General features: G+C 45.2%; 49 protein-coding genes and 1 riboswitch (1 of these 50 only partly in view). Of the genes, 24 read left to right on the forward strand and 25 right to left on the reverse strand.

Annotated elements, in window-relative coordinates; genetic code table 11:
• The 6 genes from cmoA to KJB05_RS12350 form a co-directional block, all read left to right on the forward strand.
• Positions 1-483: the 3' portion of a carboxy-S-adenosyl-L-methionine synthase CmoA gene (gene cmoA / locus KJB05_RS12325; protein ID WP_005426299.1), read on the forward strand. The gene continues 255 nt to the left of window position 1, outside the view; 483 of the gene's 738 nt are visible here — the last part of the coding sequence; the start codon falls outside the window, past its left edge; it ends in the stop codon at positions 481-483.
• Between the two features lie 105 nt (positions 484-588).
• The gene (gene cmoB, locus KJB05_RS12330; RefSeq protein ID WP_009707086.1) at positions 589-1,560 is read left to right on the forward strand and encodes a tRNA 5-methoxyuridine(34)/uridine 5-oxyacetic acid(34) synthase CmoB; all 972 of its coding nucleotides are present in this window, start codon (positions 589-591) and stop codon (positions 1,558-1,560) included.
• A 221-nt stretch (positions 1,561-1,781) separates the two neighbouring features.
• The gene (locus KJB05_RS12335; RefSeq protein WP_005441684.1) at positions 1,782-2,528 is read left to right on the forward strand and encodes an ATP-dependent zinc protease; all 747 of its coding nucleotides are present in this window, start codon (positions 1,782-1,784) and stop codon (positions 2,526-2,528) included.
• A gap of 11 nt (positions 2,529-2,539) precedes the next feature.
• Positions 2,540-4,045 (forward strand): inactive transglutaminase family protein, encoded by a 1,506-nt coding sequence (locus KJB05_RS12340; protein ID WP_208443941.1) that lies wholly within the window; start codon positions 2,540-2,542, stop codon positions 4,043-4,045.
• A 3-nt stretch (positions 4,046-4,048) separates the two neighbouring features.
• Positions 4,049-5,017: an alpha-L-glutamate ligase-like protein gene (locus KJB05_RS12345; RefSeq protein ID WP_005441682.1), complete on the forward strand. Its 969-nt coding sequence runs from the start codon at positions 4,049-4,051 to the stop codon at positions 5,015-5,017.
• A 199-nt stretch (positions 5,018-5,216) separates the two neighbouring features.
• Positions 5,217-5,369, forward strand: a complete 153-nt coding sequence (locus KJB05_RS12350) for a hypothetical protein (RefSeq protein WP_009707089.1) — start codon at positions 5,217-5,219, stop codon at positions 5,367-5,369.
• An 88-nt stretch (positions 5,370-5,457) separates the two neighbouring features.
• Here the strand turns inward: KJB05_RS12350 and KJB05_RS12355 are convergent, their stop codons facing one another.
• From KJB05_RS12355 to KJB05_RS12365, 3 genes are all read right to left on the reverse strand, one after another.
• On the reverse strand, positions 5,458-7,098 hold the full coding sequence (locus KJB05_RS12355; RefSeq protein ID WP_208443940.1) for a GMC family oxidoreductase N-terminal domain-containing protein: 1,641 nt from the start codon (positions 7,096-7,098) through the stop codon (positions 5,458-5,460).
• Positions 7,085-8,650, reverse strand: a complete 1,566-nt coding sequence (locus KJB05_RS12360) for a long-chain fatty acid--CoA ligase (protein WP_208443939.1) — start codon at positions 8,648-8,650, stop codon at positions 7,085-7,087. Before KJB05_RS12360 ends, KJB05_RS12355 begins: the two co-directional genes overlap by 14 nt.
• Before the next feature lie 82 nt (positions 8,651-8,732).
• Positions 8,733-10,223, reverse strand: coding sequence for a coniferyl aldehyde dehydrogenase (locus KJB05_RS12365; RefSeq protein ID WP_208443938.1), 1,491 nt, complete (start codon positions 10,221-10,223; stop codon positions 8,733-8,735).
• A 165-nt stretch (positions 10,224-10,388) separates the two neighbouring features.
• On the opposite strand from KJB05_RS12365, the gene KJB05_RS12370 reads away from it, so the two are divergent.
• Positions 10,389-11,423: an AraC family transcriptional regulator gene (locus KJB05_RS12370; RefSeq protein WP_208443937.1), complete on the forward strand. Its 1,035-nt coding sequence runs from the start codon at positions 10,389-10,391 to the stop codon at positions 11,421-11,423.
• Between the two features lie 63 nt (positions 11,424-11,486).
• On the opposite strand, the gene mukB is transcribed toward KJB05_RS12370, so the two are convergent.
• From mukB to cmoM, 4 genes are read right to left on the reverse strand one after another with little or no spacing between them, the layout of a single operon-like run.
• On the reverse strand, positions 11,487-15,950 hold the full coding sequence (gene mukB, locus KJB05_RS12375; RefSeq protein ID WP_208443961.1) for a chromosome partition protein MukB: 4,464 nt from the start codon (positions 15,948-15,950) through the stop codon (positions 11,487-11,489).
• 2 nt (positions 15,951-15,952) lie between these two features.
• Positions 15,953-16,678 carry a chromosome partition protein MukE gene (gene mukE, locus KJB05_RS12380; RefSeq protein ID WP_005378379.1) on the reverse strand — a complete coding sequence of 242 codons (726 nt, stop codon included), beginning with the start codon at positions 16,676-16,678 and terminating at the stop codon, positions 15,953-15,955.
• Positions 16,659-17,996, reverse strand: a complete 1,338-nt coding sequence (gene mukF / locus KJB05_RS12385) for a chromosome partition protein MukF (RefSeq protein WP_208443936.1) — start codon at positions 17,994-17,996, stop codon at positions 16,659-16,661. Before mukF ends, mukE begins: the two co-directional genes overlap by 20 nt.
• Before the next feature lie 2 nt (positions 17,997-17,998).
• Positions 17,999-18,790, reverse strand: coding sequence for a tRNA uridine 5-oxyacetic acid(34) methyltransferase CmoM (cmoM, locus tag KJB05_RS12390; RefSeq protein ID WP_005441671.1), 792 nt, complete (start codon positions 18,788-18,790; stop codon positions 17,999-18,001).
• A gap of 114 nt (positions 18,791-18,904) precedes the next feature.
• Between cmoM and elyC the strand changes: the two genes are divergently transcribed.
• On the forward strand, positions 18,905-19,711 hold the full coding sequence (gene elyC / locus KJB05_RS12395) for an envelope biogenesis factor ElyC (RefSeq protein WP_038896317.1): 807 nt from the start codon (positions 18,905-18,907) through the stop codon (positions 19,709-19,711).
• 115 nt (positions 19,712-19,826) lie between these two features.
• Here the strand turns inward: elyC and torR are convergent, their stop codons facing one another.
• A complete protein-coding gene (gene torR, locus KJB05_RS12400; RefSeq protein WP_009707096.1) occupies positions 19,827-20,540 on the reverse strand; it encodes a two-component system response regulator TorR in 714 nt (237 codons plus the stop codon).
• A 233-nt stretch (positions 20,541-20,773) separates the two neighbouring features.
• Between torR and torD the strand changes: the two genes are divergently transcribed.
• The 5 genes from torD (at position 20,774) to KJB05_RS12425 (ending at position 25,079) form a co-directional block, all read left to right on the forward strand.
• The gene (gene torD, locus KJB05_RS12405; protein ID WP_009707097.1) at positions 20,774-21,421 is read left to right on the forward strand and encodes a molecular chaperone TorD; all 648 of its coding nucleotides are present in this window, start codon (positions 20,774-20,776) and stop codon (positions 21,419-21,421) included.
• Positions 21,422-21,865: 444 nt separating this feature from the next.
• Positions 21,866-22,870: an HTH-type transcriptional repressor PurR gene (gene purR, locus KJB05_RS12410; RefSeq protein WP_005441667.1), complete on the forward strand. Its 1,005-nt coding sequence runs from the start codon at positions 21,866-21,868 to the stop codon at positions 22,868-22,870.
• A gap of 285 nt (positions 22,871-23,155) precedes the next feature.
• A riboswitch (cyclic di-GMP riboswitch) is annotated at positions 23,156-23,245 on the forward strand.
• A 116-nt stretch (positions 23,246-23,361) separates the two neighbouring features.
• Positions 23,362-23,952 carry a TfoX/Sxy family DNA transformation protein gene (locus KJB05_RS12415; protein ID WP_005441664.1) on the forward strand — a complete coding sequence of 197 codons (591 nt, stop codon included), beginning with the start codon at positions 23,362-23,364 and terminating at the stop codon, positions 23,950-23,952.
• A gap of 120 nt (positions 23,953-24,072) precedes the next feature.
• The gene (locus KJB05_RS12420; RefSeq protein ID WP_005441662.1) at positions 24,073-24,762 is read left to right on the forward strand and encodes a TVP38/TMEM64 family protein; all 690 of its coding nucleotides are present in this window, start codon (positions 24,073-24,075) and stop codon (positions 24,760-24,762) included.
• Positions 24,762-25,079, forward strand: a complete 318-nt coding sequence (locus KJB05_RS12425) for a DUF2007 domain-containing protein (RefSeq protein WP_208443935.1) — start codon at positions 24,762-24,764, stop codon at positions 25,077-25,079. Before KJB05_RS12420 ends, KJB05_RS12425 begins: the two co-directional genes overlap by 1 nt.
• Before the next feature lie 37 nt (positions 25,080-25,116).
• Here KJB05_RS12425 and KJB05_RS12430 read toward each other — a convergent pair whose 3' ends face one another.
• The 4 genes from KJB05_RS12430 to topA all read right to left on the reverse strand — a co-directional run bounded on the left by KJB05_RS12430 (position 25,117) and on the right by topA (position 31,870).
• On the reverse strand, positions 25,117-25,920 hold the full coding sequence (locus tag KJB05_RS12430; RefSeq protein ID WP_005441659.1) for an alpha/beta hydrolase: 804 nt from the start codon (positions 25,918-25,920) through the stop codon (positions 25,117-25,119).
• A 122-nt stretch (positions 25,921-26,042) separates the two neighbouring features.
• Positions 26,043-27,500: a glycogen synthase GlgA gene (glgA, locus tag KJB05_RS12435; protein ID WP_208443934.1), complete on the reverse strand. Its 1,458-nt coding sequence runs from the start codon at positions 27,498-27,500 to the stop codon at positions 26,043-26,045.
• On the reverse strand, positions 27,490-28,707 hold the full coding sequence (gene glgC, locus KJB05_RS12440; RefSeq protein WP_208443933.1) for a glucose-1-phosphate adenylyltransferase: 1,218 nt from the start codon (positions 28,705-28,707) through the stop codon (positions 27,490-27,492). Before glgC ends, glgA begins: the two co-directional genes overlap by 11 nt.
• Positions 28,708-29,239: 532 nt before the next feature.
• On the reverse strand, positions 29,240-31,870 hold the full coding sequence (topA, locus tag KJB05_RS12445; protein ID WP_208443932.1) for a type I DNA topoisomerase: 2,631 nt from the start codon (positions 31,868-31,870) through the stop codon (positions 29,240-29,242).
• A 495-nt stretch (positions 31,871-32,365) separates the two neighbouring features.
• Between topA and KJB05_RS12450 the strand changes: the two genes are divergently transcribed.
• The gene (locus KJB05_RS12450) at positions 32,366-32,614 is read left to right on the forward strand and encodes a YciN family protein (RefSeq protein WP_005441647.1); all 249 of its coding nucleotides are present in this window, start codon (positions 32,366-32,368) and stop codon (positions 32,612-32,614) included.
• A 65-nt stretch (positions 32,615-32,679) separates the two neighbouring features.
• Here the strand turns inward: KJB05_RS12450 and aroA are convergent, their stop codons facing one another.
• Positions 32,680-33,960: a 3-phosphoshikimate 1-carboxyvinyltransferase gene (gene aroA / locus KJB05_RS12455; RefSeq protein ID WP_208443931.1), complete on the reverse strand. Its 1,281-nt coding sequence runs from the start codon at positions 33,958-33,960 to the stop codon at positions 32,680-32,682.
• 160 nt (positions 33,961-34,120) lie between these two features.
• Positions 34,121-34,597 carry a glycine zipper 2TM domain-containing protein gene (locus tag KJB05_RS12460; protein ID WP_020195009.1) on the reverse strand — a complete coding sequence of 159 codons (477 nt, stop codon included), beginning with the start codon at positions 34,595-34,597 and terminating at the stop codon, positions 34,121-34,123.
• A 41-nt stretch (positions 34,598-34,638) separates the two neighbouring features.
• Between KJB05_RS12460 and aat the strand changes: the two genes are divergently transcribed.
• The 3 genes from aat to infA all read left to right on the forward strand — a co-directional run bounded on the left by aat (position 34,639) and on the right by infA (position 36,346).
• Entirely contained in the window at positions 34,639-35,349 is a 711-nt protein-coding gene (gene aat / locus KJB05_RS12465; RefSeq protein WP_009707102.1) for a leucyl/phenylalanyl-tRNA--protein transferase, read from the forward strand.
• Complete coding sequence (locus tag KJB05_RS12470; protein ID WP_208443930.1) at positions 35,346-36,047, forward strand: arginyltransferase; 702 nt, start codon at positions 35,346-35,348, stop codon at positions 36,045-36,047. Before aat ends, KJB05_RS12470 begins: the two co-directional genes overlap by 4 nt.
• Positions 36,048-36,127: 80 nt before the next feature.
• Complete coding sequence (infA, locus tag KJB05_RS12475; protein ID WP_001040192.1) at positions 36,128-36,346, forward strand: translation initiation factor IF-1; 219 nt, start codon at positions 36,128-36,130, stop codon at positions 36,344-36,346.
• A gap of 185 nt (positions 36,347-36,531) precedes the next feature.
• Here the strand turns inward: infA and clpA are convergent, their stop codons facing one another.
• A complete protein-coding gene (gene clpA / locus KJB05_RS12480; protein WP_005437445.1) occupies positions 36,532-38,802 on the reverse strand; it encodes an ATP-dependent Clp protease ATP-binding subunit ClpA in 2,271 nt (756 codons plus the stop codon).
• Between the two features lie 48 nt (positions 38,803-38,850).
• Entirely contained in the window at positions 38,851-39,171 is a 321-nt protein-coding gene (clpS, locus tag KJB05_RS12485; protein WP_005427554.1) for an ATP-dependent Clp protease adapter ClpS, read from the reverse strand.
• 715 nt (positions 39,172-39,886) lie between these two features.
• Between clpS and cspD the strand changes: the two genes are divergently transcribed.
• The gene (cspD, locus tag KJB05_RS12490; protein WP_005437446.1) at positions 39,887-40,105 is read left to right on the forward strand and encodes a cold shock domain-containing protein CspD; all 219 of its coding nucleotides are present in this window, start codon (positions 39,887-39,889) and stop codon (positions 40,103-40,105) included.
• A gap of 157 nt (positions 40,106-40,262) precedes the next feature.
• Here the strand turns inward: cspD and KJB05_RS12495 are convergent, their stop codons facing one another.
• The gene (locus KJB05_RS12495; protein WP_208443929.1) at positions 40,263-42,488 is read right to left on the reverse strand and encodes an NADP-dependent isocitrate dehydrogenase; all 2,226 of its coding nucleotides are present in this window, start codon (positions 42,486-42,488) and stop codon (positions 40,263-40,265) included.
• A 371-nt stretch (positions 42,489-42,859) separates the two neighbouring features.
• Here KJB05_RS12495 and KJB05_RS12500 point away from each other — a divergent pair, with 371 nt between their 5' ends.
• Entirely contained in the window at positions 42,860-43,570 is a 711-nt protein-coding gene (locus KJB05_RS12500) for a pseudouridine synthase (RefSeq protein ID WP_208443928.1), read from the forward strand.
• An 82-nt stretch (positions 43,571-43,652) separates the two neighbouring features.
• Here the strand turns inward: KJB05_RS12500 and KJB05_RS12505 are convergent, their stop codons facing one another.
• Entirely contained in the window at positions 43,653-44,330 is a 678-nt protein-coding gene (locus tag KJB05_RS12505) for a DUF2057 family protein (protein WP_208443927.1), read from the reverse strand.
• A 76-nt stretch (positions 44,331-44,406) separates the two neighbouring features.
• Positions 44,407-45,480 (reverse strand): porin, encoded by a 1,074-nt coding sequence (locus KJB05_RS12510; protein ID WP_208443926.1) that lies wholly within the window; start codon positions 45,478-45,480, stop codon positions 44,407-44,409.
• A 516-nt stretch (positions 45,481-45,996) separates the two neighbouring features.
• Here KJB05_RS12510 and dinG point away from each other — a divergent pair.
• The 4 genes from dinG to rsmS are packed head-to-tail and all read left to right on the forward strand — an operon-like array spanning position 45,997 to position 49,578.
• Positions 45,997-48,072, forward strand: coding sequence for an ATP-dependent DNA helicase DinG (gene dinG, locus KJB05_RS12515; RefSeq protein WP_038896301.1), 2,076 nt, complete (start codon positions 45,997-45,999; stop codon positions 48,070-48,072).
• Positions 48,073-48,086: 14 nt separating this feature from the next.
• Positions 48,087-48,872 (forward strand): TSUP family transporter, encoded by a 786-nt coding sequence (locus KJB05_RS12520; protein WP_005437454.1) that lies wholly within the window; start codon positions 48,087-48,089, stop codon positions 48,870-48,872.
• Positions 48,869-49,414, forward strand: coding sequence for a primosomal replication protein (locus KJB05_RS12525; protein WP_061010125.1), 546 nt, complete (start codon positions 48,869-48,871; stop codon positions 49,412-49,414). The genes KJB05_RS12520 and KJB05_RS12525 overlap by 4 nt, the downstream gene beginning before the upstream one ends.
• Entirely contained in the window at positions 49,414-49,578 is a 165-nt protein-coding gene (gene rsmS / locus KJB05_RS12530; protein ID WP_208443925.1) for a pleiotropic regulatory protein RsmS, read from the forward strand. Before KJB05_RS12525 ends, rsmS begins: the two co-directional genes overlap by 1 nt.
• Positions 49,579-49,669: 91 nt before the next feature.
• Here rsmS and KJB05_RS12535 read toward each other — a convergent pair whose 3' ends face one another.
• A complete protein-coding gene (locus tag KJB05_RS12535) occupies positions 49,670-51,787 on the reverse strand; it encodes a methyl-accepting chemotaxis protein (RefSeq protein ID WP_208443924.1) in 2,118 nt (705 codons plus the stop codon).
• 177 nt (positions 51,788-51,964) lie between these two features.
• Between KJB05_RS12535 and xthA the strand changes: the two genes are divergently transcribed.
• Positions 51,965-52,771 (forward strand): exodeoxyribonuclease III, encoded by an 807-nt coding sequence (xthA, locus tag KJB05_RS12540; RefSeq protein ID WP_208443923.1) that lies wholly within the window; start codon positions 51,965-51,967, stop codon positions 52,769-52,771.
• Positions 52,772-52,841: 70 nt separating this feature from the next.
• Here xthA and KJB05_RS12545 read toward each other — a convergent pair whose 3' ends face one another.
• The 5 genes from KJB05_RS12545 to KJB05_RS12565 form a co-directional block, all read right to left on the reverse strand.
• Positions 52,842-53,519, reverse strand: a complete 678-nt coding sequence (locus KJB05_RS12545; RefSeq protein WP_005437460.1) for an ABC transporter permease — start codon at positions 53,517-53,519, stop codon at positions 52,842-52,844.
• 3 nt (positions 53,520-53,522) lie between these two features.
• The gene (locus tag KJB05_RS12550) at positions 53,523-54,263 is read right to left on the reverse strand and encodes an ABC transporter permease (RefSeq protein ID WP_005437461.1); all 741 of its coding nucleotides are present in this window, start codon (positions 54,261-54,263) and stop codon (positions 53,523-53,525) included.
• 81 nt (positions 54,264-54,344) lie between these two features.
• Entirely contained in the window at positions 54,345-55,115 is a 771-nt protein-coding gene (locus tag KJB05_RS12555; protein ID WP_208443922.1) for an ABC transporter substrate-binding protein, read from the reverse strand.
• An 80-nt stretch (positions 55,116-55,195) separates the two neighbouring features.
• On the reverse strand, positions 55,196-55,966 hold the full coding sequence (locus KJB05_RS12560) for an ABC transporter ATP-binding protein (protein WP_208443921.1): 771 nt from the start codon (positions 55,964-55,966) through the stop codon (positions 55,196-55,198).
• Between the two features lie 233 nt (positions 55,967-56,199).
• The gene (locus KJB05_RS12565) at positions 56,200-57,654 is read right to left on the reverse strand and encodes a flagellar sheath protein A (protein ID WP_208443920.1); all 1,455 of its coding nucleotides are present in this window, start codon (positions 57,652-57,654) and stop codon (positions 56,200-56,202) included.
• Between the last annotated feature and the right edge of the window lie 17 nt (positions 57,655-57,671).

Genomic DNA, 57,671 nt, shown 5'->3' on the forward strand with positions numbered 1-57,671 from the left:
TGCCAAATCATTGCCGTGGACAACTCTCCTGCGATGGTTGAACGCTGTAAGCTTCACGTCAACGCGTACCGCAGTGATACGCCAGTTGATGTAGTCGAAGCGGATATTCGTAATATCGAAATCGAAAACGCATCTGTGGTGGTATTGAACTTCACGCTGCAGTTCCTTTCTCCGGAAGACCGCTATGCTCTACTAGAGAAAATCTACGCAGGTCTACGTCCGGGTGGCATTTTGATTCTTTCTGAGAAGTTCGTGTTTGAAGATGAAGTATCCAATGAGCTACTGATCGATCTTCATCACGACTTTAAACGTGCAAATGGCTATAGCGAACTTGAGATCAGCCAAAAGCGCAGCGCAATTGAAAACGTGATGCGCCCTGATTCAAAGAAAGATCATAAAGAGCGTTTCGCAGAAATTGGTTTCTCAAGCTACGACGTTTGGTTCCAGTGCTTTAACTTCGGTTCAATGTTTGCGATTAAATAGCGAGAAGCGAGAAGCGAGAAGCGAGAAGCGAGAAGCGAGAAGCGAGAAAGTCTTAACGTTTCGCATTTAGTGTCAATTTTTTAATTTATTACTCAGTGAAAAACTATGTTTAATTTTGCTAATTTTTATCAGTTAATCGCTCAAGACACTCGTCTTCAGCCGTGGCTAAACGTATTACCTCAACAGTTAACAGATTGGCAAAACGCTGAGCACGGTGACTTTGGTCGCTGGCTGAAAGCGCTGAACAAGATCCCACAAGGTGCACCAAACCAAGTGGACATCAAAAACTCAGTAACCATCAGCAACGATACGCCTTTCCATGAAGGTGAGCTGAAAAAGTTAGAAAGCCTACTGCGTACATTCCACCCATGGCGCAAAGGTCCATACACAGTGCACGGTATTCATATCGATACTGAATGGCGCAGCGACTGGAAATGGGATCGCGTTCTTCCGCACATCTCGCCACTAAAAAACCGCAGCGTGCTCGATGTAGGTTGTGGTAACGGCTACCACATGTGGCGCATGCTGGGTGAAGGTGCACGCCTAACGGTTGGTATCGACCCTTCTCACCTGTTCCTAATTCAGTTCGAAGCGATTCGTAAGTTAATGGGCGATGACCAACGCGCTCACCTTCTTCCATTAGGTATCGAACAACTACCGAAGTTAGAAGCGTTCGACACTGTATTTAGTATGGGCGTGCTTTACCACCGTCGCTCTCCACTGGATCACTTGGTGCAGCTAAAAGACCAGTTAGTATCAGGTGGCGAGCTTGTTCTGGAAACACTCGTTATCGAAGGCGATGAGAACGCGGTATTGGTTCCGACGTCTCGCTACGCGCAAATGCGTAACGTGTACTTCTTCCCGTCAGCGAAAGCACTGAAAGTGTGGTTAGAGTTGGTTGGCTTTAAAGATGTTCGTATCGTAGATGAAAACGTAACTTCTGTTGGAGAGCAACGCACCACAGACTGGATGACACATAACTCTCTACCAGATTACCTTGATCCAAACGACCCAAGTAAAACGGTTGAAGGCTATCCTGCGCCACGTCGCGCGATACTTGTGGCGACTAAGCCATAATTAACTGAGATTTCTGACATTGTCTTAACTCACTCCCGCCTTTAAGACATTAACCTCTCTTCGAATCTAATTAAGGATGCATTTTGCGTCCTTAATTTTTTGGCGTTTCGTCACTATTCCTCATTCTGTAAGAGACTGTCGCAGATTCTTGCTTGTGAGGGCTTGTCGATAACGCTAAACTCCTAAAAAACAAACAACTTAATCCAATCCCAAGGTTTTCAATGTTTATACGATTGACTCCGGTTGTTGCCATCGCCTTACTATCTGGTTGTACTTTAACCAAAGGCGAACAGTACCACCAAGAAACGTTAGCTGCTATTCAGGCTTCAGAAACGAATTTCAATACTCGCGTTACCAACTTAGAGCTTCAACTTAGTAACCAGTCGGATTACATCGAGAGTCTGGAAGGCCAAGTGGATAAGTTAAACGGCGAACTCAATACTTTCCGCAAAGAAGCAATGGATGAAGTGAGAAAGCCAAAAGAACCTATCATCGTTCAAGCTCCTGCTCCCGTTCAAGCAACTCCTACTCATGACATTGTCCTTGGCTCAATTGAGCGTGTGACAATCGATTCCATTAAGCAAACTTTCGACGCTCGCGTAGATACCGGCGCTGCAACTTCTTCACTGAACGCAGTCGATATTGAAGAATTCGAAAGAAATGGCAAAAACTGGGTGCGTTTCCACCTTGCTGACAATACCAAGTCAGATGAAGAGAAAGACATTTGGATTGAAGCGCCAATCATTCGCTATGTGAAAATCCGCCAAGCAACCAATGAAGAACTAGAGCGTCGCGCTGTAGTCGAACTTTGGGTGCGCGTTGGAAAAATTCATGAAAAAGCGCAATTTACGTTGGCAGATCGCTCTCAAATGAACCATCCTGTTTTACTAGGAAGAGAATTTATGCGCGACATCGCACTCGTCGATGTGAGCCGTAAATATATTCAAACGGAAGAAGAGAAAAAATAATAAGGTAGATTATGACGTCAAGAATACCGTTTTACCTGTCAATCATCCTTTTGGTGGTTGCAGGCATCGCTTTGAGTGTTTTCAGACATCAGAATTACGGCGTTCCATGGACTCCAGGTGAAACGCGTCAGGTTTGGGATGTTGAAGCCCGTATTGAATTCAATGCGAATGGCGGTGAAGTAAAAGCTTCTTTAGCCGCTCCTCACACGCAAAAAGGCTACACCTTGATTGGTGAGTCTGCGTCCTCTCCAGGTTACGGTGTGTCTTACGTAAACTCTGATTCAGGTCGTCGTGCTGAATGGTCAATCCGCCAAGCAACTGGCGCACAAACCATTTACTACAAAGCCCAATTCTTGGTTGATCCACAAGCAAAAGTGGATGAGCAACCACCAACAGGCGAAATCACTAAGCCTACCCTATCAGCACCACAACAAGCGGCAGCAAATGCTCTGATTGAGCGCGCAATGAGCCGTTCGGCAGACAATGAGACGTTTGCCCGTGAGCTGATCAAAACGCTTAACGATCCAGATAGCCAAAACGCAGCGCTTATCTTGAACGACTTTGACCGTACTGCTGCATTGCAAAAGATCCTGCTTACTGCGGGTGTGCAGAGCAAAACAGTTGGGGTTATCGAATTAGAAGATGGCCGCCGTCGTCAAACGATTCAACCAATGGTTCAAGTTTGGTCTGGTGATAAATGGGTTCTCTTCTCTCCTAATTCAGAGCAAGCAGCTGCACAGCCTAACCTTCTGGTTTGGGATGAATCCAACGTCTCTCTACTTGACCTAGTGGGCGGTAAGAACAGCCAAGTCCACTTCTCGATGATTAAGCAAGAGCTGACACCACAAGAAGCAACGGACAATAAGGTTGAAGCGGACGGTCTTTTAAACCTATCGATTCATAGCCTGCCTCTTGAAGAGCAAGCGATGTTCAAAACCATCATGTTGATCCCAATTGGTGCTCTGATTGTTGTGTTCTTGCGCGTGATTATCGGTCTTAAAACGTCCGGTACCTTCATGCCAGTACTGATTGCGGTTGCCTTTGTTCAAACCCAGCTTGTTACGGGTATTGTGGGCTTCCTATTGATTGTCGGTACGGGTCTGATAATTCGAAGTTACCTCTCGAGGCTTAACTTACTTCTGGTCGCGAGGATATCCGCGGTTATCATCACCGTAATCATGATCATCTCTGTGTTCACCGTTGTGGCATTCAAGATTGGTCTGACTGAAGGTCTAACGATTACCTTCTTCCCAATGATCATCTTGTCATGGACTATCGAACGTATGTCGATTCTATGGGAAGAAGAAGGCGCGAAAGAAGTTGCGCTTCAAGGTGGTGGTTCACTACTAACAGCGGTACTGGTTTACTTAGCAATGACTAACACCTACATCCAGCACCTAACGTTTAACTTTATCGGCCTACAGCTCATTGTACTGGCAGGTATTCTACTACTAGGTACATACACGGGTTACCGTCTAACTGAACTACGTCGCTTTAAACCACTAGCGGAGGACTAAACGATGTTTGAACGTTTTACTTCGCCAGCAAAACTTCGCCATAAAGGCATTATGGGCATGAACAAGCGTAACCATAGTTACATTGGTCGCTACAATGATCGCTCTAAATACCCTTTGGTGGATGACAAGCTAAAAACCAAAATCATTGCTGAAGCAGCAGGCGCAACTGTGCCTGCTCTTATCGGCGTGATTGCTAGCCAAGCTGAAGTTAAAAAGATTCACAAGATGGTCGAAAAGTGGCCAGGCTTTGTGATTAAGCCAGCGCAAGGAAGTGGCGGTAAAGGTATCTTGGTTATCACTTCGCACAAAGATGGTGTCTACACTAAACCATCTGGTGCAACTTGTAATAAAGAAGAAGTTGAGCGTCACATCAGTAACGCCTTAGCGGGTCTATTCTCCCTTGGTGGTAAGAACGATGTGGCCGTGGTTGAAAACTTGATTAAGTTTGACGACTGTTTCGACGGCTTCAGTTACGAAGGTGTGCCAGACGTACGTATCATTGTATTTAAGGGCTACCCTGTGATGGCAATGATGCGTTGTTCTACTGCGGCATCCGACGGCAAAGCTAACCTTCACCAAGGTGCCGTTGGCGTTGGCATCGACATTGCCACCGGTAAAGCGATTCGTGCGGTGCAGTTCGACCAACCCGTCACTCATCACCCAGATACGGGTAAAGACCTGTCGACACTGCAAGTGCCTCATTGGGAGCGCTTGTTAGAGCTTGCGTCCAGTGCTTGGGAAATGACAGGTCTAGGTTACATGGGCACCGACATGGTATTGGACAAAGAAGAAGGTCCAATGGTTCTGGAGCTAAACGCTCGCCCTGGTCTAGCAATCCAAATTGCAAACGGTGCAGGTCTCCTACCTCGCTTGAAACACATTGAGAATCTTGGCACTCCTGCTGAATATCCAAAACCAAAAGAGCGTGTTGCGTACGCAGCAGAGCAATTTGGCGTAAAATCTCAGTTCTAATCTAATCGCTAGCAGCCATTCTCGTGGTTGCTAGCTTTCTTTTCATATTTGAGCGCTATCGCTCTCTTCTTAAGTAATTCATCGTTTTTATCACTGCAATCGATGATCCAGCTAACAAAATACACATCGATCGTTTCTTTTTTCTGCTGATTTTTGATTTTATATTTTCTCCCCCTTACTCAACTCAAGAGGTTGGGCGATGCTAACAAAAGAAACTAATAACAATGATACTCCGCTTGTTGAACAAGAGAACTTTGACCAGCACTTACAACGTTTGTCGGAAATCTCTGTCCAAGCACTTGATGAGCTTGCTGAAATGATCGAAAAAGGAAACGACCTTTCAGAAGAATAGGACTTACCTTTTCACATTTAAGCGCCTGCTAAAAAAGCCGAGACTGTTGCCCTACAGCTCGGCTTATTTCATTTTTGAAGGGGGTTGTTTATATCAAAGCGTTAGCTGGCTTATCAAAGCTCTCATCTAGACGATAATTTGCTTTGATGGTATCCGCCACTTTCTCTGCAATCATGATGGTTGGCGCATTGGTATTCCCGCCCACCAGCGTCGGCATGATAGAGGCATCGACAACTCTCAGAGCCTCCAAACCATAGAGCTTAAGCTCGTTATCAACCACCGCCAGAGGGTCGCTCTTAGTCCCCATTTTACAAGTGCCGATTGGATGATATTGCGTGTCAGCGCGATTACGAATGTCCTGTTCAATCGCTTTGTCATCGGAAGCATCAACTGGATAGAAGTTCTCTCCGCGAATATCCGCGAACGCTTCACTCTCTAGCATCTGATGCTGCTTCTTCCAGCCTTTGATCATGATCTCCATGTCTTCTGGGTGGCTGAAAAATGCAGGGTCGATACGCGGTTCATCATAAGGGTTGGTACTATTGAGTTTAACGGTGCCAATGCTCTTTGGTCTTAGTAAAGTGACGTGAGAGCTAAAACCATGGCTCATGTGCATTTTGCGCGCATGGTCATCGACAACCGCAACAACGAAAACGAATTCCAAATCCGGTACTCCTACCTCGTCATCAGAGCAAAGAAATCCAATGCCCTCGGCAAAGTTACTGCTCATTTTTCCACTGCGTGCTTTCATCCACTGTGGCAAAGCTTTGGTCATCTCTGTTGCCATTTGCAGAGAAACACCGAACGTATCGCGCTTCGCTGTGCATCGATAGGTATGCACTAGGTCAATGTGGTCTTGTAAGTTTTCGCCAACGCCCGGCAGTTCATGAACTTGCTCTATCCCATGCGCTTGTAAATCTTGTTTGGCCCCAACACCAGATAGCATCAGGATTTGTGGCGAGCCGAATGCTCCTGCAGAGAGAATCACCTCTTTATTGCACTTGATCTGAAAGCTATGCCCTTTCAAGCCATATTCCACGCCAACCGCTCGTTTGTCTTCAAACAGCACTTTGTGCGTAGTCGCCTTAGTGATAACGGTCAGATTCGGCCGGTGTAAATTAGGAGTTAGATAAGCTTTGGCGGCACTGCATCGCTCGCCATTGATTTGCGTGACTTGCGTTTGCATGGCGCCTAGCTGATCTGCGCCATTTATATCTGGATTACGAGGTACGCCGATTGATTCACATGCATCTAAGAAGCGCTCTACAACGCCACTCGGTGAACGTAGGTTAGCAACATTAAGTGGCCCACCTTGCCCATGAAATTCATCATGATGGACTTCGTTATTTTCTGCTTTCTTGAAGTACGGCAGGCAATCTTGATAGCTCCACCCTTCATTGCCAAGGCTTGCCCAAAGATCGTAGTCGTATCGGTGTCCTCTGGCATACATCATCGCGTTGATAGAACTCGAGCCACCTAACGTCTTGCCCCTTGGTTGATAACCCTTGCGACCATTCAAGCCCGATTGAGGAATGGTTTCAAAACCCCAGTTGTTTATTTTGGTTGGCATCATCGCTACCACACCAACTGGCGTATGAATAAATGGGCTTGAATCCGGCCCGCCCGCTTCCAACAAGCATACGGTGACACTAGGATCTTCAGTGAGTCGAGACGCTAAAACACATCCGGCTGAACCACCGCCAACAACAATAAAATCATAACTGTCCATCATCTACCTCCGCGACATCTAAAGGGTGAAGCTCTCGCTTTAAAATCTTGCCTGTGGCAGTCATAGGCAGTGCTTTACGAATGAAAACACGGCGTGGGTATTTGTAGTCAGCAAGTTGTTCACGGCACCAAGTAATTAAAGTGTCGGGGCGACAATGCGCATCTTGGTGAAGCACGACATGGGCATGTACTTCTTCACCTAGGCGGTCATCATGCTCACCAACGACAGCCACCATCTCTACATCGGGATGGCACATCAAGACTTCTTCAATCTCACGCGGATACACGTTGTAGCCACCGCGGATAATCATGTCTTTTACACGATCGACGATAAACAAATTACCGTGCTCATCCACACGTCCAATATCACCAGTTAAGAACCAACCATCACGTAACGCATCACGAGTGGCTTCTGGTCGTCCGTAGTAGCCTTTCATTACACTTGGGCTTTTTATACAGACTTCACCTAACTCCCCGATTGGTCGGGCTTGACCTTTTACATCGGCAATCTTAATCACGTAGCCACACAATGGTTGCCCGACACTGCCTGGCAGTCTGTCCCCATCAATATGATTAAACGTGGCCACTGGTGCGGTTTCTGACAACCCATAACCTTCTAACACCGGAAGCTCAAAGCGGTGCTCAAACTGGCGAATCACTTCTACCGGCATAGAGGCACCACCAGAAACGCCTAAGCGAAGGCTATGTTTCACCAATTCAGAATGCTCCGGAGATTGTTCGCCCGCTCTAAGCAGTGCGATATACATGGTTGGCACACCAGCAAATACGCTGACTTTATGTTGGATGATTTGCTCAATGACGAACTTCGGTTCAAAGCGTGGGATCAACACCATGGTAGAGCCTGTCAGCACGCTGGCGTTCATCATGACGGTTTGACCGAAACTGTGGAACAGCGGCAAGGTTGCCATGGTCGTGTCGCTGTATTCCAAGCGCATCAGATATTGAGAGGACATGGCATTGGTCAGCATATTCGTGTGGGACAGTTCCGCTCCTTTCGGCTGGCCTGTGGTACCCGAGGTATAAAGAATCACCGCGGTGTCGTCGCCGTGCCTTGTCACCGATTCAAAAGACTCGAGTTCTTCGGCAAGCCAAGCGTCTATTGCATGCTCCCCTTCCTCAGATTGAGCTGAGAGCGAGATAAAATGTTCGCACTGCTCGGCCTTAGAAAAACCTTGTCTGCCATAGCTTCCCATTGGCAGTTCTTCGCTTCCTTCAAAACAGAAATACGCTTTAGCATCAGAATCATTGAGGTGATAAGCGATCTCTCGCCCTTTAAACAACACATTCAAAGGCACAACCACGCAACCTGCTTTTAAAATGCCGTAATACACCATGGGGAAATAAGTGATGTTTGGACAAGACAGCGCAACTTTATCTCCGACTGCAAGTCCCAGTCGCTTCAAGTTGGCAGCGATGTTACCTGCGAATTTGTCGAGTAGTGCGTAACTGATTTCATCATCGCCCATCCTGAGCGCCGCTTTAGAAGGAAAGAGCGCAGCACTGCGCTCCAGATTGACAGCAAGGTTGTGCATCCATGATCTCCTTTGTTTCGAAAGGCAGTCAGCGAGTGTCGACTGCCGAAGATTCTTTATGTCGAGAGGTAAGAATTGAGAGTTACGAGTGCTTGTTTAAATCTGGGTCGGGTTTGCCCGCGAACACACGTAACACCAGTTTTTGCAATACGTTTCCGTATGGCGGTGCAAACAACTGAATCGGGAACCAATCGCGCATTTTAAGTACCGTGCGTGCATGGCTGAGTTCACGGAAACCTTCTTCGCCGTGGTAATTACCAATACCGGAGTTACCTACTCCGCCAAAAGGCACCGAATGATTGAGCACATGCCATCCCCAGTCGTTAATGGTGACCCCACCACTGTGGGTTTGAGTAAGCAAGGTTTCACGTTGTTCTGAGTTGTTGCTAAACAGATAGCAAGCCAGTGGTCGAGGTCTTTGGACGATGTACTGAATCACTTCGTCGATTGAACGATAGGTATGCACTGGCAAAAGAGGCCCAAAGATCTCTTCTTGGCAGATACGCATTTCGGGTGTCAGGTTGGTCGCGATGTACAACGGCGTTTTTCGCCCTTCGCCATAATCAAGACATTGGGTAATGGTCGCCCCTTTCTCGCGTGCATCATTGAGTAAGTCATGGAAGCGTTTGTGCTGTGCCTCATCCACCAGTGCGGTGTAATCCTGATTGGCTTTGATTTCGCCATACATAGTTTGATGAGCAAGCTTTAACACCTCGACAAAAGCCTCTTGCTTACCTTCTGGTACAAAGGCGTAATCGGGTGCGATACAGATTTGACCAGAGTTAAAGCCCTTACCATGAGCAATACGTTCTGCTGCTTTGGCGACATCGTAATCGTCAAACACCACCACAGGGGATTTTCCCCCTAATTCGAGGGTCACAGGCGTAAGGTTCGCAGCCGCATTCGCCATGATGATCTTTCCGCTTGCTGGCGATCCGGTGAACACCAAATGATCAAAAGGTAAATGAGAGATTTCCATCGCTTCAGGATGATTACCTTCGACAATACGCACTAAGTTCTCTGGGTAAATTTCTCCGAGCATACGGCGCAGTTGACGGGTGGTTTCTGGGCAATTTGGGGGCATCTTGATCATGCAGCGGTTGCCCGCGGCTAGCGCGGTGATCATAGGGCCAATAGAAAGATACAAAGGGAAGTTCCAAGGACAAATGATGCCTACCACCCCTTTAGGTTGATAACGCACTTCCAGCTTATTGCCTTTGAACAACCATTCAGTAGGTCGACGGCTTGGTTTCATCCAACCTTTTAGGTGTTTAACTACGTGGTTGATATCTAGAATCGGTGCCAATACATCTGCCATGATAGATTCGGTATGGCTTCGACCACCAAAGTCTTGGCTCATAGCCTCTGCTAGTACATCTTGATATCGGGAAAGCTGCTTTTTTAAGGCTAATAAACGATGCTTTCTCACCGCGTAACTCGATAAAGGCTCAGCTTGATACGCCGATTTCAATTCATCGAACCACTTTTCAAGTTCACTTACTGTTGGGTCATTCGTCGCTATCATTCCTTGATCGCGTAGCACTTCCTTATCTTGCTTTGCCAGTACATTCATGTTTCTCTCCAACTGTGCAATTTATTCAATTACAACATTTTGATAACATGCCGCACAGGTTACAAAAAGACAATAAACGGTGATATTCGGACAGCTTTGCGACAGACATGACTGAATAACATCCCAATACCCGCTAGGATTGATCCGAATGTAAAGGGGGCAACGATGGAATACACCGCTGTTTATGAGCCAGATACCCAAGCTTGTGGTGTTTTGGATTTACAGTTACTCAATCGCTATCTAGAGCCTAGCGTGAGTATTGAGGCCCTACTCGCGGGCAGTGGCATCAATGCGCCTCAGCTTTATGCTCCCGATACCCATATTACCCTCGCGCAAAAACTGGCGGTATTTAGCAATGCTTTGGCTCAGTCAGACGAGCCCGGAATTGGGTTAAAAGTCGGACAGCAAGCAAGGTTCAGTGACTTTGGGGTGCTAGGTTATGCGGTGTTCAGTAGTAATACCCTACTCGATGCCCTCATGATGGGTTTTAAGTACCTGAGACTTGCAGGCCCTGTATTAAAGAAGAAGATGTGGGTGGAAGATAATTCTGGTTACTTTCGCGCTGAACAACTGATAGACCTACAATCGCTCTTACCGTTTTGTTGTGAATACTGGTTTGCGGCGATTCAGAATCTTTGTGAAGAAGTCATGCAGAAGCCCTTCCCTTCAACCGTGATCCGCTTCCCCTATCCAGAACCTGAGTACAGTGAGCTGTATGAGCAAGTATTCCACTGCAAAATTGAGTTCAACAGTAATCAATTAGAATGGCAGTTCGATGCCACCAGCTTGTTTGAACCGTTGCCCGCAGCCAATACCATGACATTGCAGATGTGCTTAAAGTCATGCGATGAAATGCTGGCAAAAGTGAGTGGCAATGCCAGTTTGAAAGAGAAGATCACCCAGATGTTCGTCGAAAGACCAGGCAGCTACCCTTCAATAGAAGCCCTATCTGCTGAGCTAGGTATGTCTTCAAGAACATTGCGACGTCATCTCAAATCGGAAGAAAGCAGCTATCAGCAAATCCTTGATCATGTTCGTTTCCACTTGGCTCGTCATTACCTTGCGTCAACACAAATGAGCGTCGAAGAGATCTCGGAACGCATTGGTTTCTCAGACAGTGCGAACTTCCGTCATGCTTTTCGTAAATGGAGCGGCAACTCACCAAAGCAATATCGTCAAGAAGCAAATCTTACGACTTGAGCTTTGATACAACAGATACAAAAACGCCCGCGTTCATTGCGGGCGTTTTATTAGATTCGGAGTTTACGATTCAAACTCTTCAATCATCTCTTGTGCTTCGGTCTTAGGCTTATCCGTTTGACCAAAACCGCGCAGACCCACTACGTGTACGTGTTCGTGGTCTTTAAACACCTGACGCACCAGTTTGTAGGTCGTACCTTTCTCTGGGCTGATGTTTTCTGGTGCCGCGATAAGAAGCTGCATATCCAGACGGTCACACAATTCGAACAATGTCGCGATCGATTTCGCATCCAGACGCGCTGCTTCATCTAAGAACAGCAGACGACAAGGCACAATGTCTTTACTGCGCAGGCGGCGTGATTCTTCTTCCCAGCTTTGAACAACCATCAGTAGGATTGACTGACCAGTACCGATCGCCTCACCTGTTGATAGCGCGCCAGACTCAGCCTGTAGCCAACCATCTGTACCACGGTTCACTTCTACACTTAGCTCTAGGTAGTTACGGTAATCCAGTAGCTCTTCACCCAGAACCTGAGGAGAACGTTGACCCATATCGATATGTGGGTTCACGCGTTGGAACAGCTTCGCCATTGCTTCAGAGAAGGTAAAGCGAGTCGATTCAAACAGATCTTTATGCTGCTCTTGTTGTGTCGCTAGGCCGTTCAGTAGCACTTCGTGACTTTCGCGGATCTTCACGTTTAGACGTACGCCCTTCACCTGACCAAACGAAATGTTCGACAGGCCTTGGTTCAGCATACGAATACGGTTTTGCTCACGCTGAATCGTCTTCTTGATGATGCTCGCTACCGACTCAGAGCTGATCGCTAGGCGGTTTTCACGTTGCGTTAGCTCTTCTGTTAGACGCGCTAGCTCTACTTCCATCTCTTCGATCGCTTCAACTGGATCATCAGTACGGATGATATCCTGACGAATACGCTCACGAAGATGTTGGTAAACCGCGATGTAGAACAGAACTTTACGCTCTGGACGTGCGTTGTCTTCTGATAGACGCAGCGCATCACGCAGGTCGTCATTGTTCGCAACCGCTAGACGCAGCGCACCCAATGATTTATCAGACATTGAACGCAGTTCATCCGCTGACATGTAAGCCAGTTCACGCTTGTGTAGACGACGCTCAACATCGTTCTCTCGCGCCAGACGAAGTACTGAACACCAGCCAGCTTTCGCTGCAACCACGAACGTACGCAACTCAACGTATTCTTTCTGAACTTTCTTCAGACGTTTCGCCAAGCCTTTCATCTCTAATTCAGTAGAGGTGAGCGTGCGCTCGTATTCGCTCTTACGGCTACGAGACGTGTGTAGACGCTCATGCAACTCATCACGACGACGCATTGCACGCTCTTCTGCACCTTCGTCCGCGTTCACGCCAAACTCTTGAAGTTCTTGTTTGAACTCTTGAACCGTTTCCAGTTTCGCTTGGTGTGAACTCTTCAGAGAAGCCAATACTTGGTTGTATTGGTTCATTTGACCTTGCGATTGTTTCAACTCTTCACGAGAGCGAGTACGCATTTGTTCAGCTTGAACCAGTTTTGCTTTTAGCTGTTCGCTCAGCTCACTGCTCTTGTTCAGTAGGTCTACTGAATCTGAATAAGCGAAGTAGTGGCGACGTTCAACGAGATCCGAGAGCGCAAAGATTTGCTTCTTAAGATCTTGTAGCTGTTCGTCTGCCGCTTTGTATTCCGCTTCTAGTGCATCGAATTGCTCTGGATCGGCATCTAGGGCAACTGCGACTTTTTCCAGTTCCGCCACCGCTTTCGCGTGGTTATTTAGGAAAGCTTTTGCTTCTGAAAGCTGGGCGATTTTCTCTTCCAACTCATCAAAGCGTGCTTGCAGCGACTCGTCTTCAATCAACGCCATGTTTGGTGCTAGCTTGTCTAGAGAAGACAATGCTTGCTTGCTGGTTTGCAGTTGAGAACGTTGCTGCTGCTCTTTTGCATCCAGATCAGCCAGTACGCGCGCAATTTGGTTACGCTTGTCGCGAATGGTTGCCAATGCTTGCTCTGGGTCAGCTTCGAATGCTACTTGAATGTGGCTTGCCACAAACTGGTTGAAAGCTTGATACAGACGCTGCATCTTTTGCGAATCGAATGCTGCTTTCGCGTGCTTCTCAACCACTTCTTCACGTTCGTTACGTAGTAGCTCTAAACGCTGCTCACGTGCCGCACGACCAAACAGTGGGATTTCAGGCAAACGAGAGTAACGCATTTGACGATCGTTCATGCGAACGCAAACCGCGCCTTCTAGCTCTTCTGCGTCGAATGAGCTGTCATCAAAGGCGTCGATGTCACCTTCAATGATGTACAAGTCTTCTGGACAGTCGTCTAGCTCTACCAGTTTCTCTTCGATACCAGATAGGTCAGAAACAACGATAGCGTGACGAGCCGGGCCGTACATCGCACTGAAGTAAGGCGCGTCATCAATTGTAATGTCATCGTAGATCTCAGACAGCAATACGCCGCCTAGAGTATCAGCCAAACCTTTCAGGCGAGGGTCGTTTGAACCACCAGGAGAAGCAAGACGTTCAATCTCAGTGTCAAGTTGGCTGCGACGCTCTGCCAGTTTGTCTTTCGCCAGAGAAAGGGTCTTCTCTTGCTCAAGCACCACTTGCATTTGGCTCATGACTGACTGGCTATCTTCTAGCTCAGCGCCACTTTGCTCACGCAGTTTTTCTAGCGCATCGTTCGCTGCAATCCACGTTGGAGCAATGGCTTCTAGCTTGTTGATTTCCGCTGCTGCATCTTGCTCTAGACGACGCTGTTCGCTGCGTTGTTCACGCACGTCTTCTTGCGTCATTTCTAGCGAGTCGATTTGCATCGCGTGACGCTCACGTTCTTGTTCAAACGTGATTTCGTCAGTCAGTTCAACATGGAACTGCTTTTGGTATTCGTTGACTAGCTCACGCGCTTGACGTTGCTGGTTAAGGCTACGCTCAAGGTCACGATGCTGTGCACGCCATTGTTGTTCGTTTTGCGCAACTTGCTGAGATTCACGCGCTTTCGCAATTGCGGTTTTCGCATGTTCAGACGCGTCTTTGCGCTCAACTTGACCAACGATGCTTTGTACCAGTTTAAGCGCGGTTTCGAACTGCTCTGCCGCTGCAGAAGACATGTCCAGTTTGTGCTTAACCGATAGCAACGCGTTGGTGCTTTCTGATTCTTTGCTCTTAAGCTCAGAGACGAGCGCTTGAGCCGATTCTGCCGTTAGGCTGTCATCGCCAAGTAGTTGCTTCGCTTTCTCCAGCGCTTGAACCGCTTGTTGGTATTGAAGTGCACGAGTTTGCTGAACGTCAAGTGCTTGTTGGTAGTCAGCCAGTTGCGTCTTAAGGCTATCCACCTCTTCTTCCGCAACGGTCGCTTGCTCTTCCACCATCATCACGCGTTCTTGCGCTTCTTCCACTACCATCATTTGTTCTTCAAGACGCTCACTCAGCTCTTCAAGATCTTCTTGGTAGCGTTCGATCTTCTCTTGCTGACGCAGTGCATTTTGCACCAGTTGCAAGTGATCCGAAGCCGCTTGGTAATCTTGCTCTAGAGCAGATTCCGACTCGATCAGCAGTTCTAGCTCTTCTTGAACGCGGTTAAGCAGGTTGTTTTGCTCAACGAGAGTTTCACGAGAACCGAACAGCTCTGAACGCAATGACAACGTTTTATCCAGCTTGTTACGACGATCGTTCGCGTGACGCATGTAGTCCGCCGCCACGTAGTTAGTCGACTCTGTGATCAAGTGCTTGAACAAGTCGCGGTCTGCTTGCGTGGTTTTGATCGCTTCTAGCGTCATGCGGTTTTCACGCAGCGCCGATTCCATATCTTGGAACGCTTTCTTCACGCCGCCGTTTTGTGGCAGAAGGTAGTCACGTAGCGAGCGTGTAATCGCACTTGAGATACCACCGTAAAGCGATGCTTCGATCAGGCGGTAGAATTTAGAACGGTCACCAGAGTTACGCAGTTTCTTCGGAATCACACCGAATTCAAACATTTGCGCGTGGTAATCCACGATAGAAGAGAAGGCTTTGAATTGAACACCTTCAAATTCCGCGATCGATTCTTTTACTTCGTTGATTTGACGTACACGAGCTTGAGTCGCTGATACGCTTTCAATCAAGATATCCGTTGGTTTCACATGGCTTGGAAGACCTTGGATAACAAACGGTTTGATGTCTACTTTCTTATCACGACCCGCAACTTGCTGCAGTTTTACTGCGAACAATAGGCGTTGGTTACGTGAGTTCACCACGTCTAGCGCCGCATAACACGCGCCCGGCTGTAGCTTACCGTACAAACCTTTATCGCGAGACGATTGGCTGCTGCCTGCTTCTGTCGTGTTACGGAAGTGCAGTAGCGTTTGGTCAGGAATCAATGCGGTGATGAACGCCGCCATTGTGGTTGATTTACCTGCACCGTTACCACCTGATAGCGTGGTGACCAGACCATCGATGTCAAACGTACGGGCAAAGAAGCCGTTCCAGTTGACCATGGTCAGCGATTGGTATTTACCGCGTTCAATCATGCTCATGCTTCACCCTCTTCTGTCGTTTCTTCTTGGGCTTGGTCGTCTTGATCTTCTTCAGACAATAGGCTGCCTTGACTTGGCTCTTTGGTGTGCACTACTGCTTCACCATCACGGATCAGACGCAGTTGCGCTTCACGCATGTCATCGCCAATACGTACATCGGCACCAAAGCGGAATACCGCTTCACTGATGCTGAACTTACCGGTTTCACCGATGTTGATGATCATGCCTAGGCGACGCAAACGACGAAGTGACGTACGTACTTTTTCAAACAGCTTTTCTTTATCAAGGTCAGAACCGGTAGCACGGTTCGTCACTAACTTCATCAGCTTGTTTTCATCTGCTAGAGCAAGCAGTTCGTCGTACAGCTCTTGGTTAGTGAAGATGCCTTCGTGCGCAAGACGCTCTGGGCTTAGGTAAAGGAAACACAGTACCTTACCCACCAGCATATCCAGTTCAGAAAGAACACTACGGCCAATCAGAGACGTTGAACGTGGACGAAGGTAGAAGAAACCTTCTGGCGCTTTCACCAATTCGGTGTTGTAGCGTTGGTAGAAAGAAGAAAGCTCAAGTTCAAAATCCGACAACAACGCGTGGTTGTCTAGATCTTCACTTGAGATATGACGCCCTGCTCGAAGCATGCTGTCTAGCGCTGGGAACAGAGGGTTAGAAATTGCTTTTGCCAGATTCTCTGACATGTATTCATTAGTATCGGTCGATGACATTCGCTTGTACCTTTGCCCCAAATTCGTTGATTGCTTTCCAGTCTGGCTGAACAGCTTGGTAGTCGGATTCTGAGTAACCCAGACGTACTGCCTGATCAACGACAATGCGAGCTAAATCAAAGTGATGAGTGTATGGGTGTTGTGCAAGGTAATCTCGCAGAACCACGCTCAAGTCGATTGGTGTGCCTTGATCTTTATGCGCTTTCAGCATGTCACCAATTCGCTCTGCCAACTCATCATTGACTTGTTGAAACTCTTCGTATTCTACTTCCATCGGAACTTGACCCGTTACCTCGTCATCACGCAGTACTAGGGCTTCATCACGAAGGTCAGAAAGCCTTTCCGCATCTGCATAAGTCAGATACCAAGGCGCATCGAAGTAATCTTTGACGGATTGACGCAGACGCGAGCTAAACGCACGGTTCTTATCCATATCAATAGCAGTACGGATAAACTTATGTACGTGTCGGTCGTAACCAATCCAAAGGTCGATCGCTTGCTGGCCCCAGCTTGTGATTCGGTCCAGCTTCATTTGCAGACCAAATAAGGCTTCTTCGATGAACTCAAGCTCAAGATCACCGTAAACAATTTCTTGAATATCTAGGATCTGAGTTTGTAGCTCATCACTGGCAGCTTGCAGCGTATCTTGAAGTTCACGCAACGTGCTTGATGTTTCTGACAGTAGCGCTTCACAGTTGTTGATCGCTTCACGCCAGTCTTTGTTAAGTAGATCAGCAATCTGTTGTTTAACAGACTGTTGCTGCTCATCCATCACACGTTGGTTAAGGTCGATTTGATCGAAGATCTCGCCTACAGAATATTTCAAAATTCCGTAAACGTTTTTCTTCCAGTGGCCCGGAGTGCCACCCTTTTGTGCCGCTTCAATCGCTTTTGCCATTTCATCCGCTACCATCGATAGCTGGATAGAAAGACGCAGTTTCGAGAACTCGCGATGACGCACGTAGTAGTCGGTAATTCCTATCGCTAATGGCGACAAGCGGTAAATGCTCGCTCCGTCAGTAATCTCACTGACAAAGCGGCTCATAAGACGCTGCTTAACCATCTCGTTGATGGCATTGTTCGCACGGAAAGCCGAAGCTTCGCCGGTCTCATCAAAAAGTCGAGTGACGATGGCAAATGCGTCGTGCAATTCACCTTCACCCAATTCTTCATCGAACCTTTCATTACTTAGTACAGCGATGGCAATCAAAAATGCCAATCGCTCAGTGGTCAGGTTCAACGAGAAATCGTGCTGCTTAACCCAGCCAACCAACTCATCGATTGGTTGCTCTGCAGCATTGAGAGTCATCTCACTCATCGTTATTCCTGTTTATCGTTCTTCTTAGCCCACACGTGTATGTAGCGGCCTAATGAGAGGTATGGCTCTTGTCGACAAAGTTGTTTTTCTAGCGCCAACACATCTTCAAACTCGTAATCGCCCATGTATTGCATATTGCCTATGTAATCACTGAAGGAACGAATACCAGATTTGCCACAAATACTAAAACCAGAATCTTCTATCCATTGATAGACCTCTTCGGGTTTTAGGCCTTTCTGTGGCTGTAGTTTAAATCTTTTCCGGTGAGGCATGCCGTCTAAAATATGAGGAATGTTGCCACAAACCACATTTTTATAGACTAAGCCGTGGTGGTTATAGAACATAACCGAAGCAATGCCCCCCGGTTTGACCTGTTCCAAAACGGTCTCGAGTGCGGTTTTCGGGTCTACCAACCACTCCATGACGGCATGAAACATGACAAGGTCCACCTGCGTTTCCATATGGTCACCAATGGATTGGACAGGTGAATGAATCAGGCGATACTGCTCAAGCAAACCGTTTTTTTCAATATCCTGCTTTGCTAGTTGCAGCATTTCCGAAGATAGATCACATAAAGCGACATGATGTCCGAGCTTAGCAAGCTTTTGCGACAATTGTGCTAACCCACCACCCGCATCAAGGACTTGCAGGGCTTGATGGTCGGCGTCTAATTCACTTAGAATCTGTAGAAAATCTTCCCACACAATGATTTGGCGGATCTCCCCTTTATCGGAGCCGTAAATATTTTTTGCAAATTTGTGGGCGATATCGTCGAAATTGCGGTCTTCTGTCACTTCTGCTGAGTTATCATAACGGATTGTGCCGCTATTCTGTCACAAGGAAAGCAGGAATAAAGAGGGTTATCCTCATTTTTATTATCAATTGATGTTTTTTCGGACTATTTATGTATGTTTGAGCTGAAAAAAGTTATGTCAGCCTTGTTGATGCCTCTTCCGGCATTGCTAATCATAGGCTTGTTAGGTCTTGCTCTCATTAGTTTTACCACCAAACGTAAAACTGGCTGCTTTGTTGTTCTATTCTCTTTTGTCGGCATTTTTCTCGTTGCCTTCCAACCTGTTTCAACTAAGCTACTGATGCCGCTTGAGCGCGAGTACAAAGCGTTTTTACCCGTTTCTGGTACCGTTGACTATGTCATGGTTCTTGGTAATGGCCATGTGGTGGACGATGAGATCCCACCGACTTCTCAATTAAGTCGCACAGCACTGATGCGACTCACCGAAGGCATTCGTATTTTGCGCATGTACCCAGGTGCGAAGTTAATCCTGTCTGGTTATGCAGGTGGTTCTGAAATTAGCCATGCTCGTATGATGGCAAACGTCGCGCTTTCTCTTGGCGTTGCTAAATCCGATATTATTTTATTGGAAGACGCTAAAGATACGTGGGAAGAAGCTCGCCAAGCAGCCGCGTTTGTTAAGCAAAAAGACATCGTGCTCGTGACTTCGGCGAGCCACATGAAACGTGCTTTGTATGAGTTCAACGCAGCGGGTATTAAACCCATCCCTGCACCAACGAACTTTATGGCGATTGATGACATCGAGCAGCCATGGCAAAAGTACGCACCGAAAGCTCGTTACTTAGAGCAAACGGAACTGTACTGGCATGAGTATCTTGGTGGGTTATGGCAGAAACTGCGTGACAACGTAGGACAAACGCCAATGGTTGAGATAGAAGAGCCTGAAGTCGCACAACCTTAATTGCTGCCTAGCAAGAACGTTGTCGCTGATAAAGCTTATCGTTAGATTGTCTTAACTGAAATCACAGACACAAAAAAGGAGAGCCGATGCTCTCCTTTTTCTTTATTGCGATGATTTAGTCACCTGCAAACATGTAGCCTTCACCGTGAACGGTCACAAAGATTTGTGGGTTCTTTGGATCAAACTCCATCTTAGCGCGCATGCGTCGAATCAGTACGTCGATAGTACGATCGTTTGGCGCATCCACTCGGTGGCTGATCATATTCAAAATACGCTCGCGGCTTAGTACCTGATTTGGGTACGAAGACAGTGCCACCAATAGCTCATATTCCGCTTTGGTTAGTTTCACTGGCTCACCGTTACGGCTCAGAGCACGACGTTGAATGTCAAACGTCCACTCACCGAAGCGCACAATGTGTTCTTCATTAGTGTCGTTCGCTGTTTTTTGCGAACCGCTACGTGCCGCCGAAATGCGCCACAGCAAGTTCTTAACGCGAACCAATAATTCCCTTAGTTCAAAAGGCTTTGTCACATAATCGTCTGCGCCCATTTCTAGGCCAACGATTTTGTCAATGCTATCCGTGCGTCCTGTCACTAATATGATGCCGATATCTGATTGGCTGCGTAATTCACGCGTAAGCATAAGGCCATCTTCGCCAGGCAAGTTAATATCCAACATGATCAGGTCTACATCGCCACTTTGAAGCACTTCGCGCATTTCTGCCCCGCTCTCTGCTTCACTAACTTTGTAGCCTTCATTTTGGAAATAGCCCGCAAGCTTACTACGAGTTACTACATCATCTTCTACGACTAATACGTGATAGCTCATTTACACCACTTTCTGTCTTTTTTATTTTCCAAGACGTATTCTATTCATAACTAGTAACATTTCTAGTCATAGATACATTAAAAAGCAAGATTTTGCGTTTTTATTGATTCAAAGCAAGCTTATTTACAGCCATTCATAAACGCGCATATTTTCCCATAATGGATAACAATTATAGTTACTGCTATTCATCTTAATTGTTTACACTTAGGGGATAACCATTTAGGAGCAAAAAAATGCAAGAAGTGAAAGCTTTTAACGAGAAACGCGCAGAAATCTATTGGTGGTTTTCTAGCCTGTTCGCAAAAGAACTGACAGAGAAAGAACTAGAAAGCTACCACAGTGTTGAAATTCGAAGCTTTTTGGCTGGCCTTGGTGAAAATGAGTCATTAAAACCAGCTGTGGATACCCTTGTTGATGCACTTAACCGCCTACAAGATCGTGAAGACGCGCAACTTGAGTTGGCTGCAGACTTCTGCGAACTTTTCCTTAAGACAGAAAAGCACGGTGCACTGCCTTACGCCTCTATGTACATTGGTCAATCTGGTCTGCTAAACGACAAGCCAGCAGAAGAGATGGAAAAGCTGATGGCAGAGTTTGGTGTGCAAGTTGATGAAAACCTGAAAGAGCCAGCAGACCACCTAGCGGTAGAGTTGGATTTCTTGGGTAATATGATTATTCGCTCTAACGAACTAGAGCAAGAAAAGCACATGGAAGAAGCGTTCGAAAAGCAGAACGATTTCATCCAACAGCATCTTTTGACTTGGCTACCTCAGTTTGCCGCTAAATGTAAGCAGTTCGACGAATTTGGCTTCTATGTTAGCGTTGCGCAACTATTAATTGCATTTTGTAAACTGGACAGCACCTACCTTCTTGGTGAATAATTGCCGCCTATTTTAGGGAGCCTGCTATTTAGGCTCCCTATTTTATTCGTTTAGTTTTAATCTGGCTTAAAGAAACCCAACCAATTTAGCCGTGAAAATGTGACCTCAAGGGCACAAAACAACCGCTGAAAATATTGCCAGCCTGCCCACATCAGTCTAAAATGTGAGCGCAAACGATTAAATATGATTTATATGTAAACCGCTGAAATATAGCGGTTTTTGTGTTTTCTTAACATGATTGCTGACTAATTCCTCACTTATAAAAGAAGGGAATATGAGTCTCAGCAACAAATGTTGCTACAAATCTTTTTATACCGATTCGGAACAACCACTGCCAAATATCTCAGCAATGCCCTTTCTTGCAGTTGCTCGGTTTGTGCAAGACCCTAAGCGTATGGTTGTCTTCACTCACGGTATTCAGTAGCTCGATACAGGACATCATTTATGGCCACTATTAAAGACGTTGCTCGCTTAGCCGGCGTTTCTACCACAACGGTTTCGCACGTAATTAACAAAACTCGCTTTGTTGCAGAAGCAACCCAAGAAAAAGTAATGAAAGCGGTTGATGAACTAAATTACGCGCCAAGCGCCGTTGCTCGTAGCTTGAAGTGCAACTCTACTCGTACTATCGGTATGTTAGTTACTCAATCAACCAACCTATTCTTCTCTGAAGTCATCGATGGTGTTGAGAGTTACTGTTACCGTCAAGGTTACACTCTAATTCTTTGTAACACGGGCGGTATCTACGAGAAGCAACGTGACTACATCCGCATGCTAGCTGAGAAACGCGTAGATGGCATCCTAGTAATGTGTTCTGACTTGACGGAAGAGCTAAAAGAGATGCTAGACCGCCATTCTGACATTCCTAAAGTGGTAATGGACTGGGGCCCTGAGAGCTCGCAGGCAGATAAGATCATCGATAACTCGGAAGAAGGCGGCTACATCGCGACGAAATACCTGATCGATAACGGTCACACTGACATCGCATGTTTGAGCGGTCATTTTGAAAAAGCAGCGTGCCAAGAGCGTATCGCTGGTTACCGCCGAGCAATGGCGGAAGCAAACCTAACAGTTAATGAAGATTGGGTTCTTGAAGGCAACTTCGAATGTGATACTGCTGTACTGGCGGCAGATAACATCACTGCAATGGAAAAACGCCCAACAGCTGTCTTCTGTTTTAACGACACAATGGCGCTAGGCTTAATGAGCCGCTTGCAGCAAAACGGTATCAAAGTACCGGATGATGTATCCGTAATCGGTTACGACAACATTGAGCTTGCAGAATACTTTTCTCCACCGCTAACGACTATCCACCAACCAAAACGTCGTGTGGGTAAAAACGCATTTGAGATCCTTTTGGAGCGCATCAAAGACAAAGAGCACGAGAAACGTGTGTTCGAGATGCAACCAGAGATCGTTGTTCGCAACACGGTTAAGAAACTAAACTAACCTCACCTGCGAACTCATTTTATAAAGCGCTCTTATGGGCGCTTTTTTAATATCTAAAAATAACTTCCCCCTAATATTTCAGCTCAAGAATACAACCTTAAACTTCGATAAGTTGCTGTTTTAATTAAGGTGTAGTCCATTTCCTACATCAAGCTTTTGTATGACAAGTAGATGCTCAGCAATATGAAACAAAACACATCAATTTAACGCTATTAACTGAACCAAGATCACACTTTTATATTTGAAACGTGATGTTAATTCAATATACGAAGTATTCTCAAAGAGTCACGCACAGGGCAAACCATTCGAAAGGGTGGGACGCAAAGCCTCCGGCCTGAACCATCTTATTAGATGGAAGGTAGCGGGGTTACCGATGGCAAATATGCATTAAGTGAGTTTACCCTTTAATGACATTGTGTCTGCATGCATTTGCTAATCTCTCGGACCTGATTTTTGGTGGCGTAATATTAATTACACCGAGATAACACATCATGGATAAACCGATACTCAAAGACTCAATGAAGCTGTTTGAGGCACTTGGTAATATCAAGTCGCGCTCAATGTTTGGCGGCTTTGGGCTCTTCGCCGATGAAACGATGTTTGCACTAGTTGTGAACAATCAACTTCATATACGAGCTGACCAACAAACTTCATCTGACTTCGAGACTCAAGGACTAAAACCGTACGTCTACAAGAAACGTGGTTTCCCAGTCGTTACGAAATACTACGCTATTTCTGATGATCTATGGGATTCGACCGATCGCTTGATTGAAGTTGCAAAGCAATCTTTAGAGACTGCTAAGCAAGAGAAAAAACAACAAGCGAGCACCAAACCTAACCGATTGAAAGACCTTCCTAATCTACGCCTTGCAACTGAACGTATGTTGAAGAAAGCAGGCATTGACTCTGTCGAGCAACTTGAAGAAGAAGGTGCCCTAAACGCTTACAAAGCAATCCAAGATACGCATGCCTCTACGGTAAGCCTTGAATTGTTGTGGGCGCTTGAAGGCGCTATCAACGGTACACATTGGAGCGTCGTACCTCAGTCTCGCCGGGAAGAGTTGATGAGCGCTCTCTCGTAGAGCAATCATTTCAGCATGACATTGAGTAAAAACCGCAGTTTTCACACTGCGGTTTTTTTTTGAAATTTTTTCTTACTCCATTCTGTCTTATTATTTAAGAAGCCAAACGGAGCCATTGATATGAATAAGAAACTGATTTTAGGACTGATCCTACTCGCGACCATCATCTTTTTAGGTGTCAACTTCGGTCAATATTTAACGCTAGAAAACGCAAAAGCACAGCAACAAGCGTTAAACAGTTTCATTGACCAAAACTTCGTGTTTGCCGCCGCAACCTATTTCTTCGCTTACATTGCTATCACCGCTTTTTCCATTCCTGGTGCTGCGGTTGTAACGCTTCTTGGTGCAGCCTTGTTTGGTTTTTGGACGAGTTTATTGTTGGTGTCTTTTGCCAGCACAATCGGTGCAACCATTGCGTTTTTAAGCAGCCGTTACCTATTACGTGAATGGGTGCAAAGCAAGTTTGGTAATAAGTTAAATGCCATTAACCAAGGTGTAGAAAAAGACGGTGCTTTTTACCTCTTCTCTCTACGTTTAATTCCGGTATTTCCGTTTTTCTTGATCAACTTGTTGATGGGTCTGACACCAATGTCAGTCGCACGATTCTACCTAACTAGCCAAATCGGTATGTTGCCAGGCACGGCCGTCTACCTAAATGCAGGTACACAGCTCGCCACTATCGACAGTCTTTCGGGAATTGTGTCACCAACCGTATTAGCGTCGTTTGCTCTGCTCGGCTTGTTCCCAATCATCGCAAAATGGGTTATGAATAAAGTCCGCCCAGCCCAAGTTCAAAACGGAAACGCTTAATGAAGATATACATCGCTAAAAATCCTGCAGAAGCTCATATCGTCTGTGAGCTTCTCAAAACCGAACAGATAGCTTGTGAAGTAAGAGGTGAGGGAGTGTTCGGCTTAAAGGGTGAGTTGCCGTTTAGCGATGATACAGACCCGTATGTTTGGCTTTTACATCCGGAGCAGAAACTAAAAGCATCTGCCATTGTTGAAGATTATCGTCAACAAGCGGAATTGACTTATCAAGACTGGCAGTGCCCACAGTGTTCAGAACAAAACGAAGGCCAGTTTGGTGCATGTTGGCAATGTGGATATCAAATAGGGGAGCCATAACGGCTCCCCTACTCTTTTGATCTCTTCAATAAATGCGTTAAGCCGCTAGACTCTGCTGCTTAATGAACTCGATGGAATGTTGGTTAAAGTCATCGGGCCTTTCTACATTACACACATGGCCACAATCTGGTATTTCTCTCAGTACGCTCAACTTATGCACCGCGACCATTTCTTTCACTGGCTTGATGAACATGTAGTCTCGGTCACCCATCAAATACAATGTCGGAATAGGTAATTCGCGATCTTTGAAATATCTCATCAATGGGTTCACATCTGCCGCCAAAGTAAACCAACGCTTAAATTCTTTTTGGCAGAGCTTCTTGGCTTCGCGAATAAACAAGTGTCTTGATTCACGCTGGTTCTTCTGTGGCATCACAATATAAGCAAACAACTTGTACAACCACATGTAAGGAAGGATGTGTTTACCAAGGTTCCCCAATTTCACCAGTATCTGTGAGCGAGTATTTAAACGAGTGACTGCGCCACCCAGCACCATTGAGCGAACACGGTCTGAAGCCAGTTCTGCCAAGTTACGCACAATAATAGTACCCAAGGACATACCAACAAAGTGTGCTGATTGGATCTTAAGGTGATCCAGCACTTTTAAAATATCCTGAGTAACAGCGGTAAAGGTATAGCGACTAGTAATCAGCTCTTTCAACAGTTGATTGGACTTTCCGTGACCTCGAAGATCGATGAGCAACAAATTGAAATGCTGCTTATACGCTTTGATTTGCTTAAACCAGATCGAAGAACTGCCACCAGCACCATGTACGAAAACAACCCACTCATTACTGGTAGGGTGCAAATAGGTTTTGTGGAAAAGAAGCGGCTGAGTCATGTATCAGTACGAAAAACACTTTTTGTGAAAGGGAATGGATAAATGCTACCACACTCCATAAGGGTAAGATAATAAAGGCACCTCATTCGGTGCCTTTCGTTACACTTTTTAAAGATTTTGCGTCAATTTAACGCAGCTCTATACAGTTGCAAATACTCTTCTGCCGCTTTTCGCCAGCAAAAGTCTTTTTGCATAGCATGAAGTTGTACACGTCTCACTTCTGTCACATTTTGTGCGTAAAGAAGAAGTGCTCTCAACATTGTCAATAATAGACCTTGCGGCGTTGGTTCATAGAAAACGAACCCCGTTGCATCGGCTGGATCCACATCGTAGTCATTCACGCTGTCTTTCAAGCCACCTACTCCACGAACGATTGGCAAAGTACCGTAAGCCATGCTGTAGATTTGGTTTAAACCACAAGGTTCGAATTCAGAAGGCATCAGGAAGAAATCCGATCCCGCCTCAACCAAGTGTGCTAATTCGTTATCGTACGCTTCAACGAAGACAAACTTATCCGCATATTGCGCCGCTACATCTCGTAACTGCGCCGCGAGAATAGGATCGCCCGTGCCAACCACAACTAGCTGAACATCGTGTTTTAGAAAGTCTGCCAACGCAGGCAATAGATAGTGCACACCTTTTTGCTGTGTTAGGCGACACACCATACCAAACATGGCGCAATCTGATGCTTCAAGTCCCAGCTTTTCTTGCATTGCTTTTTTACATGCGTTCTTACCACGAACCATACTTTGACGATTGGCTTTATAGTTAAGCGGCAAGTTTGAATCGGTTTCTGGATTCCACGCACTGTAATCACATCCATTAAGGATGCCTACCAAATCATTAGCACGTTGCTGAAACTCCCACGCCATACCGTGGCTTCCAAGCTCAGTTTTCAGCTCTTCGGCATAAGTCGGGCTAACAGCATTGATTTTATCTGCGTTCATTACCCCTGCTTTCAGCATAGTAATGTGCGTTGCACTTACTGCAGCATCTGGCACATTTCGGCTATGGAATTCAGGCAGACATTGAACATCGTCATAGCTAAACACGCCTTTGAACACCGCATTATGGATTGAAATAACACTGCGAGTGTTAGCAAAGAAAGCATCGTGACCGTAACGATGTTTCAGCAGAAAGGGAACTAAGCCTGTGTGCCAGTCATTGGCATGAACAATATCGGGCTGAAAGCCAAGCTTTGGCAGCATGTCTAAGCAAGCCGCACTGAAAAACGCGAAACGCTCGCCGTTATCTGTGTAAGCTTGGTTGTTTTCCGCGTACATCGACGGACGATTGAAATAAGGAGGACAATCAATCAAATAAACCGGATTATCCCCAAGCGTTAACTTAAGGACACGGTAAGCAGTGTGAGGCCAACTCGTTAGCTCTGTTTCCAGAACCGTTTCCGCTTCTGACAACTGTTCAATAGCGGTGTAGGCAGGTATAGAAATTCGTACATCTTGCTGAAGATTTTGAAGGGCCTCCGGCAGTGCCTTGGCTACATCAGCCAAGCCACCACTTTTAATCAGTCCTTCGACTTCAGACGCTACAAACAGAACAGACAAATTGTTAGTAGCCAACACGTGCTCCTTTTGGAATTACGACAATGCCATCATCTGACACATGGTAGTGTTTTTTATCTTCTTGTAGATTTACACCAATTTGCGTACCCGGCGCAATATCTGCGTCTTTATCTACAATCACGCGACGAAGAACACAACCTTCCCCGACCTTCACATCACCGAGCAAAATACACTGGCTGATGTCACACGCTGAAGCAATGTTACTGCGGAAACCAAGTACTGATTTTTCAATACGAGAACCACGTACGTAGCTGCCGTTACATACTAGACTGTCGATGATCTGAACTCGACCATTTACAGAGTCAGTAAAGGTTGCAGGTGGCAATGGTGGGTAGTAAGTATGCAGTGGCCATTTGCGGTTGTAGAGCGAGAATGGTGCGTCTTTCTCAAGCAGATCCATATGTGCTTGCCAGTACGCATCGATTGTACCTACATCGCGCCAGTAAACTTCTTCTTTCTCACCTGTAATACGGTTCATACTGAAGTCATAGACAAACACATCGCCACGAGGGAACATCTTAGGAATGATGTCTTTACCAAAATCGTGGGTAGAGGCTTCATTATCAGCGTCTTCAATCAATTCTGAGAATAGCGTTTGAGCTTCAAAAATGTAGTTGCCCATAGAGACAAGCGCATGCTCCGGGTCACCAGGAATCGATTTTGGATTTGCAGGCTTTTCTTCAAAGCCAATCATTCGACCTTCCCTGTCCACTTCGATAACACCAAATTGAGAGGCTTCCGATAGCGGCATGCGCAGTGCCGAAACAGTCAAAGATGCTTCTTTTTCTTGGTGGAAAGCAAGCATCTGTTTAATGTCCATTTTGTAGATATGGTCTGAACCAAAGATACATACTTGATCCGGCTCCGCCAACTCCATAAAACGTAAATTTTGGTAGATAGCATCGGCAGTACCCTCATACCAACGCTTGCCAGTACGCATTTGCGCAGGAATTGGGTCGATAAAACGGTCTGTAATGCCATTGATGTTCCAACCCTTTTTCAAGTGATGGAATAGAGATTGAGATTTGAATTGAGTAAGGACGTAAATACGCATTAAATCCGCATTTACAAAGTTATTCAGAGCGAAATCAATAAGTCGGTAACTTCCGCCGAAAGGGACCGAAGGTTTACTGCGGGATTCCGTTAAAGGTCTCAAGCGAGAGCCTTCACCGCCAGCAAGAATCATTCCCAAAACACCAGCCATTCGTTGTTCTCCATATATAGTTATAGCTTGGAACTGGTATTCACTTGAAATGAGCAGAACTCGGGGAGTCAAGCGAATACATTATTGCATCCGCACTGATAAGTTTCTTTGAACCCTCACAGCGCGAACTAAAAAAGCTATTGCACATCCTCGTACGCACGCACCTTGGTTGTTTTTTATTTTTGGTGCTAAATAACCGCATACAGTTGCATTATTTGTGTAATAAGTTATCGAACTGGAACTAAATTACAATTTAAAATATGCCATTCCGTGTTGTATACAGATGTTGCTTACTCAATACGGTATCTTGGTCACACTATCAGACGCAAACGATTACATTGTGAAAACAATTTACAAACCGATTAACTACACAAGCTCAGTTTTGCGACAGGATACGATGAAACTATGACCGTTCTATGAAAACAGAATGGAGAAAATTTGAATGGAAACAATTGATGATGTGAATATTTATAGAATAACAAGCAAAAAATAAGGCAGCGTATTCGCTGCCTTATTCGTTCTAATTTGTCACTTAAACTTTCGGTTTCTTGCGCTTGTCTGTGATTTCCCACTTACCGTCAATGAATAGCGCAGTCCAACCACTTGGTTTGCCATCATCTTCAGTACGCACGTAGTTCTCTTTGCTCTTACGGCTAAAACGAACCACTGCTGGGCGACCATCTGGATCCGCCGCTGGTGCTGTCGTTAGGTATTTGAACTTCTCTGGAAGACGCTCTTCAAATCGAGCCAGTTCAGAAACCAACGGCGCACGCGTCTCACGTGATTTAGGGAAGTTGCTTGCCGCCATGAATAGGCCAGAAGCACCATCACGAAGAACAAAGTAAGCGTCTGAGTTTTCACATGGTAGTTCAGGAAAATGAACTGGGTCTTCCTTCGGTGGCGCAACTTCGCCATTCTTCAGAATCTTACGAGTGTTCTTACACGTTTCACTCGTACAATCCATGTATTTACCGAAGCGACCGTTCTTAAGCACCATGTCAGAGCCACACTTGTCACACTCAACAACTGGGCCATCGTAGCCTTTCACTTTGAACTCGCCATACTCAACGATGTAGCCTTCACAGTTCGGGTTGTTACCACAAACGTGCATCTTGCGTTTATCGTCAATCAGGTACGCATCCATCGCTGTTTCACAGATAGGACAACGCTTCTTAGCACGCAGTGCCGCGGTTTCCACGTCTTCTTCTAGAACGTTGATGATGCCTTCTTCGTCACCTAGGTTGATGGTTGTCTTACAACGCTCTTTAGGTGGCAGTGCGTAACCAGAACAGCCAAGGAACACACCAGTAGACGCAGTACGAATACCCATTGGACGACCACAAGTTGGACACTCGATATCGGTCATCACAATGTGATTCAGTTTCATGCCGCCTTCGTTTTCGTCTTGTTCCGCTTTCTCAAGATCACCCGTAAAGTCTGTGAAGAAGTTGTCTAGGACATCTTTCCACATCACGTCACCTTCAGCGATTTGGTCAAGCTTCTGCTCCATACGAGCCGTGAAGTCGTAGTTCATCAGATCGTTAAAGCTGTCATCTAGACGGTCAGTAACAATCTCACCCATCTTCTCTGCGTAGAAACGACGCTGGTCTACTTTAACGTAGCCACGATCTTGGATCGTAGAGATGATCGATGCGTATGTAGAAGGACGGCCAATGCCACGCTTCTCAAGTTCTTTAACCAATGCCGCCTCTGTAAAGCGCGCAGGTGGCTTAGTAAAGTGCTGCTTAGGCTCAAGCGATTCTAGGTCTAGCTTATCGCCCAACTGAACTGCAGGAAGAATCGTGTCTTCATTTTTACCCATTGGGCGTTGTACGCGAGTCCAGCCATCAAACTTAAGGATACGGCCTTTCGCTTTCAGCGTGTATTCCGCAGCTTTAACACTGATAGTGGTTGAATCGTATTCTGCTGGTGTCATTTGACACGCGACGAATTGATTCCAAATCAATGAGTAGAGCTTGTGAGCGTCAGCATCAACACCTTGTAGGTCTTCTGCTTTCACTGCTACATCGGAAGGACGAATCGCTTCGTGCGCTTCTTGTGCACCTTCTTTGCTACCGTATCTTAACGGGTTAGCAGGAAGGTATTTATCGCCATACTCTGAACCGATGAAGCCACGAACTGCATCTACCGCTTCTGCACTCAAATTGGTTGAGTCAGTACGCATATACGTGATGTAACCCGCTTCATACAGACGCTGAGCCAGCATCATGGTCTTCTTAACGCCGTAGCCTAGGCGAGTACTCGCCGCTTGCTGAAGTGTTGAGGTAATGTATGGAGCAGACGGCTTACTCTTCGTTGGGCGATCTTCACGCTTACAAACTTCGTAGCTTGCTTTTTCCAGTACCGAAAGCGCTGCTTTGGTCTCTGTCTCGTTGACAGGCTTAAACGCAACGCCATCTTTTTGCGCAACAAGCAGTTTGAATGCTGTCTTATCTTTGGTATGTGTATTTGCGTTGATGTCCCAGAATTCTTCTGGAATGAAAGCGTTGATTTCACGCTCACGCTCAACCAATAGTTTTACCGCTACTGACTGTACACGACCCGCAGACAAGCCACGTGCCACTTTCTTCCATAGCAATGGAGAAACCATGAAACCTACTACGCGGTCCATGAATCGACGTGCTTGCTGTGCGTTAACACCATCCATATTCAGCTCACCAGGCGTCTGGAAAGCTTGTTGGATTGCATTCTTAGTAATCTCGTTAAAAACTACACGTTTGTATCGCTCTTCATCGCCACCGATGATCTCACGAAGGTGCCATGCGATAGCTTCTCCCTCGCGGTCCAAATCGGTTGCGAGATAAACGAAATCAGCGTCTTTGGCTAATTTTTGCAGTTCACTAACAACTTTTTCTTTGCCTGGAAGGATTTGGTAATTCGCATCCCAGTCATGATATGGGTTAATCCCCATTTTTTTGATTAGAGCTTTACGGTCTTTTTCTTTTTTGACACGCGCTTTCTCTTCCGGGCTCATTCCTTTAGTAGAAATGGCAGCGGCTTTTTTCTCACCAGTGCTTTGACCGGCCGTAGGCAGATCACGCACGTGACCAACACTAGACTTAACAATAAAGTCTTTACCAAGGTATTTATTTATCGTCTTAGCCTTGGCTGGTGACTCCACTATAACGAGCGATTTACCCATAACTGACTCTAACGTCCTTCATAATAATGCGGGTAACTGCCCCCTAAGGAAGGTACCCGCATAATGTTCTATTTCATTGCTTCTTTTTTTACTATTGTGCGAGATGAAAAGAAGATCAACTGCTTTTTTGAAATTCAGATCCGATTGGTTGACAATTCATCGCCTTTCTAATTTGACGAGGCAGGGTTCTGCAAAAGGTCTTGAGCGGCATATACTAAGCAGGCAAAGATTCCTCCCGCTAGTCGAATTCAATAAATTTTGTCTCTCATCACAAAATATTTTTTCTTTCACGATCAGAGCCTAACCTTAGATTACGACGCTGAAATAGCGACGATTTGCATATAAGAGTCACTTACCATGTTGCTTCTATATAAAGAAGTAAAACCTCTTGGAACAATACTGGTAAAACACGTAATCAGAGATTTAGGTATGCAAACCCATGATGTTTGTGGGTATACTGCTGCCACTTAAGATTTATTGAATGACGAGAACGTTATGTCTGATAGAAAACACATTGAAGAGTTCGACCTTCTTTTGATCGCTAACCAAATCATCCAAGAACACGATGACTACATTGAAGGTATGCGTGCGACGAGCGTAGTAGAAAAAGACGATGTATTGGTATTTAAAGGCGAGTACTTCTTAGATGAAAAAGGTCTGCCGACCACCAATACTACAGCTGTATTCAATATGTTTAAGTACCTTGCGCACCACCTGTCAAAAGAGTTCACACTAAACAAATAAGCGCTTCAAAATTCAATAAAAAAGCCAGAGTCTCAACTCTGGCTTTTTCGCTTTAATAAACTGAATTAGCAGCTCAATGCTTTCAGTTTATCGAAGTAATCTGGGAATGTCTTGGACGTACATTTAGGATCGTTAATCGTCACCGGTGTATCGCTTAGCGCCACCAGAGAGAAACACATCGCCATACGGTGATCATCATAAGTATCAATCGCAGCGTGCGTAAGCTGTGGTACAGGCTTAACGATGATGTAATCTTCGCCCTCTTCCACTTCTGCACCGACTTTACGAAGCTCAGTCGCCATTGCAGACAGACGGTCGGTTTCTTTCACGCGCCAGTTGTACACATTACGAATCGCTGTTGTACCTTCAGCAAACAAGGCTGTCGTTGCGATGGTCATTGCCGCATCTGGAATATGGTTATAATCCATGTCGATGCCTTTCAACTGACCAACACGCGAAATCACGTAGTCATCGCCCCATTCGATTTCCGCACCCATTTTCTCAAGTGCATCAGCGAATTGGATATCACCCTGAATACTATTTTTACCAATACCTGTGACTTTCACTTCACCACCTTTGATGGCCGCCGCCGCCAAGAAGTAAGAAGCTGAAGACGCATCACCTTCGACCAAAAAATCACCCGGAGCGATGTAATGCTGGCCTGCAGGGATAACAAACTCTTGGTAGTCGTTATTGACCACTTCTACACCAAACTGCTTCATGATATGCAGAGTAATATCGATGTAAGGCTTTGAAACCAGTTCGCCTTCGATATTGATGCGAATTTCGCCCTCAGCCAAAGGCGCAGACATTAAAAATGCCGTTAAGAATTGGCTAGAAATCGAACCATCAATCGATACAGAACCAGATTTAAGACCAGTACCGACGATTTTCAGTGGTGGGTAGTTTTCGTTTTCTAGGTAAGTAACGTCTGCACCAGCCGCTTGAAGGGCTGTCACTAAGTGACCGATCGGACGCTCTTTCATACGAGGTTCGCCAGTCAATACGTATTCACCTTCACCTAAGCATAGGGCTGCGGCAAGTGGACGCATTGCAGTGCCGGCATTACCTAAAAATAACTCTACAGGCTCAGAGACAGAAAATGGACGACCGAGACCTTCAACGACACACTCGGTTTTATCTTCCGACAATTGATATTGAACGCCAAGCTTTGTCAGTGCGTTCAACATATGACGAATGTCATCGCTGTCGAGAAGGTTTGTCAAACGAGTGATGCCTTTTGCTAAAGCAGCAAGCAATAGAGCTCGGTTGGAAACGCTTTTTGATCCAGGAAGGTTCACTTCCCCGTGAATTTTATTGATGGGTTGTAACGTTAGGCTTTCCATTAAAAGTTGATAATCCTTTGTGCTCTCACTTCACGTTTTTTGAGAGCTAAACAATTCTTCGTGGATTCAGACTAACGAAAAAACCATCACAAAACCAGAGTAAATCCATGCTAATTTTTGAATAATTAGTCAGCTTAGATTTTACTGTGCAAACGTTGGCTTAGTAAGCGATATCCACTCGAACGCCGTCATCAAAATAGAGGATGCGAACATCGTCTCCACGCTTAAACAGCATGCTATTGTCAACGTCTTGAATTACGTTAATAAGTTTGTTGCCATCTACTTTGACCAAGAGTTCGACAAGCTTGTATTCAACCGTGTATTCGTAGTTGCTACGATTTCTCACTACGGCTGCGCCAGCGAGCGCCCCAACTGCGGTCGCGACTTCTTTACCTGTACCACCACCAAATTGGTTACCCACTAAACCGCCGATCGTCGCACCCAGTAGTGTTTCCCAGCCATTGCTTTGTGACTGTTTCACCTCTTGTTGCGTAATGTATCGCACAGAATCGACTTTGCCATACACCACTTGATTTACAGGTTTTGCTACATTTCTTTCATAGGCTGCATTGGCGAAAAATGGCAAAAACAGTATGATCCATGCCCATCGTTTTATATTAAGTCTTACTCCGCTCATAATAAGCTCCTATAGGCTCTGATGTTGGTAAAGTTTTCTTTATGACAATCTATTTAACTGAACTTGATGACTCGCATTCGTTTCCGTCCCCGTACGAAGCACTGAGCGACCCAAACGGTTTGCTAGCCTTTGGTGGGGATCTCAACCCTGAGCGCATTCTTAACGGCTATCACCAAGGTATTTTTCCATGGTATGGCCCCGGTGAGCCCATTCTTTGGTGGAGTCCCTCTCCAAGAGCCGTTTTTGATCCTTTATCATTTAAGCCTTCAAAAAGCCTAAAAAAGTTTCAGCGTAAACAACAGTATAAAGTAACGCTAAACAATGCAACCGAACGCGTAATTCAATTATGTTCTTCGACTCGTCCTGCTGAAGAAACTTGGCTCAATGAGGATATGCAAACATCTTATATTGAACTCGCCAAACACGGTCATTGCCACTCAGTAGAAGTATGGCACGAGGATCAACTCGTTGGCGGTTTATACGGCATCAGTGTTGGCCAGCTTTTTTGTGGTGAGTCGATGTTTAGCCTTAAAGACAACGCATCTAAGATTGCATTGTGGTATCTCTGCGACCATTTGGCGTCAAACCACGGTCAATTAATCGATTGTCAGGTAATGAACCCGCACCTAGCTTCACTTGGCGCATTTGAACTTGAGCGTGACGACTTCGTACAAAAACTACTATCTTTAAGAGGTAAGAACACCGATTTGGGCACGTTTGAACCACAGATTTTGCAGGACGCGGTATCATGAGCACAGATCTCCAACACATCCGTATCGGCTTGACGAACAACCATCAATGCAGTTACTTGCCAGAGCGCGAAGAACGAGTTGCTGTAGCACTCGATGCCAACTTGCATACAGAACAAAACTATCAAGTATTGATGGCGAATGGCTTTCGTCGCAGTGGCGACACCATCTATAAACCCCATTGTGAAAAGTGCAATGCATGTCAGCCAATCCGCATTGCGGTGCCGGACTTTCGTCCATCCAAGAGTCAAAAGCGTCTGTTGAATAAAGCCAATTCTCTGCGTTGGACGCTCAAGCCTGAGCTAGACAAAGACTGGTTCCAGCTTTACAGCAGGTACATAACTGCGCGGCACAAAAATGGCACCATGTACCCTCCTCGTGAGGATGAGTTCGCTCGATTTGCTCAAACAACATGGTTAACAACCGGATTTCTGCATGTCTATGATGAAAATGATCGACTTCTCGCAGTTGCGGTTACGGACATCATGGATAACAGTGCGAGTGCTTTTTATACCTTCTTTGATCCCGATTATCCTTTGTCTCTTGGGACCTTAGGGGTTCTTTTCCAACTTGAATATTGCCAACAGAACGGCAAACATTGGCTATATTTGGGCTATCAGATCGATGAATGTCCAGCGATGAACTACAAAACTCGCTTTCAACGACACCAAAGGCTAGTAAATCAGCGTTGGCAAGGGTAGAATACGCCCCAACTTTACATAATTACTGTTTAGCGGCAAAATAAGCGCGCTAATACCGCCTAATTTCTAAAGAGGATTAAATGGCTAAAGAAGACGTAATTGAGATGCAAGGCACTGTGCTTGACACTCTACCAAACACTATGTTCCGCGTTGAACTTGAAAACGGTCACGTTGTGACTGCACACATCTCTGGCAAGATGCGTAAGAACTACATCCGTATTCTTACTGGTGATAAAGTAACTGTAGAGATGACTCCATACGACCTATCTAAAGGCCGCATCGTCTTCCGTGCTCGTTAATCTCTGATTTTCGAATACAATAAAAAACGAAGCTTATGGCTTCGTTTTTTATTGCCTGTCTTTTGCTCTCAATACCAAGCTTGCTTTTGGGCGTTTCAATACACTCAACAGACCTGTTCCATTCTTGCAGACACAAAAAAGCGCACGCCTAGGCGCACGCTTTTAAAGTAGATTTCAACAAAGAATTAATGAAGTGCTGCTTCTTTCTCGCTTAAGTATTCGAACTTAAGTTCGTCTTTCACTAGCGTTACTTTCACAGTACCACCATCCACCAATGAGCCGAACAGAAGTTCATTCGCCAAAGGTTTCTTAAGCTGCTCTTGGATAACTCGTCCCATAGGACGTGCACCCATCGCTTTGTCGTAGCCTTTGTGAGCTAACCAATGACGCGCATCTTGTGATACTTCCATTGATACGCCACGAGCGTCCAGTTGAACTTGTAGTTCCACGATGAACTTATCGACCACTTGGTGGATCACCGCTTCATCTAGGCTGTTGAACCAAATAATATTGTCTAGACGGTTACGGAATTCTGGTGTGAACACCTTCTTGATTTCCGCCATCGCATCATGACTATTATCTTGTTGGATAAGACCGATCGATTTCTTCTCAGTCTCAGCAACACCTGCGTTGGTTGTCATCACAAGGATCACGTTACGGAAATCGGCTTTGCGTCCATTGTTGTCCGTCAGCGTACCGTTATCCATCACTTGCAGTAGCAAGTTAAAGATATCTGGGTGTGCTTTCTCGATTTCATCAAGCAGAACCACTGAGTGCGGGTGTTTCAGCACGGCGTCGGTTAGTAAGCCACCTTGATCGTAACCAACATAACCTGGAGGCGCACCAATCAAACGGCTTACCGAATGACGCTCACCGTACTCAGACATATCGAAACGAAGAAGCTCAATGCCAAGTAGCTTCGAAAGCTGAACAGTCACCTCTGTTTTACCTACCCCTGTAGGGCCAGCAAACAAGAACGAACCGACAGGCTTGTTATCTACACCCAGACCTGCACGAGACAGTTTGATTGCCTCTGAAAGCGCGTCAATCGCATTGTCTTGACCGAAGACCAGCATCTTCATCTTGTCATCAAGGTTCTTCAGAATGTCTTTGTCTGAAGATGACACTGATTTCTCTGGAATACGTGCCATCTTAGCGACCATCGCTTCGATGTCTGCAACACCAACGGTTTTCTTACGACGACTTGCTGGTGCTAAGCGGCTACGCGCGCCTGCTTCATCAATAACGTCGATTGCTTTATCAGGCAAGTGACGCTCATTGATGTATTTCGCCGATAGCTCTACTGCCGCACGCAACGCTTTATTGGTGTAACGCACTTCGTGGTGAGCTTCGTACTTAGGTTTCAGGCCAATCAAAATCTTAGTCGTATCGTCGAGAGACGGCTCTACTACGTCGATTTTTTGGAAACGACGGGACAGAGCACGCTCTTTCTCAAAGATGTTGCTGTACTCTTGGTACGTTGTCGAACCAATACAGCGCAACTTACCGCTGCTCAGTAGAGGCTTGATTAGGTTTGCCGCATCGACTTGACCACCGGAAGCTGCACCTGCGCCGATAATAGTATGAATCTCATCGATAAATAGGATTGCGTCTTCTTCTTTCTCAAGCTGCTTAAGAACCGATTTGAAACGCTTCTCGAAGTCACCACGGTATTTGGTACCTGCGAGTAGAGAGCCAATATCCAGTGAGTAAATCACGCTGTTTTGAATCACTTCAGGCACTTGTCCTTCAACGATTCTCCACGCTAGTCCCTCAGCGATTGCGGTTTTACCAACGCCCGCTTCACCCACAAGCAATGGGTTATTTTTACGGCGACGGCAAAGTACTTGGATTGTACGCTCTAGTTCTTTGTCTCGGCCAATAAGTGGGTCGATGTTACCCGCTTTCGCAACTTGGTTTAGATTGGTTGCAAAGCTTTCCAAACGTTCTTCTGGATTGGTTTCTTCTGGCGCTTCTGAGCCGAAAGAGTCTGATGAAGAAGAGTCCTCATTCGAGCCAGAGGCTTTAGTAATACCGTGAGAGATAAAGTTAACGATGTCCAAACGAGAGATATCGTTCTTCTTGAGTAGGTAAGCAGCGTGAGATTCTTGTTCGCTGAAAATCGCAACAAGGACATTTGCCCCAGTCACTTCACTGCGACCAGACGACTGAACATGGAAGACGGCGCGTTGTAATACGCGCTGGAAACTCAATGTCGGCTGGGTTTCGCGCGTCTCATCGCTTTCAGGAATGAGCGGCGTTGTTTGGTCGATAAAAATATCGAGTTCGTTACGCAAAGCATCAAGGTCCGCTTTGCAGGCTAGAAGGGCTTCCTTAGCTGCATCATTTTCCAACAATGCAAGTAGGAGGTGTTCGACAGTCATGAACTCGTGGCGTTTGTCACGTGCACGAGCGAATGCACCGTTAAGGCTTGACTCTAGTTCTTTATTTAGCATAAGTACCTCCCGAAAGAACAACTTTGGTTGCTCGAGCAAGTCTTCTTATTACGCTTGCTCCATAGTACATAGTAGCGGATGCTCATTTTCCCTTGAGTACATCGTCACTTGCGCTACTTTTGTTTCAGCAATTTCTGCACTGTAAGTGCCACAAATTGCCTTTCCTTCATAGTGGATCTTGAGCATGATTTGCGTTGCTTTATCAATATCATGTGAAAAAAATCGCTCAAGCACCTCTATGACGAAATCCATAGGTGTATAGTCATCATTGTTGAGTACAACGTTGTATAGCTTTGGTGGCTGAACTTTTGTACTTTCGCGCTCCAGAAGATCAGAGTCTGGAGTCACCCATTCAAAATTTTTACTCATGGCAATTCAAAGATATCGTATCAAAGGGTTGATGTTTTCGACCTATAAAAACAATCTACCATAAGCATGCCATGCGGTGTAGTGAGATGTGGCACCTAATTCGAATTTGATAGATAAATTTTGCTTCCTTACATAGAGACTAATGCACCTCTGTCAGGCGCGCAAATAAAAGATTTTTATCACTTAGAACCGATTTTTTTGCTGTTAGAACTATCAATTTAAATGCGCTCTGTTTCCCCCTTGTTATTACAATCATCGAACCCACCAAGATCACACTTACAGAGGAAAAAGAGCTAAATATCACGAAAACATCACTTTTTATTCATTTAGTAGAATCTTCTAATGTAGGCAATTTGGTTAGTATCCCTTCCCTTGATATCAAACCCTTGCAGTCCTTTTGACTAAAAGCCATCGCATGCGCCAGAAACAGTTTGCAAAAATGTTAATCTCAAAAGTGATTTGTTTTCAAATATGTTTCTGATTGTTGACTTTCACTATTGACTGTCGAGATTCATTGACTACAGTGGAAAGTGTTGATGCATAAATCCTCATTCTGGGTTTGTTGGTTTTCTAACATTCTGGTGAATATGGATATGCTCACTCGACGTGTGTTAGCAATCGCGAAAATGGTAACGGCTAACAATGAGACCAAGTTAAAGGTATAGCTTGGGTGAAGTAACAACATCAGTAAAAAATGCATGAGGGATGTAAAAGCATGGCTACAGGTACAGTAAAGTGGTTTAACAATGCCAAAGGATTTGGGTTTATCTGTTCAGATGAAGAAGAAGGAGATATTTTCGCCCACTACTCAACTATCCAAATGGACGGTTATCGTACACTGAAAGCAGGCCAACAAGTCTCATACGAGGTTGAAAAAGGTCCAAAAGGTTCACACGCAAGTAGCGTCGTGCCAGTAGAAGGCCAAGCCAAATAACTAGAGCGCTGTCGGAAAGACAAAACATTTGCTCTTGTAGAAGCACTACATAGTTCTGCTTTTATAAAGAGAAAAATAAACCCGCCAAAGAGCGGGTTTATTGTTTTTATCGGTTTTAGATTCGCGCCACTGAAGTAGCGCGAGAACCATCTATATATTACTTGTTAATAATGGTGTTCAACGTCGCACTTGGTCGCATCAATGTAGACGCTAGCGCATCATCCAGTGAGTAGTAACCACCTAGCTCCCCTTTCACACCTTGCGCAGAGTTCAGCTCAGAAACGATCGCTTCTTCTTGCTCTGCTAGTGCTTTTGCCACTGGTGCAAACTCAGCCGCTAGGTCAGCATCTACCGTTTGCTCTGCTAGCGCTTTTGCCCAGTAAGATGCTAGGTAGTAGTGACTACCACGGTTATCCAATTCACCAACTTTTCGTGATGGCGACTTGTTGTTGTCTAAGAACTCACCCGTTGCTTTATCAAGTGCGTCAGCAAGCACTTGTGCTTTTGCGTTGCCAGCAACAGTGCTCAGGTGCTCAAGCGATGCCGCTAGTGCAAGGAACTCACCCAAAGAATCCCAACGCAGGTGGTTTTCTTTTTCTACCTGTTGAACGTGTTTAGGTGCTGAACCACCTGCACCTGTCTCAAATAGACCACCACCGTTCATTAGTGGAACAATAGATAGCATCTTCGCAGAAGTACCAAGTTCTAGGATTGGGAACAGGTCAGTTAGGTAGTCACGAAGTACGTTACCAGTTACTGAAATGGTATCTAGACCTTCTTTAATACGCTCTAGAGAGAACTTACATGCATCGATTGGTGCAAGAATCTTAATCTCTAAGCCTGACGTATCATGCTCTGGTAAGTATGCGTTAACTTTCTTGATCAGTTCTGCGTCATGAGCACGAGCTTCATCTAGCCAGAATACGGCTGGAGCGCCTGTCGCACGAGCACGAGTAACCGCAAGTTTCACCCAATCTTGGATTGGCGCGTCTTTCACCTGACACATACGGAAGATGTCGCCTTCTTCTACTGCTTGCTCTAGAAGCACCGCACCAGAAGCATCTACAACACGCACAGTACCCGCTTTATCTAGGATGAACGTCTTGTCGTGTGAACCATACTCTTCCGCTTTTTGAGCCATCAGACCCACGTTCGGCACACTACCCATTGTTGTTGGGTCAAATGCACCATGCTCTTTACAGAAGTCGATAACCGCTTGGTAAATACCTGCATAGCTGCGATCTGGGATCATTGCTTTGGTATCTTTCTGCTTGCCATCAGGTCCCCACATTTGGCCAGAAGCACGCAGCATTGCCGGCATCGAAGCATCAACGATGATGTCACTTGGTACATGTAGGTTAGTAATACCACGATCAGAATCAACCATAGCTAGTGCTGGCTGTGTTTCGTATACCGCAAGAATAGCTGCTTCGATTTCTGCTTTTTGTTCTGCAGGTAGCGCTTCAATCTTCGCATATACATCACCGATACCGTTGTTTACGTCAACGCCTAGCTCTTCAAACAGCTTACCGTATTTCGCAAATACGTCTTTGTAGTAAACCTTAACGGCGTGACCGAAGATAACTGGGTCCGATACCTTCATCATGGTTGCTTTCATATGTAGAGAAAGCAGAACGTCTTGCTGTTTTGCTTCTGCAATTTCTTGCTCGAAAAACTCAACTAGCGCCTTCTTGTTCATTACTGAACAATCGATCACTTCTTTGTCTTGTAGAGGGAATGCCGCTTTAAGCTCTTTCACTGAACCATCTGCCGCAGCGAATTCGATTTTAACCTCGGTTGCACCAGACACGGTTGTCGATTTTTCACTACCGAAGAAATCATTGTCGGTCATGCTTGAAACATGAGATTGAGAATCTGCCGACCACGCGCCCATTGAGTGTGGGTTTTTCTTCGCGTAGTTCTTCACTGAAAGTGGTGCACGACGGTCTGAGTTACCTTCACGCAGAACTGGGTTAACCGCACTACCTTTGATTTTGTCGTAAGTCGCTTTGATCGCTTCTTCTTCGTAAGTGCTTGGCTCTTCAGGGTAGTTTGGTAGCTCGTAACCTTTTGCTTGTAGCTCTTTGATTGCTGCTTTTAGCTGCGGGATTGACGCTGAAATATTAGGAAGCTTGATGATGTTTGCTTCAGGCGTCTTAGCCAATTCACCTAACTCTGTTAGCGCGTCACCGATACGCTGCTCTTCTTTTAAATGCTCTGGGAAGTTAGCGATGATTCGACCCGCTAACGAAATATCACGTGTATCTACATTAATGCCAGACGACGCAGTAAACGATTGAATGATTGGTAGTAATGAATAGGTTGCTAACGCCGGGGCTTCATCAGTGATGGTGTAGATAATTGTAGGTTTTTCTGTAGGCATGAAATTTCCCTATTTTTTACTCAACTAAGCTGAACAACTCAGCAACTGAGTTCGTTGAATTTACGCATTGCTTAACGTTAGTAGTGCATTCCTCCTCACCAACGCGACATGCGGTTTGCACTCTTTTTTATAGTTTGGAGCTCTTAGGCTCTCTATCCATGAGTGCACTTTGTGCCAAGTTTGCTTTCATGTGGTTCTTTTGCAAAAACACCGCACTAAAAGCAACTTGGCTATATCATTAAACAAATAACACGAAATAGTCTATTATTCTGTGCGCTTTTGTTAGTTTTAGGCGCGCAAATGATAGCCGATTAGAAGAAAACATAAAACTTTCAAACACAGTTCATTTACATTTTTGCAAGGTAGTTAACATGTCATCTCGCACGGGTCATGAAAAAGGTCGCCGTAGTAACCAATCAAAACCAAGCCATTTTAAACGCTCCGGTAAACCAAACCATTCAAATGGCCAGGCGAAAAATCGACCTAGTCGCCCTACTCGATCTTCAAAGCCAACTAAGCCTCGCATTGCACCAGAAGATCGTAAAGTGATCATTTTTAATAAGCCTTATGACACGTTAAGCCAATTTACCGATGGCGATGGCCGTAAAACGCTTGCTGACTACATCCCAGTAAAAGACGTGTACGCAGCAGGTCGATTAGATAGAGACAGCGAAGGTCTAATGGTACTAACAAATGATGGCATCTTGCAGGCAAAGTTGACGCAGCCCCAATCAAAGTCACCGAAGACTTACTGGGTACAGGTTGATGGCGCTCCGACTGAAGAAGACTTAGAGAATCTACGTAAAGGCGTTGAGTTGAAAGATGGCATGACATTACCAGCAAAAGTCGAAGTGATGGCTGAGCCAGAGATCTGGGATAGAACCCCACCAGTTCGCTTTCGAGCTAACATTCCAACGACTTGGTTGGCAATCACTATTACAGAGGGAAGAAACCGTCAGGTAAGGCGCATGACCGCACACATCGGCTTCCCAACACTGCGTTTGGTTCGCTACTCGATGGGCGGTATTGTACTTTACGATTTAAAGCCGGGAGAGTGGCGAGAAATCAAACTCTCCCTTTAAACATCAACAGATACTCACATCAAAAAATATAAAAAGCAGGCCTAGGCCTGCTTTTTTTAGTTTTTGTCGCCACTAATAACGATTATTGTTGAACAACCCACTTTTTAAAGGTTTCTTTTTCTTGTGGTGTCGCTTTTTGGTACATCGTCTTAAGTAGATCAACTATTTGGCTGTCTTGTGCTGTTGACGACTGTGCGTCAGTTGGAGCAACGACTTTAGGCTCGACGCCAGTAACTGCTTGGCTGTGTTGGTTTACTGTCACAACTGTCACAGCAACTCCTGCTACCCCACCAGCAATATTATAGTTACGAGCTTCCTGAGGATAGTTACGACCAATTTGAACGCCATCGGAATCAAGAACGTCTTCAACAAGATCGATAGGCTGACCTTTAGAATCAAGCAATTGCCACTCTAGAGGAGAAATGTTTGTTTGTGCTTGGCGGTAAGTTTTGAATTCTGGCAGCTCGAATCTTAGTTCTTCATTATTCACATCGAACTTAGCAATAATAGCGTCGCCATAAACCCCTTTGATATCATCGCCAATTTCAAATTCTGGTTGGTATTTGAAGACAATTTGGTTGGTACCGTCAGGAATCTCTATTGTTTTCTCATCCGAAAACAAACCACCCTCCAACTTTGGCTTCTCCATATTTACCGCAAGTAGTTTTACGTCTTCAGGAACCACCAAGGTCGTTGCAGCATATAAGTTTGTACTGGCTAGAACAGAAAGTGTGATTGCCACTTTTAATGATAACTGCATAGAAATTAAATCCTTATCTCCAATAGTAAAAGACCCAGCATATAGCTGGGTCTTACAATATCAAACTGGGTTTTGATTACCAGTAGAAACGTGCACCAACACCGAAGTCAGTCTTGCTGTCTGTCTTCACGTTGTCAGTTGAAGTCTCTTCAAATACGTATGCACCTTCAGCGAATACGCGAGCCCATTTAGAGAACTTGTACTCAACACCAGCGTAGAAGCGAGAATCATCACCATCTACAGTACCAGCTTTATCAGAAGAAGACATTACTAGCTCGTAACCAGAGTAAAGAGTTGTCTTAGGAGCTACTGCGAACATACCAGCTAGAGAGATACCGTGAGAATCAACAGTTTCGTTAGATAGCTTGTTGTCATCTTCGTTGTAGTAGTAAGTTGCGCCAAGAGTGTGCTCACCTAGTGCGTACTCACCAGTTACTTCGAAAGATAGGTTTTCGCTATCAGACTTCTCTACGTGAGTTACTTTAGAAGGCTTGCCGTCGATTACTAGATCTTTTTCAGTAGTAATTGCGATGTCGTTTTTAGAGCTAAGAACACCAGCGTGTACAGATAAGTCGCCAAAAGACTTACCTACGAAAACTTCAAGAATTTCTTCGTTTTTACCTTTCTCACCTAGAGCGTAACCCGCTTTTAGCCAGAATGCGTCGTTTTCGAATGCGTATTTAATTTGAGAGTCGTTGTTCCACTCGTGTCCGTAAAGAAGAGCAGTACCACCGAAGAAGTAAGAGTAATCCGCACCGTAAACGTCATCAGCGAAAGTACCTTCTTTACCGAAGCGGATAGTACCCATTTCGCCCATGTCGAAACCGAAGATGTGGCGACGAACGAATACAGTGTCGTCAGTACGCTCACTTGAATCAGCACCAGCGCCGTAGTTATCACCTAGAGCTACACCGATTTCAACTTCACCTAGAACTTTTAGGCTATCGTTTACAACGTAAACACCGTTTACACCCATACGAGAAGAGCTAGTGTTTAGCTCTGCAGTGTGGTCTGTGCTGTCTAGGAATAGAAGAGTTGGACGTAGCTGACCGTAGAAATCTACAGAACCTTCGTCAGATTTGAATACTTCAGCTGCATTCACAGTAGTTGCTGTTGCAGCAACTGCTAGTGCTAATAGAGTCTTTTTCATAATTAATCCACTGCCTTTTCTTAGTTCGGGATATCCTTGTCCGATTCCCTTTTTTTATATTTTTGAAACCGCTTGTTATCGAAACGTAACAATGATTGGTCTGCAAAATCTGGGCACTAGAGTGCAAAAGATTATTCTGCCTGTCAAATTTTCTAAACCACAACATCAAAAAATAAAAATACCCTTTAAATACATACACTTGAGATTTTATATTTAAATTATTCGATGAAGTTCTAAACTAGCAACTTGATTTTTCGTAATTTAGTGATTCATTAATAACAAATAGAAAACACCATTCAATTAATTAAAATAGAAGTTGATTAGAATAAAAAACTACTCAGGTTGCATTTTTGAAGTTTTATATTTTTCACCTAATGAAATTATTTTCATTTAGTTTAGGTTCAATATTTTTTTGTGAACAAGATCTACATTCCGCACAAAAGCATTCCGTTTTGTGAACTACTGTAGAACCAGTGATGTGTGCTACTATGCGCCACCAACGCATTTGAGGCCCGTATGCTAACCAGTAACATCCAAAAATCGATTCGAACCAGTTATCAAAACTTGCAAGCTCAACTGGATAACTTTGTTCCGAGACGAGCACAAAACTACCTCGTCGCCGAGATCGCTAAAACGCTATGCGGGCAATACCACAAATCAAATCGTATGCTGGTTGCCGAAGCAGGTACTGGCATCGGTAAATCACTTTCTTATCTGATGGCCGCGATTCCTGTGGCGGTTTACAACAATCGCAAAGTGGTGATTTCAACAGCCACCGTGGCATTGCAAGAACAGTTAGTGAATAAAGACCTCCCTCTTTTCCGCCGAATTACGGATCGAGAGTTTTCTTTTATTCTGGCAAAAGGTCGTCAGCGCTACTGCTGCGCAGAGAAACTTGCAACAGCGAGCGGCGTTGATGGTGGCCAACTTGCCATGTTCGAGACTAAACCAAAGAAGAAAGACATCGAGCTTCTGGAAACCATGTACCGCTCTCTTGCTCAAGGTAAATGGGATGGAGACAGAGACTCATGGCCAAAACCGATCGATGACCACATTTGGCAATTGATAGTCAGCGATAAGCACAGCTGTAACAATAGCTTGCCCGCTCACCGCAACTGCCCTTTCCAAAAAGCCCGTGCAGAGCTAGATAAAAATGATGTCATCATTGCGAATCACTCATTGGTTATGGCGGATGCCGATTTAGGTGGCGGAGTCATTCTCCCAGAACCTGAAAACACGATTTACGTATTTGATGAAGCTCATCACCTGCCTCATGTTGCACGAGACCATGCTTCTGCTTCAGCAAGCTTGAAAGGGGCGGCGGCATGGCTAGAAAAGCTCAACCAATCCATTACTAAGTTTTCTTCATTAACCGATGAAAAACGTGTTGGCCGATTCCGTAATGATCTACAAGAGTCGGTACAGGAACTGATCCCTGCGTTAAACCAATTAACCAAGCAGTTTGACCCTGCGCAGTTTGAAGAGAACGTTTATCGTTTTGAACATGGCGAACTGCCAACTTGGTTAGAAAACCAGTCTAAAGATCTAAAACAACTGAGTAAGAAAGCGAATCAAAGTGTGGCTAAGATCGCCGATTTGATTGCTGAACGCGTTAAAGATGGTGAATTATCGTCAAGATTAGCGGAACCTGCTTTAGCTGAATTAGGCTTTTACATTCAGCGCTTGGAAAACCTAGCACAAGTATGGAACCTAATGGCAGAGCCTACTCGTGACAAAGGTGCACCTTTAGCTCGATGGTTAGAGAAACACCCAGATCGAGAAGGCGATTACATTGTCAGTGTTTCACCGCTAGAAATTGGGTGGCAACTCGACCAACAGATCTGGAGCCGATGCATTGGAGCGGTGTTAGTTTCTGCGACGATGCGCGCGCTAAACTCGTTCACCTACTTCTGCCACCAAGTTGGGGTTGATGCAAAACCGGAGTCTGGCACTCAATTTTTGGCTTTGGCTTCTCCATTTGACTATCAGAATCAAGCAGAGCTTTTAATCCCTGCGATGAAGTACGAACCCCAAGCGCCGCAGTTTACCGAATATCTTATTGAAATTTTGCCTAAGTATTTAGAAGACAACAAAGCGAACTTGGTATTATTCTCCTCTTATTGGCAAATGAACCAAGTGGCGGATGCATTAAGCTCAGATTTCATCAAACGAGGTTGGGCACTGCAGGTACAAGGCGAAAGTTCACGCGCAGAAATTCTAAAAAAACATAAAAAGCTCGTAGATCAACAAAAAACCAGCGTTCTTTTTGGTACAGGAAGTTTCTCTGAAGGCCTTGATTTGCCGGGAGAGCTGCTAGAAAACCTTGTCATCACCAAGATTCCATTTGGTGTGCCTACCTCTCCAGTAGAGCAAGCGCATTCAGAATACATTGAGAAAAAAGGTGGCAATCCGTTTATGCAAATTACTGTGCCAGATGCGAGCAAAAAGCTCATTCAAAGTGTCGGTCGTTTACTGCGCAAAGAGCGGGATTCTGGTAGAGTGACCATCCTTGATAGACGTTTGGTAACAAAACGCTACGGGCAATCATTAATTGATTCGCTTCCTCCGTTTAAACGCAAGATCGAATATTAGAAGAATAACTATTTATGGAAATGATTGAGCCAACCATGCTGTTGGTGTTGGCGCTAGTCGCTTTTGTTGCTGGATTCATTGATGCCGTAGCCGGCGGTGGCGGTATGCTAACCGTGCCTGCACTGCTGTCGTTAGGGCTTCCACCGCATATTGCATTGGGCACAAATAAGCTTGCAGCCTCTTTTGCGTCTTCTACTGCGGCATTTACCTACTACAAAAAGCGCCTATTTAAACCTCAATGTTGGGGGAGAGCATTTGTTGCAACCCTAATTGGTGCAACACTAGGAACATTGTTTGTCGATGCCATCAGCACACAGTGGCTAGAAAAAGTATTACCTCTGATTATTCTTGCTGCTGCAATGTACACAGTGTTCCACAAAACGCCTCAGTCAACGCATCAGAGCCCTACCCCTGAACCCTGTCCAATGCTCAACAAAAAGCAATACATGCAAGGTTTTACCATCGGCTTCTATGATGGGCTGGCAGGCCCCGGGACAGGGGCGTTTTGGACAGTAAGCTCGATGGCTCTTTATCGACTCAACATCTTATTGGCGTCGGGCTTAGCGAAAGCCATGAACTTCACCAGCAACTTCACTTCTCTTATCACTTTTGCTGTTTTAGGTCATATCAACTGGGTGCTAGGCTTAACCATGGGGGTTTGTTTAATGGCAGGAGCCTTTGTCGGTGCCCATTCTGCGATTCGATTTGGCTCTAAATTTATTCGCCCTGTGTTTGTAACGGTCGTGAGCGTGCTAGCAATTAAGCTTGCTTATGATGCGTGGTTTGTGGGATTAACATGAACATTAAGCAACTTTCTGAAAACTTAGAGCAGATGTCGAAACAAGCCGCGATGCTTGATCGTCAACGTGGTGAACATCATGTTCACCTATTTGATGAACGTTTATTTCACTGTCGCTCACGTTTACTGACGCCATGTGTAAAAGAAGCCAAAGCCACACTTGATGCAATCATACGTGAGCAAAACGAAGGCAAACTTACCGCTTTACGTGCAGAGTATTTAACTGAAAGGCTAGTGGCACAAATCACAGCAATTCAACGAGAGATATCCACTACAAAGATCCGCAAGGGTGAAATCAAGCACAGTAGCCACTTTAGAAAGCCGATCAACGTAATGTATCAAGAGTTGGCGCAGCACCAAGAATGGGCGCGCCGCCTACGCGAAATGGTATTAGAGAAGCAAAGAGCGGTCGAAATGGCTCCGAGCTTTGCGCGCGCAGAAGCGCAAAAAGTACTGTTGGCAACAGAGCAACGACTAGAACGTTGTGAAGCCGCTTTGCTGAAGTTAGAAAACCAAATTACTCATAGGGAAAAGAACCAGTAATGTCAGAACAGCAAAACTCTCCTTTAGATGACGCACCAGCAGAGATCAAACTTGCTGTGGATTTGATTTACTTACTAGAAACCAATGAGATCGATCCAGAAACCGCGTTGAAAGCGATTAAGATTGTGCAAAGCGATCTGGAAAATAAGCTCAAAGCTGATTAAAGCGCTATCGGGAAACAAACACTTAAACACAATAAAGGGGAGCATCAATGCTCCCTTTTGTATTACGCGGACAAGAGTGACTTAAAAGTCATTAGACTTTGAACTGCGCCATCAACGCTTGTTGTTGGTCAGATAACAATTCCATTTCTGAACCAGCACTCTCTGATGATTGAGCTTGGTTGAGGATCTCGCTGCTAAGGTCTCGGATATTCGCCACGCTTTGATTCACTTCGTTTGATACCGATTGCTGCTCTTCGGCCGCTCTGACGATCTGACTGTTCATGTCATTGATCGCAGCAATAGACTCAAAAATACTTTGCAACTCTTCTACTGCCATATTGACTTGTTCAGCTGAAGATTGTGCTTTTTGGTTACCTTCTGTAATAGCTCCCACTACCGCCTGTGTGCCAGTTTGTACACTAGCGATCACATCCCGTATTTCTCCTACAGAGCTTTGAGTTCGACTTGCTAAATTTCGAACCTCATCCGCAACCACAGCAAAACCACGACCTTGTTCACCTGCTCTTGCGGCTTCGATAGCAGCATTAAGCGCTAATAAATTAGTTTGCTCAGAGATGCCCTCAATGACCGTCAGAATTTCTGTAATGCTCGCATTGTTATTTGCCAACTCTTCCACCACAGGAACCGCTTTCATCATGGTAGAAAGAAGCGCTTGCATTTGTTGCTCAGAAGCTTGAATTACTTGCTGCCCTTTCTCGGCTGACTTGCTCGCTGCTGAAGCTGCATTCACCGCGATCTCCGCATTTTGTACCACCAGCGCTGCGGTTTGCGTCATCTCTTCAGCGGCAGTGGCAACGAGATCAACTTCTTTGAACTGTGCATCACTACTGCTTCTTGTCGCCGCAACCACCAGCTTCGCATGTTCGGTTTTGTCCGCCATTTGTCGTGACGTGTCCACCACTTGTTTTATCGTGCTCTGTAATCGCGCTAAAAATTGGTTAAATGCGTTTGATAACTGGCCAATTTCATCCTGTGATTTCACATCCAAACGTTGGGTTAGATCCCCTTCTCCCGTTGCAATGTCTTCCAAGCGAAGTACGACCTCTCGAATTGGCCTTACAATGGTTTTTGCCAATAACGCTGTCGTGGCTAACCCAATTAGCACTAGAACAACACCGACACTAACCTCGATGATGATGCCCTCTTCCATGTTCGTCGTGATCAAGGTATCTAGCATGTCTGCATCAGCCAATACGGCGGAACGCGGCATTTCAAAGATCACCCCCCAAGTCTGGTTGGCAACTTGAATAGGAGAGAAAACCGTCATCCAGTCACCTGAAGCGTTCCATTCCACTGCCGCTTCTCCCCCAAACAAGAAATCGGTTAGCTTATCGTTGGACAGGTTTGAACTAACAAAAGATTGACCAATGGTATTCGCTGAATCATCCGACGCGAGTAATGTGCCATCAAGGCTGATCATTGATACATTTCCGGCTCCTGCAAACAAACTTTGGTCAGAATTGGTCGCAATCTTCGCCAACTGATCCAAACGAAGTTCGATCCCTAAAAAGCCGATAGGAACGCTTTCCACAATTAAAGGAATAGAAATGGAAGTCGTGAGGAAACTGCCAGTGTCATTACTGTTCAATCTAGGTGAGGCAATACACGTTTGGCCAGAAGAAATAGGACAATAAAAACGTTCAGCGTTCTCGTTCTGATTCAGCACTTTCTCACTGAGTGTCTTGGCGAGTACATTTTCGCCGTTGTTTGCCTTTGACCAATAAGTTGCAAATCGACCCGCTTCATTAGAACCTACATAATCGGCACTTTTGTAGTTTGAGTCTTCACTATCTAGCATGTCCGGATTAAACACCAAATACGCAGCTTGTATCGCATCAAAACGCAAAACTGCCTGTCGAATCATTTCATTCAAAGCAGACCGAAGATCTTCACTCGCACCAAAATTCTCCTCTGAGTTAGATTTGAAGAATAACGCGTTCGCAGCCAACATTTCGGCTCTATATGTCGCTTCGTTTAGGTACTCAGATACTTCCGTCGCATTTAATAGCGCACGGGTTTGTAAAAGTTGTTCCGACTTTTCAACAACAGACGCACTACTCTCTTGTTGCAACAATTTTTGGTTGCTGAGCGCGTTGTAAACTGAAAAGCCAATTAAAGATAAAGAAGTAACAAGCAGGCAAAGTCCGGAAAGTAACGTGATTTTCCACTGCACAGATAGGGTTCGCATACAACATCCTTATTCAAGCAAACTCATTTTTGAGACTCATTAAACCATACGCAGGCACAATAGCAATTACATATTTAACAATTCCTTAAACTCAATTTGATTACATGAGAACCGTTTTCAGCTCGCCTTTGCGATGGTAACATCATGCTCAAACACGCCCTCTCAGAAGGATAAAAAATGAAAGTAATTAGCTTTAACATCAATGGACTTCGTGCGCGTCTGCATCAACTACAAGCGCTTATCGACAAGCACCAGCCAGACGTTATTGGCCTTCAAGAAATCAAAGTACACGACGAAGCTTTTCCAATCGAAGATGTCGAAGCGATGGGTTACAAAGTTTACTTTCACGGCCAGAAAGCGCACTACGGCGTGGCTATGCTATGTAAACAAGAGCCAATCAGCGTTCAAAAAGGTTTCCCAACCGACAATGAAGAACATCAAAAGCGCATGATTATGGCGACGTTTGAAGATGAGAACGGAGAGAAGGTAACGGTTCTAAATGGTTACTTCCCTCAAGGTGACAACATTGCTCACGAAACCAAGTACCCATACAAACGTCAGTTCTACAAAGATTTGATGACTTATCTGAACGATCACCACTCTAACGATGAACAATTGATTGTCATGGGCGACATTAACATCAGTCCAATTGACGCAGATATCGGCATTGGCGAACCAAACCGTAAACGCTGGTTGAAAACAGGCAAATGTTCATTCCAACCAGAAGAGCGCGAATGGTTGCAAACACTTCTAGATTGGGGCTTCGAAGATACTTTCCGTAACTTGCACCCAAAAGTCGACGATCGTTTCTCGTGGTTTGATTACCGCTCTCGCGGCTTCGATGACAACCGTGGCCTTCGTATTGATGTGATTTTAGCAACGCCATCGTTAGCAAAGAAATGTATCGAATCAGACATTGATTACGAACTACGTGGGATCGAAAAACCGTCAGATCACGCCCCTATTTGGTCTACTTTCAAATAGTTGAATCTCTTTCCCAAAAAGAGCGCCAATTGGCGCTCTTTCTTTTACGTATCCGAACAATAGGCATGTACTAGCTCAATGGTCTTAGGTACGCTAAGAAACGTTTCTCGGCAATTTTAAAGCACCAAAGAATAATAAACGTCAACGCCATATAGAACAGGCCGGCCGTCAAGAAGGACTCAAACGGAGCGTAGTATCTTGAGTTCACCAATCGTGCGGCACCAGTTAGGTCCATGATGGTGATGATACCTGCAACCGCACTGCCGTGAAGCATAAAGATGACTTCGTTCGAATAAGCAGGTAACGCTCTGCGAAGCGCACTTGGCAAGATGATACGACGGTAAGTCATAAACTTGCTCATGCCGTATGCTTTTGCGGCTTCTACTTCGCCCTTTGGCAAACCATTGATCGCACCACGAATGATTTCCGCCGTGTAAGCCGAAGTGTTAAGAACAAAAGCCACCAAGGCACAGAACCAAGCATGCTCCCAAAGCGTGTCTTTCACTGGGAAGAATTGGTCCATACCGTAGTAAATGAGATAAAGCTGCACCAGCAATGGCGTCCCGCGGAAAAAGTAAATAAACGCCCATGACGGCAAACTTAGCGCGTAATTCGTGCTGTTACGTGCGATAGCTAATGGAATTGATACACATAGACCAATCACAAGCGCTAAAGCAACTAACCATACTGTCGTCCACAATCCATCTAGGTAGACCGGGAAACTTTCAATTATCAATGAAAAATCCATGGCTTACCTCGCGTGAATACTGAATTTACGTTCCACCAGCTTAAGCAAACCGGTCGAAACGCTGGTAAAGAACAAAAAGATGATCGCGACGGCCATATAGAAGGTGAACGGCATTTTGGTTGTACCTGCTGCTAATGAGCTCATACGAACCATGTCTTCCAAACCGATGATGGAAACTAAAGCCGTCGTCTTGAGCAACACTAACCAGTTGTTACCAAAGCCGGGTAAGGCATGACGAATCATTTGTGGTAAGAGGATTCTTCGAAAAGACATTACGGGGCTCATGCCATAAGCTTTTGCCGCCTCCAACTCGCCTTTGTCTACCGCCATGATTGCTCCGCGGAATGTCTCCGCCATATAAGCGCCAAAGATAAAGCCAATGGTCAATACACCGGCAATAAACGGGCTGACATCAATGTAATCTGGCAAGTAAGACGTCCACTCATGATCAGGGTTACTTGAGGTAAACCATTCATTGAGCGTCTCATTGATAGAGTAAAGGCTGTTGTTTAATAGAATTTGACCACCAAAGAAGATCAACATCATCAGAACCAAATCTGGGATACCGCGAATGATGGTGGTGTATAACGTCGCGATTGCTCTCGCCCACTTGTAAGGAGCAAGCTTTGCCAAGGCGCCAAGCATGCCAAGAACAACGGCTAAAATCAGAGAAAGTACGGCGACTTCGATGGTTACTAGCGCCCCTTTTAAAATCGAGGCTTCATATCCTTGTAGATCCAGCATAGGTGAGTTCCTAATCCCTAAAACTCAAAAATCGACCGTTAGCGACTTCTAGGAACAAGCTAACGGTCGCTTAGCTACGGCTTAGTCGCCGTAAACATCGTAGTTGAAGTATTTACCCGCGATTTCTTGGTAAACACCTTTTTCACGTAGCGCGTTAATCGCTGCGTCTAGCTTCTTCGTCAAATCTTTATCTTGTTTACGAACGGCAATCCCCATGCCTTCACCAAACCATTTAGGGTCAGTTAAAGAAGGACCAACAAACTCATACGCTTCACCGCCGGCTTTGTTGAGTACGCCTTCTTCTAGTGCCGACGCATCACCCAATACAGCAGCGATACGACCGTTAGCAAGATCTAGATACGCTTCGTCGAATGAACCGTAGCGAACGATTTCGACATCGTCACCGTAGTTATCCGTCAAGTACTTGTCGTGTGTCGTCGCACGTTGAACACCAACTTTTACATCTTTAAGATTATCAAAATCTAAACCTGCGCCTTTCTTAGCGATGAATTTGTTTGGAATTTGAGCGTACTTACCAGTGAAGTCGACTTTCTTTTTACGTTCTTCAGTGATCGACATTGCCGCGATGATCGCATCGTATTTACGGGCAAGTAGAGAAGGAATGATGCCATCCCAATCCTGAGCAACGATCTGACACTTCACTTGCATCTCTTCACAAAGTGCATTTGCCATGTCTACGTCAAAGCCTTTGATTGAGCCATCGGTTTCTGTCCAGCTAAACGGAGGGTAAGCGCCCTCAATACCAAAGCGAACGGTTTTCCATTCTTTCGCTTGAACCATACCAGACACTGCCGTCGCAGCAAGCGTTGCTGCTAATAACCACTTTTTCATTTCCATACTCCTGTGATTGCTTTTATTTGGTTTTGATTGTTGTGCTTAATAGGTGGCAAAAGACTGCCACCCAAGAAATATTAGTAGATTGATGAGATAAATTGCTGTAATCGTTCCGAATCTGGGTTTGTAAATAGCTTAGCTGGATCTCCTTGTTCTTCCACTAACCCTTGATGCAAAAACATCACATGGTTAGATACGTCACGCGCAAAAGCCATTTCATGCGTCACAACCAACATGGTTCGACCTTCATCTGCCAAGTCCCGCATTACCCCCAAAACTTCACCAACTAGCTCAGGATCGAGTGCGGAGGTTGGCTCATCGAACAACATCACTTCAGGGTCTACTGCAAGAGCACGAGCAATAGCGGCACGTTGTTGCTGACCTCCAGAAAGATGCCCTGGGTAGTAATCTTTGCGCTCATATAGCCCAACTTTTTTCAAAAGCAGCTCTGCGTTTTCAATCGCTTGTACTTTCGGCACGCCAAGAACATGAACCGGTGCTTCGATCACGTTTTCTAGAACGGTTAGATGTGACCAAAGGTTAAAACCTTGAAATACCATGGCTAAACGAGAGCGAATACGCTGTACTTGCTTTTCGTTGGCAGGAACGGATTCCCCAGCTCGGTTATTTTTCATTTGGATAAGCTCGCCGTTTACCCAAATTTCGCCGGCAGTTGGGGTTTCAAGAAGGTTAATACATCTTAGGAAGGTACTCTTACCAGAACCGGAAGAGCCAATGATGGAGATAACATCTCCTTTATGAGCGGCAAGTGAAATGCCTTTAAGAACTTCATTCTGTCCAAATGTTTTGTGCAGGTCTTTGATATCTAGCGCTGGTACGTCATTCATTGCGCCTTACTCCCTGTGTTTTAATCACTGCAATAAGGGACTCCGCCCTCTTTGAATTGGAACAAACTATCACCACCCTAGAGAAGTTGCAACAAATTATTAACCTAAATAATTCGAATAGATAGATACAACAATCAAATGAATATGCAATATTTAGCGTTATATTCTTTTATTGTTGAATAATTGACATAAAAAAGCCCCTCAAGCGAGGGGCTAAATAAGATACAAAACTGTTAATTAGTTCTCTCTAAAAGCAGAGTTTTAGTTTGTGCAACTCGGTTTGCCATATCACGAACTTGTTTCTCATTCATAACAATACCAAGCACATCTTCTTTAGTGTCTGTACCATTACCGTTAGCAAAAGCTGTTAAGAAGTCTGCTGCTTGTACATCACCTTCGTCTTCGGTGAAAACATAGCTTTGTGTGATCTGAGAGCTATTAGAGATCACAAGATCATCTTCAGCACCAGCAGGTACACTTGAGTAATCCAAATCTGGTACAACAATACTACGTTCAATCAGTGAGTAAACAGAGTGCCTTACCACATATGGCGTAGACCCTACAGTTGTACCTTCTTGGTAGCTTACGCGCTGCAGTCCGTTTTCGTTACCCAGACCGATACTATCTGATAGATCAACAACGCTATTTGACACACCTGGTTTTGTATTCTGAGTGTTGTTTACAGCAAACAGTGAAGCATCATCAACTACGATACTAAAGTTGTCAGAAACTTTGTCCGTATATGCTGCTTCCCATCCCGGAGTTGAGATTGTGCCATCAACACTGAATGTCCACACATCACCTTTTAAAGCATCAGGGTGATAAAAAGCACTCGTCTTAGGCACTTCAGCTAGACGATAAGCAAAGTTTTTATAAATCGTATCAATATCAATAGTAGAAAAATTGATACCAGAAGAACTCACCATTGGAGTAGAAGGTGTACCAGCAAATACCATGCGATCGTCCGCCCAATCCTCAAAACCATATTGGTATAGAGAAGAACGAGCATCTGTTCGGTACTGAGCAACCATTGTTATTTCAGTGCTCACTGCTGGCAACACTTCGCCTTTAGTAAAGCGTGATTCGTTTGCCGTTACCGTCTCTAGCTGAGAATCAAAGTAGAACGTTGAATATGGGTTACCTACGGCATCTTCTGCCGCTTTGTAATCGAGGTTTGTTTTATTAACGATCGAGTCGTTGTTTCCTGTTAGACAGGTAGTATTACTCACATTAGCATCGGCTGAAAGGTATACATTTCGTAGCGAAGAGTCGGCTTCCAACAAATCTTTTGAGAATGTGATGGCATTAATGATAGTGCCATTCACTTCTTGCACCGTCACGCTGCCGCCATCAGGAATCGACTGTAGAATGATAGTCAGTTTATCGTTGTTCGCTGTTACTAAGTCACCTTCACGGTTTCCTGACGCATCTGAGTAGTAAGCCGTTAGTTGAGTATCAAGAACGCCACCTAGACGATGGTAGTTCAACACTTGCTCTTCATTATTCACGTCAAAACGATCATAAATCGTACATGAACCGTTGCTTGCCAGTGCCTGCGTCTTTCCTGCAACAAATGTGAAGTTAAAAGGGGTTTGAGGTGCACCGCCACCGCCGCCGCCGCCGCCGCCACAACCGACCATTAATCCCGAAATAATTGCCACTAGCGGCAGTACTTTAAGCTGTTTCATGTCTTCTTCCTAAACTG

It is taken from the genome of Vibrio sp. B1ASS3 (assembly GCF_905175355.1).
Classification (GTDB): Bacteria; Pseudomonadota; Gammaproteobacteria; order Enterobacterales; family Vibrionaceae; genus Vibrio; species Vibrio owensii.

Excerpts from the sequence above, each read along its gene's own strand:
- cmoB (WP_009707086.1), top strand. The coding sequence starts at position 589 with ATGTTTAATTTTGCTAATTTTTATCAGTTAATCGCTCAAGACACTCGT.
- KJB05_RS12335 (WP_005441684.1), top strand. The coding sequence starts at position 1,782 with ATGTTTATACGATTGACTCCGGTTGTTGCCATCGCCTTACTATCTGGT.
- KJB05_RS12340 (WP_208443941.1), top strand. The coding sequence starts at position 2,540 with ATGACGTCAAGAATACCGTTTTACCTGTCAATCATCCTTTTGGTGGTT.
- KJB05_RS12345 (WP_005441682.1), top strand. The coding sequence starts at position 4,049 with ATGTTTGAACGTTTTACTTCGCCAGCAAAACTTCGCCATAAAGGCATT.
- KJB05_RS12350 (WP_009707089.1), top strand. The coding sequence starts at position 5,217 with ATGCTAACAAAAGAAACTAATAACAATGATACTCCGCTTGTTGAACAA.
- KJB05_RS12355 (WP_208443940.1), bottom strand. The coding sequence starts at position 7,098 with ATGGACAGTTATGATTTTATTGTTGTTGGCGGTGGTTCAGCCGGATGT.
- KJB05_RS12360 (WP_208443939.1), bottom strand. The coding sequence starts at position 8,650 with ATGCACAACCTTGCTGTCAATCTGGAGCGCAGTGCTGCGCTCTTTCCT.
- KJB05_RS12365 (WP_208443938.1), bottom strand. The coding sequence starts at position 10,223 with ATGAATGTACTGGCAAAGCAAGATAAGGAAGTGCTACGCGATCAAGGA.
- KJB05_RS12370 (WP_208443937.1), top strand. The coding sequence starts at position 10,389 with ATGGAATACACCGCTGTTTATGAGCCAGATACCCAAGCTTGTGGTGTT.
- mukB (WP_208443961.1), bottom strand. The coding sequence starts at position 15,950 with ATGATTGAACGCGGTAAATACCAATCGCTGACCATGGTCAACTGGAAC.
- mukE (WP_005378379.1), bottom strand. The coding sequence starts at position 16,678 with ATGTCATCGACCGATACTAATGAATACATGTCAGAGAATCTGGCAAAA.
- mukF (WP_208443936.1), bottom strand. The coding sequence starts at position 17,996 with ATGAGTGAGATGACTCTCAATGCTGCAGAGCAACCAATCGATGAGTTG.
- elyC (WP_038896317.1), top strand. The coding sequence starts at position 18,905 with ATGTTTGAGCTGAAAAAAGTTATGTCAGCCTTGTTGATGCCTCTTCCG.
- torR (WP_009707096.1), bottom strand. The coding sequence starts at position 20,540 with ATGAGCTATCACGTATTAGTCGTAGAAGATGATGTAGTAACTCGTAGT.
- torD (WP_009707097.1), top strand. The coding sequence starts at position 20,774 with ATGCAAGAAGTGAAAGCTTTTAACGAGAAACGCGCAGAAATCTATTGG.
- purR (WP_005441667.1), top strand. The coding sequence starts at position 21,866 with ATGGCCACTATTAAAGACGTTGCTCGCTTAGCCGGCGTTTCTACCACA.
- KJB05_RS12415 (WP_005441664.1), top strand. The coding sequence starts at position 23,362 with ATGGATAAACCGATACTCAAAGACTCAATGAAGCTGTTTGAGGCACTT.
- KJB05_RS12420 (WP_005441662.1), top strand. The coding sequence starts at position 24,073 with ATGAATAAGAAACTGATTTTAGGACTGATCCTACTCGCGACCATCATC.
- KJB05_RS12425 (WP_208443935.1), top strand. The coding sequence starts at position 24,762 with ATGAAGATATACATCGCTAAAAATCCTGCAGAAGCTCATATCGTCTGT.
- KJB05_RS12430 (WP_005441659.1), bottom strand. The coding sequence starts at position 25,920 with ATGACTCAGCCGCTTCTTTTCCACAAAACCTATTTGCACCCTACCAGT.
- glgC (WP_208443933.1), bottom strand. The coding sequence starts at position 28,707 with ATGGCTGGTGTTTTGGGAATGATTCTTGCTGGCGGTGAAGGCTCTCGC.
- topA (WP_208443932.1), bottom strand. The coding sequence starts at position 31,870 with ATGGGTAAATCGCTCGTTATAGTGGAGTCACCAGCCAAGGCTAAGACG.
- KJB05_RS12450 (WP_005441647.1), top strand. The coding sequence starts at position 32,366 with ATGTCTGATAGAAAACACATTGAAGAGTTCGACCTTCTTTTGATCGCT.
- aroA (WP_208443931.1), bottom strand. The coding sequence starts at position 33,960 with ATGGAAAGCCTAACGTTACAACCCATCAATAAAATTCACGGGGAAGTG.
- KJB05_RS12460 (WP_020195009.1), bottom strand. The coding sequence starts at position 34,597 with ATGAGCGGAGTAAGACTTAATATAAAACGATGGGCATGGATCATACTG.
- aat (WP_009707102.1), top strand. The coding sequence starts at position 34,639 with ATGACAATCTATTTAACTGAACTTGATGACTCGCATTCGTTTCCGTCC.
- KJB05_RS12470 (WP_208443930.1), top strand. The coding sequence starts at position 35,346 with ATGAGCACAGATCTCCAACACATCCGTATCGGCTTGACGAACAACCAT.
- infA (WP_001040192.1), top strand. The coding sequence starts at position 36,128 with ATGGCTAAAGAAGACGTAATTGAGATGCAAGGCACTGTGCTTGACACT.
- clpA (WP_005437445.1), bottom strand. The coding sequence starts at position 38,802 with ATGCTAAATAAAGAACTAGAGTCAAGCCTTAACGGTGCATTCGCTCGT.
- clpS (WP_005427554.1), bottom strand. The coding sequence starts at position 39,171 with ATGAGTAAAAATTTTGAATGGGTGACTCCAGACTCTGATCTTCTGGAG.
- cspD (WP_005437446.1), top strand. The coding sequence starts at position 39,887 with ATGGCTACAGGTACAGTAAAGTGGTTTAACAATGCCAAAGGATTTGGG.
- KJB05_RS12495 (WP_208443929.1), bottom strand. The coding sequence starts at position 42,488 with ATGCCTACAGAAAAACCTACAATTATCTACACCATCACTGATGAAGCC.
- KJB05_RS12500 (WP_208443928.1), top strand. The coding sequence starts at position 42,860 with ATGTCATCTCGCACGGGTCATGAAAAAGGTCGCCGTAGTAACCAATCA.
- KJB05_RS12505 (WP_208443927.1), bottom strand. The coding sequence starts at position 44,330 with ATGCAGTTATCATTAAAAGTGGCAATCACACTTTCTGTTCTAGCCAGT.
- KJB05_RS12510 (WP_208443926.1), bottom strand. The coding sequence starts at position 45,480 with ATGAAAAAGACTCTATTAGCACTAGCAGTTGCTGCAACAGCAACTACT.
- dinG (WP_038896301.1), top strand. The coding sequence starts at position 45,997 with ATGCTAACCAGTAACATCCAAAAATCGATTCGAACCAGTTATCAAAAC.
- KJB05_RS12520 (WP_005437454.1), top strand. The coding sequence starts at position 48,087 with ATGGAAATGATTGAGCCAACCATGCTGTTGGTGTTGGCGCTAGTCGCT.
- KJB05_RS12525 (WP_061010125.1), top strand. The coding sequence starts at position 48,869 with ATGAACATTAAGCAACTTTCTGAAAACTTAGAGCAGATGTCGAAACAA.
- rsmS (WP_208443925.1), top strand. The coding sequence starts at position 49,414 with ATGTCAGAACAGCAAAACTCTCCTTTAGATGACGCACCAGCAGAGATC.
- KJB05_RS12535 (WP_208443924.1), bottom strand. The coding sequence starts at position 51,787 with ATGCGAACCCTATCTGTGCAGTGGAAAATCACGTTACTTTCCGGACTT.
- xthA (WP_208443923.1), top strand. The coding sequence starts at position 51,965 with ATGAAAGTAATTAGCTTTAACATCAATGGACTTCGTGCGCGTCTGCAT.
- KJB05_RS12545 (WP_005437460.1), bottom strand. The coding sequence starts at position 53,519 with ATGGATTTTTCATTGATAATTGAAAGTTTCCCGGTCTACCTAGATGGA.
- KJB05_RS12550 (WP_005437461.1), bottom strand. The coding sequence starts at position 54,263 with ATGCTGGATCTACAAGGATATGAAGCCTCGATTTTAAAAGGGGCGCTA.
- KJB05_RS12555 (WP_208443922.1), bottom strand. The coding sequence starts at position 55,115 with ATGAAAAAGTGGTTATTAGCAGCAACGCTTGCTGCGACGGCAGTGTCT.
- KJB05_RS12560 (WP_208443921.1), bottom strand. The coding sequence starts at position 55,966 with ATGAATGACGTACCAGCGCTAGATATCAAAGACCTGCACAAAACATTT.
- KJB05_RS12565 (WP_208443920.1), bottom strand. The coding sequence starts at position 57,654 with ATGAAACAGCTTAAAGTACTGCCGCTAGTGGCAATTATTTCGGGATTA.